The 46,320-nt window shown below is 33.9% G+C and carries 41 protein-coding genes (2 of these 41 cut by a window edge); 11 read left to right on the forward strand and 30 right to left on the reverse strand.

All coding sequences use genetic code 11. The features are described from left to right. Both CGC48_RS02680 and CGC48_RS11895 read left to right on the forward strand, forming a co-directional pair. Positions 1-1,138 carry the 3' portion of a site-specific integrase gene (locus CGC48_RS02680; protein WP_098028372.1) on the forward strand. The gene continues 110 nt to the left of window position 1, outside the view, so only the last 1,138 of its 1,248 coding nucleotides appear in the window; its start codon lies off the left edge, out of view; the stop codon is at positions 1,136-1,138. A 524-nt stretch (positions 1,139-1,662) separates the two neighbouring features. Continuing rightward, positions 1,663-1,797: a hypothetical protein gene (locus CGC48_RS11895; protein WP_262482365.1), complete on the forward strand. Its 135-nt coding sequence runs from the start codon at positions 1,663-1,665 to the stop codon at positions 1,795-1,797. 145 nt (positions 1,798-1,942) lie between these two features. On the opposite strand, the gene CGC48_RS02690 is transcribed toward CGC48_RS11895, so the two are convergent. Beyond that, the gene (locus tag CGC48_RS02690; RefSeq protein WP_098028374.1) at positions 1,943-3,265 is read right to left on the reverse strand and encodes an ATP-binding protein; all 1,323 of its coding nucleotides are present in this window, start codon (positions 3,263-3,265) and stop codon (positions 1,943-1,945) included. Positions 3,266-3,939: 674 nt separating this feature from the next. After that, on the reverse strand, positions 3,940-6,672 hold the full coding sequence (locus tag CGC48_RS02695) for a substrate-binding domain-containing protein (RefSeq protein WP_232780539.1): 2,733 nt from the start codon (positions 6,670-6,672) through the stop codon (positions 3,940-3,942). Positions 6,673-7,120: 448 nt separating this feature from the next. On the opposite strand from CGC48_RS02695, the gene CGC48_RS02700 reads away from it, so the two are divergent. From CGC48_RS02700 to CGC48_RS02720, 5 genes are all read left to right on the forward strand, one after another. Next, positions 7,121-10,213, forward strand: a complete 3,093-nt coding sequence (locus tag CGC48_RS02700) for a SusC/RagA family TonB-linked outer membrane protein (RefSeq protein ID WP_394336564.1) — start codon at positions 7,121-7,123, stop codon at positions 10,211-10,213. A 20-nt stretch (positions 10,214-10,233) separates the two neighbouring features. Next, entirely contained in the window at positions 10,234-11,886 is a 1,653-nt protein-coding gene (locus CGC48_RS02705; RefSeq protein ID WP_098028377.1) for a RagB/SusD family nutrient uptake outer membrane protein, read from the forward strand. A 253-nt stretch (positions 11,887-12,139) separates the two neighbouring features. Then, a complete protein-coding gene (locus CGC48_RS02710) occupies positions 12,140-14,350 on the forward strand; it encodes a GH32 C-terminal domain-containing protein (protein ID WP_098028378.1) in 2,211 nt (736 codons plus the stop codon). A gap of 7 nt (positions 14,351-14,357) precedes the next feature. After that, positions 14,358-15,515: an MFS transporter gene (locus CGC48_RS02715; protein ID WP_262482366.1), complete on the forward strand. Its 1,158-nt coding sequence runs from the start codon at positions 14,358-14,360 to the stop codon at positions 15,513-15,515. 136 nt (positions 15,516-15,651) lie between these two features. After that, the gene (locus tag CGC48_RS02720; protein ID WP_098028379.1) at positions 15,652-16,539 is read left to right on the forward strand and encodes a carbohydrate kinase family protein; all 888 of its coding nucleotides are present in this window, start codon (positions 15,652-15,654) and stop codon (positions 16,537-16,539) included. Positions 16,540-17,242: 703 nt separating this feature from the next. Here the strand turns inward: CGC48_RS02720 and CGC48_RS11935 are convergent. From CGC48_RS11935 to CGC48_RS02790, 14 genes are all read right to left on the reverse strand, one after another. Then, a complete protein-coding gene (locus tag CGC48_RS11935) occupies positions 17,243-17,392 on the reverse strand; it encodes a hypothetical protein (protein WP_317045457.1) in 150 nt (49 codons plus the stop codon). Positions 17,393-17,839: 447 nt separating this feature from the next. Then, positions 17,840-18,460 carry a peptidase E gene (locus CGC48_RS02730; RefSeq protein WP_098028380.1) on the reverse strand — a complete coding sequence of 207 codons (621 nt, stop codon included), beginning with the start codon at positions 18,458-18,460 and terminating at the stop codon, positions 17,840-17,842. Between the two features lie 35 nt (positions 18,461-18,495). Beyond that, positions 18,496-18,864, reverse strand: a complete 369-nt coding sequence (locus CGC48_RS02735; protein ID WP_095917671.1) for a VOC family protein — start codon at positions 18,862-18,864, stop codon at positions 18,496-18,498. A 73-nt stretch (positions 18,865-18,937) separates the two neighbouring features. Then, entirely contained in the window at positions 18,938-19,759 is an 822-nt protein-coding gene (locus tag CGC48_RS02740) for an AraC family transcriptional regulator (protein WP_098028381.1), read from the reverse strand. A gap of 102 nt (positions 19,760-19,861) precedes the next feature. Then, positions 19,862-20,239: a VOC family protein gene (locus tag CGC48_RS02745; RefSeq protein WP_098028382.1), complete on the reverse strand. Its 378-nt coding sequence runs from the start codon at positions 20,237-20,239 to the stop codon at positions 19,862-19,864. Positions 20,240-20,310: 71 nt separating this feature from the next. Beyond that, complete coding sequence (locus CGC48_RS02750) at positions 20,311-20,835, reverse strand: hypothetical protein (protein ID WP_098028383.1); 525 nt, start codon at positions 20,833-20,835, stop codon at positions 20,311-20,313. A 4-nt stretch (positions 20,836-20,839) separates the two neighbouring features. After that, a complete protein-coding gene (locus CGC48_RS02755) occupies positions 20,840-22,189 on the reverse strand; it encodes an AAA family ATPase (protein WP_098028384.1) in 1,350 nt (449 codons plus the stop codon). Between the two features lie 58 nt (positions 22,190-22,247). After that, positions 22,248-23,048, reverse strand: coding sequence for a helix-turn-helix domain-containing protein (locus CGC48_RS02760; protein ID WP_098028385.1), 801 nt, complete (start codon positions 23,046-23,048; stop codon positions 22,248-22,250). A 111-nt stretch (positions 23,049-23,159) separates the two neighbouring features. Next, positions 23,160-24,083, reverse strand: a complete 924-nt coding sequence (locus CGC48_RS02765; RefSeq protein ID WP_098028386.1) for a cation diffusion facilitator family transporter — start codon at positions 24,081-24,083, stop codon at positions 23,160-23,162. A 39-nt stretch (positions 24,084-24,122) separates the two neighbouring features. Then, positions 24,123-26,057, reverse strand: a complete 1,935-nt coding sequence (locus tag CGC48_RS02770; RefSeq protein ID WP_098028387.1) for a DUF3732 domain-containing protein — start codon at positions 26,055-26,057, stop codon at positions 24,123-24,125. A 4-nt stretch (positions 26,058-26,061) separates the two neighbouring features. After that, the gene (locus CGC48_RS02775; RefSeq protein ID WP_098028388.1) at positions 26,062-26,517 is read right to left on the reverse strand and encodes a three component ABC system middle component; all 456 of its coding nucleotides are present in this window, start codon (positions 26,515-26,517) and stop codon (positions 26,062-26,064) included. Beyond that, positions 26,514-27,638, reverse strand: a complete 1,125-nt coding sequence (locus tag CGC48_RS02780; protein ID WP_098028389.1) for a hypothetical protein — start codon at positions 27,636-27,638, stop codon at positions 26,514-26,516. Before CGC48_RS02780 ends, CGC48_RS02775 begins: the two co-directional genes overlap by 4 nt. A gap of 203 nt (positions 27,639-27,841) precedes the next feature. Then, complete coding sequence (locus CGC48_RS02785) at positions 27,842-28,705, reverse strand: pirin family protein (protein ID WP_098028390.1); 864 nt, start codon at positions 28,703-28,705, stop codon at positions 27,842-27,844. Between the two features lie 67 nt (positions 28,706-28,772). Further along, a complete protein-coding gene (locus CGC48_RS02790; protein ID WP_018278987.1) occupies positions 28,773-29,168 on the reverse strand; it encodes a hypothetical protein in 396 nt (131 codons plus the stop codon). 193 nt (positions 29,169-29,361) lie between these two features. Here CGC48_RS02790 and CGC48_RS02795 point away from each other — a divergent pair, with 193 nt between their 5' ends. The 3 genes from CGC48_RS02795 (at position 29,362) to CGC48_RS02805 (ending at position 31,350) form a co-directional block, all read left to right on the forward strand. Next, positions 29,362-29,718, forward strand: coding sequence for a winged helix-turn-helix transcriptional regulator (locus CGC48_RS02795; RefSeq protein WP_018278986.1), 357 nt, complete (start codon positions 29,362-29,364; stop codon positions 29,716-29,718). 76 nt (positions 29,719-29,794) lie between these two features. Next, entirely contained in the window at positions 29,795-30,328 is a 534-nt protein-coding gene (locus tag CGC48_RS02800; RefSeq protein ID WP_262482376.1) for a Crp/Fnr family transcriptional regulator, read from the forward strand. A gap of 71 nt (positions 30,329-30,399) precedes the next feature. Next, positions 30,400-31,350 carry a hypothetical protein gene (locus tag CGC48_RS02805; RefSeq protein WP_098028392.1) on the forward strand — a complete coding sequence of 317 codons (951 nt, stop codon included), beginning with the start codon at positions 30,400-30,402 and terminating at the stop codon, positions 31,348-31,350. 452 nt (positions 31,351-31,802) lie between these two features. Here the strand turns inward: CGC48_RS02805 and CGC48_RS02810 are convergent, their stop codons facing one another. The 10 genes from CGC48_RS02810 to CGC48_RS02850 form a co-directional block, all read right to left on the reverse strand. Continuing rightward, a complete protein-coding gene (locus CGC48_RS02810) occupies positions 31,803-32,828 on the reverse strand; it encodes an Acg family FMN-binding oxidoreductase (RefSeq protein WP_098028393.1) in 1,026 nt (341 codons plus the stop codon). Positions 32,829-32,897: 69 nt separating this feature from the next. Further along, positions 32,898-33,425, reverse strand: coding sequence for a Crp/Fnr family transcriptional regulator (locus tag CGC48_RS02815; RefSeq protein ID WP_098028394.1), 528 nt, complete (start codon positions 33,423-33,425; stop codon positions 32,898-32,900). A 295-nt stretch (positions 33,426-33,720) separates the two neighbouring features. Then, positions 33,721-34,326, reverse strand: coding sequence for a hypothetical protein (locus CGC48_RS02820; RefSeq protein WP_232780540.1), 606 nt, complete (start codon positions 34,324-34,326; stop codon positions 33,721-33,723). Beyond that, positions 34,327-34,461, reverse strand: coding sequence for a hypothetical protein (locus CGC48_RS11900; RefSeq protein ID WP_262482367.1), 135 nt, complete (start codon positions 34,459-34,461; stop codon positions 34,327-34,329). It abuts the gene before it with no gap. A 507-nt stretch (positions 34,462-34,968) separates the two neighbouring features. Continuing rightward, complete coding sequence (locus CGC48_RS02825; RefSeq protein ID WP_098028395.1) at positions 34,969-35,982, reverse strand: HNH endonuclease; 1,014 nt, start codon at positions 35,980-35,982, stop codon at positions 34,969-34,971. Between the two features lie 126 nt (positions 35,983-36,108). Continuing rightward, entirely contained in the window at positions 36,109-38,961 is a 2,853-nt protein-coding gene (carB, locus tag CGC48_RS02830) for a carbamoyl-phosphate synthase large subunit (protein ID WP_098028396.1), read from the reverse strand. Between the two features lie 142 nt (positions 38,962-39,103). After that, positions 39,104-40,087, reverse strand: coding sequence for a hypothetical protein (locus CGC48_RS02835; RefSeq protein WP_098028397.1), 984 nt, complete (start codon positions 40,085-40,087; stop codon positions 39,104-39,106). A 164-nt stretch (positions 40,088-40,251) separates the two neighbouring features. Next, positions 40,252-40,410, reverse strand: coding sequence for a 50S ribosomal protein L34 (rpmH, locus tag CGC48_RS02840; RefSeq protein ID WP_002669412.1), 159 nt, complete (start codon positions 40,408-40,410; stop codon positions 40,252-40,254). A gap of 126 nt (positions 40,411-40,536) precedes the next feature. Next, positions 40,537-41,211, reverse strand: a complete 675-nt coding sequence (locus CGC48_RS02845) for a YiiX/YebB-like N1pC/P60 family cysteine hydrolase (RefSeq protein WP_198537149.1) — start codon at positions 41,209-41,211, stop codon at positions 40,537-40,539. Positions 41,212-41,235: 24 nt separating this feature from the next. Beyond that, positions 41,236-41,730, reverse strand: coding sequence for a nuclear transport factor 2 family protein (locus tag CGC48_RS02850; protein ID WP_098028399.1), 495 nt, complete (start codon positions 41,728-41,730; stop codon positions 41,236-41,238). A gap of 133 nt (positions 41,731-41,863) precedes the next feature. Here CGC48_RS02850 and yaaA point away from each other — a divergent pair, with 133 nt between their 5' ends. After that, positions 41,864-42,625, forward strand: coding sequence for a peroxide stress protein YaaA (gene yaaA, locus CGC48_RS02855; RefSeq protein ID WP_098028400.1), 762 nt, complete (start codon positions 41,864-41,866; stop codon positions 42,623-42,625). Positions 42,626-42,673: 48 nt separating this feature from the next. Here yaaA and CGC48_RS02860 read toward each other — a convergent pair whose 3' ends face one another. The 4 genes from CGC48_RS02860 to prfB all read right to left on the reverse strand — a co-directional run. Beyond that, positions 42,674-44,386: a phospho-sugar mutase gene (locus tag CGC48_RS02860; protein WP_098028401.1), complete on the reverse strand. Its 1,713-nt coding sequence runs from the start codon at positions 44,384-44,386 to the stop codon at positions 42,674-42,676. A gap of 186 nt (positions 44,387-44,572) precedes the next feature. After that, entirely contained in the window at positions 44,573-45,331 is a 759-nt protein-coding gene (locus CGC48_RS02865; protein WP_232780541.1) for a carboxypeptidase-like regulatory domain-containing protein, read from the reverse strand. Further along, positions 45,318-46,061 (reverse strand): carboxypeptidase-like regulatory domain-containing protein, encoded by a 744-nt coding sequence (locus tag CGC48_RS02870; RefSeq protein WP_098028403.1) that lies wholly within the window; start codon positions 46,059-46,061, stop codon positions 45,318-45,320. Before CGC48_RS02870 ends, CGC48_RS02865 begins: the two co-directional genes overlap by 14 nt. A 9-nt stretch (positions 46,062-46,070) precedes the next feature. After that, the gene (gene prfB / locus CGC48_RS02875) for a peptide chain release factor 2 (protein ID WP_394336559.1) occupies positions 46,071-46,320 on the reverse strand; it runs 852 nt beyond the window's last position. Within the gene, positions 46,071-46,320 belong to an annotated coding region that runs on past the window's edge; the region does not span the whole gene.

A 46,320-nucleotide genomic window follows, 5' to 3' on the forward strand; every position in this document is an offset into this window, starting at 1 on the left:
TGCCCAATTTAGTACTAAACTCGAAATTTTTCCCGATAAATGGGACTTGAAATTCGGCAAAGTCTTAGGTAAGAGTGAAGAAGCTCTTTCATTAAATCGCAAATTGGAAGAGCTGAAAACTCGTTTAGTCAATCAATATGACCATCTGATGAAAACGGATGGATTTGCTACTGCCGAAAAACTGAAAAACAGCTTTTTAGGTATTAGCACAACAGACCATTCTCTTCTAAAATTGTTTAGAAAATTTAATGTCGATTTTGAAAAAATGGTTGCAAAAGATGTTCGTAGCCAACAAACCTTTGCCAAGTATAAAATCGTTTACGAACATCTTTCGAACTTCATTGAATATAAATACCACAGAACGGACATAGACTTTCGAGAATTAACCTTGGATTTTATCAAAGAATTTGATTTTTATCTTCGAATTAATAAGGGATTGACCAATAATTCTGTACGAGCGTATGTAATCCCCATTCTTAAAATGGTTGATATTGCCATTGAAAAAGAAATTATTCATAAAAATCCGTTTTCTAATTATGAAATTTTGGTTGAGGAACGTGATAAAGGTTTTTTACTCAAAGAAGAGATTGAGCAGTTTTTAAATTTGTCTTTCAAAAATAAAACAATTGAGTTAGTTCGTGATTTGTTCGTGTTTAGCTGTTTTACGGGACTTTCATATATTGACATCAAACAACTTAAAAAGAACCAAATTCAAACCTTTTTTGATGGCAATCGTTGGATTCTTTCCCGTAGAAAAAAAACTAGTAATCCTTCCAATGTTCGCCTACTTCCCATTGCTCAAAAAATCATTGATAAATACGAGTCGATTACTAAAAATGATTTAGTGTTTCCTGTTCCTACTAATGTTACCTGCAATCGTTATCTCAAAAAAATCAGTTTAGAGGCAGGTATTAATAAAACAAAATCTTTGAGTTTTCATTGGGCAAGGCATACTTTTGGAACTTTATTTCTCACGGAGGGTGTTCCTTTGGAAAGTGTTAGTAAAATGATGGGACACAAGAATTTAAAAACCACACAGATTTACGCTAAAATCACTAATGAAAAAATCAGTAAGGATTTGGAAAAAGTAGCCCATAAATTTGATAGCTTAGGACAAGGATTTGCAACTTCATTATAATGTAATTCATTGTAAATCATATGGTAGAACAAAATATTTTAGTTTTACAATCAGCCGACATAGAAATTGTTTACAATTTCTGTATCGGTTTTTTTGTTAGGTTTTATTTAGCTTTTTTTTTGGCAATTGTAAAGCAACTTCGTTTCTTAATTAAACCATTGATTACGTAGGTTCCCTTAAATTTTTACTGTTTTTTAAAACCCAAAGTGCCAAAAATAGTATTCGTTCTCGAGAGCAAAGGTATTTCTGTATTTGTAACGCTGCCACAAGGTCAAGTCTTTGGTTTTCAAAAAAATCTCCACACCCTGCGGGGTTGTATTTTTTTGAAAAACCTTGTAGCTGCTAAACACAGACCTTTTAGGCTCTCGAAACGACCACCGCATATTCCGGCTCTTTATACGAATAAAAAAATGTCAATAATTATAAATACAAACACTTTGTTACTATTGGTTTTTGAAACGACTTCACTCTTCCTCTCATTGCCGAATTAAAAATTTTCAGAGATAGAGAGCGGAAAAAGCAGGATGGACAAAACATTTCGCAAAACGCGACTCAAAAACAAAGAATATGATTGGATAACCTACCAAGTCAATCACAATTGGTATTTCAAAAATGCCATTCCTGTTATAGGATACTTCTTTGATTTTTCAGACGTTTAAAAACTTTTTTGGTACTACAATACTAACAATGGCACAAGCATAAAGCTCTTGACAAAACAAGCCTTCGGGCGCTACAAACAAATCACATCAAATAAGTACACTTGACGTAGTTCGGAAGTCAGTGGTCGAGGTTGACTTTTGAAGGTTATTTCAAATCCTCCAAACTCCAAGCGTGAAAACGATACTTATACTTAGTTAGTTGAGGGTGTAATTGTAGTAATTGATAGGCTTTTTGTTTGAGAATTTCTATGTTGATATTGTCTTTTTTGCGTTTTATCTCTGCAAAATCAACGGTCTTTTCCAAGTCATTCACGGCTATGAAATCAATTTCCGTTTCGCCTCTTCTGTCCCAAAAGTTACCAATTTGTGTATATTGCCCCGATTCAATAGCACGGGCTTTGAAAAATTTTTCGAGCTTTTGTCCGCTAAATGTGGTGTAATCGCGTTCAATGATTTTTATGAGTTGCCCATACGCACCAATTTCAATAATGTGGCTGTATTTATAAATAAATCGAAACCAAAAAGTTAGAAAATTATCTTCCAAAGTGTATTTTACATTTTTGGTTTCGCTTTTGGCAAACATCGGCGTATTTTTTCGTATCAGATTAAAATCGCGTTCCATTTTCGTCAGATAACCTCCAATTTCTTTTTTCAATAAATTTTCGATTTCACTTCTAGAATTTTTCCCTTCAGAAATAGCAGTCAAAATACTAAAGTAAATGCTGTACTCTTTACCAAATTCCTCAACAAGCAGGTTTTTCCCCTCGGAGATAAAAATGGAATTTTCATCAATCATTCCTGCAATCATTTTGCTTTTGGTTGTCCAACCGTTATCCATAAAAAGTTGTACATATTTGGCTACACCCCCCGTAAAACTATAAAGAGCCAACAGGTCATCAGGCTCATAATTCGGATTAAAATCCAACAAAACTTCTTTTAAAACTTCTGTTTCAAAGGCTCTGAGTTTGATAAAGTGACTGGCTCTGCCAAACAAGGGTTCTTTGTTATTTTCAAAGATTTTGTACATCAGCGAAACCACCGAACCCGAAACAATCAGATTCAATTGAGCCTTATCCTTGTTTAAATCCCAAATGCGTTGTAAATCGCTGTAAATAGAAGGATTGATTGCTAAAAACTCCTGAAATTCATCAATAATCAAGGTGATGTTTTGCTGATGTGAAAGTCGCACTACATACTCAAAAAGCACTGAAAATGAAGTTACTTCTCCCAAGATAGGAATACCTATTTTTTGACTCAGTTCCTGCTGAAAATCAGCACACAGTAGCATTTCCGATTTTTTGGCGACAAAGAAGTACAGAAAATTTGTGTCTTTATAGGATTGCAACAAAAGTTGGGTTTTTCCAATTCTTCTTCTGCCCGTAACTACCGTAAGTTGTGCATTTTGCTTTGATTTTTCTGCAATGGAAAGCAGTTTTGCAATTTCCTTTTCCCGATTATAAAATTTCATATCTTTATTTTTTAAGAAACAAATATTTCCGAAATGAGTGTTTCGGAAATGCAAAGATATAATTTTATAAATAATAACCTATTATTTATATAACAATAGTATTGTTTTTTCTTGTCATTTTTGGAAATCCTACATACAAAATCAGGTAATTGAATACATATATGTGTATGTATCTATCTACATGTGTATTTTTGTATGTAGATACGTACTTATCCAAATATTTATATACACAAACAGGTAGGTGTGTAAGTATTTACATTTGCAGATAATCACATAGGTATTATCGTATTTGCTTACGTATGTATGTACATATGTAAGTACGTTGGTACGTAGCTACATACATATGTATGTGCATACAAAGAAACATACACAATTACACACGTATCTACATAAGGAAGTCTTTGGCATTATAGGGCATTCAATGGCAAGGAATGATATACCTGCTAAATGATTGAAATTCGGTTGTTTTGCACAAAAACAAAAGACAATGATTTTGGACGGATTTTCTCTCTTTTTCAAAGCTGACTTTAATGCGACCGATAGGGAGTTTTTTCTGTTCACCCGAACAGAGCAAGTTGTGTTTTGAGATGCTCAAAATATTTTCCGCATCTCAAAACCACTTGCCCTTGCAGGGAGCTGAAAACCCCTCCAAAGTCGTGGTTTTTCATGTTATTCTATTTCAACTTCTCTACAAATTCTGTTGGACTTTCATTGTATAAGTCTTTAAAACATTTAGCGAAGTAGGAAGGTGATGAAAATCCTATTTCATAAGCAATCTCTGAAATGGTTTTGGTGTTCTGCATTAGTAGTTGTTTGCCTTGTTGTACTCGAATGATTCGGATAAGTTCATTAGGTGAATAATTGGTCAATGATTTTATTTTTCGATAGAGTTGTGAGCGAGAGAGTCCAAGAGCTTCTGCCATTTCATCAATATTCAAATCGGGGTTGGTAATTTGTCTTTGAACATATGTTTTAAATTCGTTAATAAAAAGTTCTTCTACTTTGCCAAGAGACTCTTTTGAGGAAATATCAAGTAATTTACTAGAGAAAATTTCTTGCATTTTCTTACGATTTTCAATGAGTTTTCTTACTCTAACAAGTAGTAAATTCGTATTGAAAGGTTTGGAGATATAAGCATCAGCACCGCTTTCAAATCCAATTTGTTTCTGCTCATCTAAAGAATAGGCTGTAAGCAAAATCACAGGAATATGATTGGTTGAAAGATTGGTTTTCAATAGTTGACAAAGTTCAAATCCATCTTTTTGGGGCATCATTACATCGCTAATAACTAAATCGGGCGTATATTTTTTGGCTTTTTTAAATCCTTCTTCGCCATTAACTGCTTCAATCAAATTAAATTCGTTACAAAGAATATGACAGATAAATTTACGCATATCTTCATTGTCTTCCACAATGAGAACCAAAGGTTTGTCAGGCAGCGTAGATTCGGAAGAGAGATACATTTTTTCTTCGTTATTTGAAGAGGGTTGAGCTAACAATTTCATTTGTGTTTGTAAAAAACTCGTTTCGTAGATATCCTCCGATATTTCGCTATGTTGACTAGGTAAATGCACCGAAAAAGTAGTTCCTTCATTGCAGTCACTTTCCACACTAATTGTTCCTTTATGAGCCCACACCAATGATTGTGTTAAAGCCAAACCAATACCTGAACCTTCACTATTGGGATCTATTTTGTAAAAATGTTCAAAGACGTCTGTCAATTTATCTTCCGGGATATAAGATCCTGTGTTGGAAATAGATAAACACACTCCTTCATTTTCTTTCGAAAGAGAAATAACTATTTTTCCGTTATAATTGACAAATTTTAAGGCATTGGAAACCAAGTTAAAATAAATTTTTTCCATTTTTTCTTTGTCAAAAATAATTTCAAAGGAAGTTGCTTCGGCACGAAAAACAAAATCAATATTTTTTTGTTTTATCCAATTTTCAAAAAATATGTTGATTTCTTCCAAGAATATTTTAAAGTCGGCTCGTACAAAACACATTTTTATTTTTCCGCGTTCGTAACTACGAAATTCGATAAGTTCAGAAATGAGAAACAATAAGCGATGGCTATTTTTTTGGATAAGTAATAGCATTTCACGTTGTTTTTCAGTCAGTTGTTCGTTTTTCAAAAGTGAATCTACGGGTGCTAAAATTAAGGTCAGAGGTGTTTTGAATTCGTGTGAAATATTGGTAAAAAATACCAATTTGGCTTGTGTTGTATCTTCTAATTGCTTGGTAATAAGCTCTAATTGTTCTTTTTGTTTTTGAAGAATATCGGTCTGCCTTTGAATTTTTTCGTTTTTAAGAGCTAACATTTGTCGAGCTCTGTTTTCGGTTCGGTATGCCCGGATGGTAATTAATAAAAATATCATTACTAAGACTATGGCAATGACTGAAATATAGAAAAGTGTCCGTTGATTGGTGTATTTTACTAAACTTTCGTTTAGAGATTGATTAATAGCATCAATTTTAGCTTGTTTTTCGGTAATTTGTTCTGTTTGAAGTTGTAAGACACGCACATTACTTTTGTCTACAACAGTCGTATGTAATGTATTTTCTTTGGTAAAAGGCCGTTTTTGCAAAATTTTCATCGCTAATTCAACCACTTTGTCTCCTCCCGTTGGGTATAAAAACGAGGCGTTTTGCTTTCCTTGGATAATGTTTTGAACACCCTCGTTCTGTAAGGCATCTACTCCAATGATGAAAGGTTTTCTTCCACTAAATAACAATGAAGCCTCATACGCACCCGAAGCCATTCGATCGTTTAGAGCGAAAATTAAGTCGATGGTTTCGTGTTCGTGATAGATAGAAATCATTTGATTCTTAGCGTCATCTTTCAAGAAATTTCCATATACTTCCGCAATGATTTTTATTTCGGGTGTATTGCGAAGGGCATCTACAAAGCCTTGGTGGCGTTCTGTATCAGGGGTAGAACCTTTCCAACCACGTATTTCAACGACATTTCCCTTGCCACCGAGCACAGATGCGGCATATAACCCTGCTTCTTTCCCAATTTGGTAATTATCTGCTCCGATGTAAGCCGTGTAATTGTCAGTTTTAACTTTTCTATCAACTAAGATTATGGGTATGCCTTGTAGATGTGCCTTTTGAACAACAGAAGTAAGAGCCTCTGCTTCATTTGGAGCAATAATAAGTAAGTCTACTTTTTGATTTATAAATTCCTCAATATCTTGTAATTGTTGTTGCGTATTATCCTTTGTGCTTTTTATAATGACTTGTGTCTGTGGATAGAAAGCTATTTCACGTTTAATTTCCTCATTCATCGCCTCGCGCCACAAGTCGTCACTGCACTGTGAAACTCCAACAATGTATTGGGGTGCTTTCTCATTTTGGCAGGCAAGTAGAATCAAAAATAAAAATAGATATATAAACCTCATCATTAGATACATTAACGAACACAAAGGTACAAAAAATGACCTGCTTGGAGATGCTTATTTCATAAAAATCTTGCTTCGTTTTTCGGAAATATCAAATCACAAAGATTAAGAATACGATTAGTTTTAATAAAAAATAACTTCGATTTTTTTCTTTTTTTTGGAGGTAAAGATATCCACTCAAAGAATATTTTTTTGAAGTTAAATGATTAAGTTTTTGTTTTTAAACGATTTACAAATTCATTTTTTTATTCAAGATTCTAAAATGCAACATTCTTGCTTGTTTTTGACCAATTTTTTACAGTGTCAAAACGTAAATAATCGCAACTTTGTGAAAAATTTAATAGCATATATTGTATATGTATAAATTTAATTAAGTGTAAATTTAGGAACAATATAAAACTATATTAATATGCATCATCTAATAATCAAAAAAATGAACCTGATGTTTTTGATGAGCTTCTTTTGTTGCTATGGGATAATTTCCGCACAACAAGTAAATGTACAAGGAGTTGTAAAATCAAAAACGGATAACGAACCGCTTTTGGGCGTGAGTGTTATTGTGAAAAACAGAGTAGGAATAGGTACAACCACCGATTTTGATGGGAATTACCGCCTCACTGCAAACATGAATGATACATTATCGTTCTCTTATGTTGGCTTTAAGACACTTAATGTAGCCGTTAGTGGACGCACACAAATCAATGTCAGCTTGGAAGAAGATATGGTAATGATTGATGAAGTAGTTGCTGTTGGTTATCGTACTGAACGAAAAGCCGACCTAACAGGGGCAGTTTCGGTAGTAAAAGTCGATGAAATGATGACAGCAGCCGAAAACAACCCAATGAAAGCCTTACAAGGGCGTGTAGCGGGTATGCAAGTAACCAATGATGGAACGCCTTCAGGAGCTGCTACTATTCGTATTCGTGGTGTTGGGACGCTTAATAACAATGATCCTCTTTATATCATTGATGGGGTGCCTACTAAAGCGGGAATGCACGAACTCAATTCCAATGATATTGAAAGCATTCAGGTACTTCGTGATGCTTCGGCAGCGAGTATTTATGGGTCACGTGCGGCAAATGGGGTTATCATTATCACCACCAAAAAAGGAAAACAAGGAGCAATAAGAGTCGATTTTGACCATTATACCACTATTTCTTCTTTCCAATCGCAAATTGAGACTTTGAACTCCGATGAGTATGCAAGGGTACTTTGGAAAGCCTTTAAAAACAGTGGGCAAGATCCAAACACCAATCCTATTGGTATTATGTATGACGAAGGAATAGATGCTTCGGGGAATGCTGTCTTAAATCGTTTACGTTATCCAAGTGAATTTAAAGATAAAATTGGACGTATTTTGCTTCCTGCTGATACTGATTGGTTTGATGAAGTTACTAGAACAGGTGTGGCTCATTCTTACAATCTATCAGTTTCAAACGGTACTGAAAAAGGAAATTATTTCTTATCGTTAGGATATTACAAGAACGAAGGATTAGTAAAATATTCAGATTTTTCACGTATTTCAGCACGTATCAATTCCGATTACAAACTTTTAGATGGAGTTGTTACCATTGGTGAGAATTTAACAATCAATCGCACAAGTGAAGTTGGGCAAAATATCATTGAAGGTGCTGTCATTGCCGCTCCATTCATCCCTGTAAGAACTGCTGACGGAACGGGTTGGGGTGGTCCCGTAGGAGGAATGCCCGACCGACAAAATCCAGCACGTGTTATCCACGATGGGCAAAACAATCGTTTCAACTTTTGGAGAACTTTCGGAAATGTTTTTATCAACATACAACCCTTGGATAAACTTAATTTCCGTTCAAGTTTCGGTCTTGATTATGGTAATTATTTCAAACGAGGACTTAATCACTCTTTCATTTCAGGTTTTTTGGAAGAACCAAAGGCACTTACCTTTTCAAGTTTAGAACAAGCACATTGGCTCAAATGGAATTGGTCAAATACCATTACGTATGACTTTGAATTGGGAAGCCATCGTTTTGAAACTCTTGCAGGTATGGAAATGTTCCGTCAGAACGATACTGATTTTTCTGTTCGTGCGTATGATTTTGCAGTCGAAACTCCAGATTATATGTGGCCTAATTTGGGAACAGGAAGAGTAACAGGAACAGGGTTATCGTCCGGATACAGACTATTTTCTTTCTTTGGAAAGGTAAATTATGCCTTTGCTGACCGCTATTTAGCTTCGGTTACACTTCGTCACGATGGTTCTTCACGTTTTCATAAAGACAATCGTTGGGGAACGTTTCCTGCCTTCAATTTAGGTTGGCGTATTTCACAAGAGTCTTTTATGGAAAGCCTACAAAACACAGTTTCTGACCTGAAATTGCGTTTTGGTTGGGGACAAAACGGAAACCAAGAAATTGGGAATTATTCCATCTACAATATTTATGTGCCTTATTATGGTGTAACAGGAGATTACATATGGAATTCTATTTGGAATACCTCCTACGACATCGAAGGTAAAAATTCAGGGCAATTAGCATCGGGCTTTAAACGCGACCGATTGGGTAACAAAGAACTAAAATGGGAAACTACTGCACAAACCAACTTTGGACTTGACTTTGCTTTCTTTGACAATTCACTTTATGGTTCTGCTGAATATTATATCAAAAAAACCAAGGATATTTTGGTCGAACCTCCATACGCAGGTATCAAAGGTGAGGGAGCACATCAATGGGTAAATGGTGCAGCAATGGAAAACAAAGGTTTAGAAATTTCATTGGGTTATCGAAACGAAACAAGCTTCGGACTGAAATATGACCTTAATGCTAATTTCTCAACCAATAAAAACCGTATTACCGAACTTCCTGAATCGGTAGTTAATGCTTATGGTGGAAACGGAAGAGGAGACAATATTTTGGGGCGTCCATTAGGTTCTTTTTACGGCTATGTAGCTGATGGCATTTTTAAATCTCAATCAGAGGTTGATAATCACGCAACACAAGAAGGAAAAGGAGTTGGACGTATTCGTTATCGTGATTTAAACAATGATAACATAATCAACGATGATGACCGCACTTGGATTGGCGACCCACATCCGGACTTTATCTATGGACTCAATGTCAATTTAGAATACAAAAATTTTGACTTGACATTCTTCTTGCAAGGAGTTCATAACGTGGATATTGATAGTGCTGTCAAACGCCATACTGATTTTTGGTTCTTCGATACGTACTCTAACAAAGGAAAACGTCTTCTTGATGCTTTCGACCCTGTAACGAATCCAAATTCTGATATTCCAAGTGTTTCGAACCTCAACCCAAATGACGAAGGACGCTTTTCTACTTATTTCGTTGAAAATGGTTCATACCTAAAATTACGTAACATACAATTAGGGTACTCTCTTCCACAAAGTTTATTGGAAAAAGTAAAAATGAGTAAAATGCGCTTTTACGTTAGCGGACAAAATTTATTTACTATTAAAAGCAAAAACTTCTCAGGGAAAGATCCTGAAAACCCGAACTACGGTTATCCGATTCCAATGACATTTACCGTAGGTATCAACACCTCTTTTTAACTTTAAACATAATTAAAAAAATGAAAAAGATAATATATACAGCTTTTTTAAGCTCCTCCTTTTTAGTAAGTTGTAATTTCCTTGATGAAACTCCACAAGGTATAATGACTGATGAAGAAGTAAAAACACAAGTTGAAGGATTAGTTACAGCTGCTTATTCAGCTTTGGGTAACGACCATTATGATGTGCCTTTTAGCCTTTGGCCATACGGAAATGTACGATCCGATGATGCTTATAAAGGGGGAGGTGACTTAAACGACATTGGTGTATTCCACTTCTATGAAATCTCCCAAAATATTCAACCTACTTTTGGAGAACCTGATAAATTATGGTTTAGTTGTTTTCAAGGGATTTCACGTGCAAACAACGCTTTGAGACTTCTAAAAGAGTCATCGTTTGAAAAGAAAAATGAACGAATGGGCGAAATGTATTTCATACGTGGGCATTTTTACTTTATGCTGAAAAGAGTTTTTGGACATATTCCTTTTGTTGATGAAAATACACCTGATAACGAATATGAAAAAACACCTAACACCTTGCCTAACGACGAACAATGGGCGTGGATTGTGAGCGACTTCAAAAAAGCCTACGATTTGCTTCCCGAAAATCAGCCTCAGAAAGGACGTGCTAATAAATATGCCGCTGCAACATATCTCGCCAAAGCCTATTTATACAAAGCTTACAGACAGGACGAAGCAAATAACGTAACTTCCATCAACTCTAACGATTTGGAGGAAGTACTAACTTACACCAATGAGGTAATGACTTCAAGTTATGGACTAGAAGAGGATTTTGCTTTCAATTTCCTTCCTGGTGAATATGAAAATGGAAAAGAATCCATTTTTGCTATCCAATATTCTCACGAAGATGGAACCGCTTACGGAAGACTAAACTGGGGTGATGTACTTTCTACCCCAATGGGATTAGGCTGTTGTGATTTTCATAAACCAAGCCAAAACTTAGTTAATGCTTTCAAAACTTCTAACGGTATTCCACAATTTGATTCCTATAACAATGTTAATTACAACGCATCAAGTGATAAGGTTGATCCAAGGTTATTTCATACAGTTGCAATCCCTGGACTTCCATATAAGTACAACACGAATCGTATTTATAAAGAAGATTGGAATAGAAACATAAATATTTATGGTGTATATGCTTCACTTAAAGAAAATGTTGACCCTGATTGTCCTTGCTTTAAGAATATTAATCCATTTAGAGGAAATTCTAAAAATCGAATTGTTTTACGTTATGCCGATGTACTGCTGATGCGTGCAGAAGCTTTGATAGAGTTAAACCGTCATAACGATGCACTTGTATTAATCAACCAAGTACGTACACGTGCCAAACAAAGTACATCACTTATCGGATACGTTTCTAATGTAGATATCGAGCCTTACAGTAATAGTAATTGGACAAAAGAATATGCCCAACAAGCCTTACGCTGGGAGCGTCGTTTAGAATTTGCTATGGAAGGTGAGCGTTTCTTTGATTTAGTACGTTGGGGCATTGCTCACGAAGTACTTAATGCCTACTATATTTCCGAAGCAACCCGACGTCCTGCTATTTATTCAAATGCTCGTTTTACAAAAAACAAAAATGAGTATATTCCTATACCGCAACAACAAATCGGTTTTGTAAAAGGAATTTATAAACAAAATGTAGGATTTTAATAAAACATCTTGCTGAGATACTTATAAACCTTTGTCAGAGATTAAATCTTTGACAAAGGTACTCTTCCTAACTCATTTTTAAGATAATTTGGAGAATAAAATAGTTTCAAGAAGAAGTATTTAGTGATTTTAGAGAGTTACATCTATAAAAAACTTACAAAAGATATGGAATTTTAATCATACACACGAAATTGTTAATGAAAAATATTAGAAATAGTAATTCTCCTCAACAATGATAAATAAACATACAAATATGAAAATAAAAATAGTATTAAGTGGATTGTTAATAACATTGCTAAGTAGCTGTAATTCCACTAGTGATATTAGTATTGACGATTTTGAGTCTGGTAACTTTGATAAATGGAGCATTGAAGGTGATGCTTTTGGTGAAAAACCTATTGAAGGAAGTTATAAAGGACAACAACCTGTAAGTAATTTTCAAGGAAAATTCCTTGCCAATAGTTTTCAAGGTGGTGATGATACGCGTGGGGTACTTACCTCAAAAGAATTTACTATTGAACGCGATTACATAAACTTCCTTATCGGAGGAGGAAAAAATGAAGACACTTATGTTGAACTTATTATCAACGGAAATAGTGTGTATCGTTCGCATTCATTTGTAGAAAGCGAAGCATTGCAGTGGCTCACTTGGGATGTAAAAGCCTATCATAACCAAAAAGCAATTATTCGCATTGTGGATAATCAGCGAGGTGGTTGGGGGCATATTCTCGTTGACCAAATTGAACAAGGAAATAAAGCTAAAAGTGTTTTTATGACCAATTATAAACTATCCTTTGACGCTAATCAAAAATATATCCTTTTACCAATTGAAAAAGAAGCTCCCGAAGTAGCTATTCAGCTCTCAGTTGATGGTAAAAATGTTGGTGAGCAAATGAACGTTCGCTTGGCACAAACTCACATAAATTATTGGTTTCCTATACATATTGATGCTTACAAAAGTAAAAAAGTAGAACTTGCTTTCGCTCCAATAAAAACTACGGACATTTGGTATCAACAAATAAAACAATCGGATACATTTGAGTACAATTACGACGAAACGTATCGCCCAATATATCATTTTTCGCCACCTTATGGCTGGATGAACGATCCTAACGGAATGGTTTACAAAGATGGAGAATATCATCTATTTTATCAATATAACCCATACGGGACGCGTTGGGGTAATATGCATTGGGGACACGCAGTGAGTAAAAACCTTCGTAAGTGGGAACATTTGCCTGTTGCTTTGTTTCCTGATGCTCTTGGGACAATATTTTCAGGAAGTGCCATTATTGATAAAAGCAATACAGGAGGTTTTGGTAAAGATGCCTTAATTGCCATTTATACCTCAGCAGGGAAAAACCAAACACAATCCATTGCATATAGCCTTGATAATGGACGAACCTTCACTACTTACGACCAAAATCCTGTATTGACGGACCCAAATATTGTTGATTTCCGCGATCCAAAAGTATTTTGGCACGATGCATCTGCACAATGGATAATGTCACTGGCTACCTCACAAACCATTACTTTTTATGGTTCTAAAAACCTAAAAGAATGGAACAAGTTGAGTGAATTTGGAGAAGGCATCGGCTCGCACGGGGGCGTATGGGAATGTCCCGATTTATTCCCTTTAACCTATAACGGAAAAACCAAGTGGGTACTTTTTGTAAGTATTAACCCTGGAGGACCAAATGGAGGAAGTGCTACACAATATTTCATTGGGGATTTCAATGGAAAAACCTTTACACCCGATGCAATGAACTATCCACTTTGGCTTGACTACGGACGAGATAATTATGCAGGTGTTACTTGGAGTAATATTCCCGCTACGGATGGTCGTCGCCTCTTTATCGGGTGGATGAATAATTGGGATTATGCTAACAATACGCCTACAGAAAATTTCTGTAGTACAATGACACTTCCGAGAGAGTTGAAATTGGCTCACAATGGCGAACATTTGGTAGTAAGTAGTATCCCTGTGAAAGAAATTAATGAGTTACGTAGAGAAAATCAAAGGTTTGACAATCAGAAAATTGAAAAGAGTTACACTTTTGATAAACTACTCAAAGACAATGTAGGAGCTTACGAAATGGAATTTGTTGTAAAACCACAAGGAGCAACTGCTTTTGAATTCAAATTGTTCAATCAAAATAACGAACAAATGCGTTTTATTTTCGATTTGAAAAATAAAACCTTGGCGGTTGACCGTTCTAAAAGTGGTAAACTTGATTTCAGTGATAACTTTGCTCAAGCTCTTATCAATGCTCCACTTTCAACAAAAAATAACTACAAAATTCGCCTATTTGTTGATAAAAATTCTACCGAAATTTTCGTAAATGATGGAGAAGTGGTACAAACTAACACGATGTTCCCTACGGCAGCGTATAATTCCTTATCATTTGATAATGAGCAAGGCATAATAAGTGTTGAAAATATAAATGTTTATAATCTAAAATAACAAAAAGATGACAAAGAAATCTATTTTAGGCAGTTTATTGCCTGTTATGTTAGCTTTTTTCTGTATGGGGTTTGTTGACCTTGTGGGAGCAGCTACCAATTATGTGAAGGATGATTTTAATTTAAGTGATACGGTTGCCAACACGCTTCCTTCTATTGTATTCTTTTGGTTTTTGCTATTTTCTGTACCCACGGGCGTACTGATGGGCAAAATTGGGCGTCGCAAAACTGTAATTTTGAGTTTGATTGTTACCACCATTTCGTTGGCAATTCCGTTTGTGAATTATTCATATGTTTCGATGCTCATTTCATTTTCACTTTTAGGAATTGGAAATACATTGATGCAGGTAGCTATCAATCCGCTACTATCAAGCATTGTAAAAGGCGATAAATTAGCGAGTTCGCTCACTTTTGGTCAATTTATTAAAGCGATAGCCTCATTTGTTGCTCCTATTATAATGGCTCGTACAGCATTGGCTTATGACAATTGGAAAATATTGTTCCCAATCTTTACTATTATTTCAGTAATTGCTATTGTTTGGCTCGGGTTTACTTCCATAGAAGAAGAGAAACAAGAGGGTAAAAGTGCTTCGTTTGCTGAGTGTTTTTCATTATTGGGTAACAAATTCATTTTCCTTTGTTTCTTAGGAATAATGTGCCACGTGGGGATTGATGTTGGCGTGAATGTTACCGCTCCGAAATTACTTATGGAGCGTGTAGGTGTAAGTTTAGAAGATGCTACTTATGCTACGAGTGTTTATTTTCTGTTTCGTACGATAGGTGCTTTCAGTGGAGCGTTTATTTTATCATTCTTTTCGCCTAAGAAATTTTTTACTATTGGCGTAATTTGTATGGTAGCCGCAATGGTAGGATTTTTTATATTTGACACAAAAACAGCTCTTTATGTGGCAGTTGCATTGGTTGGTTTTGGTAATTCGAATATTTTTCCCATTATCTTTTCACAAGCGATGTATGCTCTACCCAATAAAAAGAATGAAGTTTCAGGTTTGATGATTATGGGACTTTTCGGCGGAACGATATTTCCATTCTTTATGGGACTTGCTACTGATGCGGTTAAATCACAAACGGGAGCATTAATAGTACTTAGCATTGGTGTGGCTTATTTAATCTTAATGACACTAAATTTAAAAGGAAAAACGACATAAGATATTCAAAAAGTGTCGTTCCCTTGCAAACAAAAAGTATAAAAAAATTAATTATATCCAAAAGGCTATTTTCTCAAGAAAAATTGTTCCTTTTGTAAGAAGTATCAAGTTATCAACATATTAAAAAGAAAAACAAATGAAAAGTATAGTTGTAGGTTTGGGAGAAATCCTTTGGGATGTATTTCCTGAACGAAAAATATTAGGTGGAGCACCTGCTAATTTTGCGTATCACGCATCACAATTTGGTTTTGAAGGCTATGTTGTTAGTGCCGTAGGTTCTGATGTATTGGGGCACGAAATTCTACGAAGTTTAAAGCGTAAAGAATTGAATGCACTTGTAGAAACCGTTAATTTCCCAACAGGTACGGTGCAAGTAACCCTCAGCGGGGCAGGTATTCCGCAGTATGAAATTTGTGAAAATGTAGCTTGGGACAATATTCCCTTTACTACCGAAACCGAGAATTTAGCAAAAAAAACACAAGTCGTTTGTTTTGGCTCACTAGCACAGCGAAGCGAAATTTCTCGGCAAACTATCCACAAATTTATTCAAGTTATGCCTCCCGATAGTCTTAAAATCTTTGATATTAATTTGCGATTGAACTATTACACGAAAGAAATCATTGACGGGTCGCTCAAACTCTCCAATATGATGAAGCTTAATGATGAAGAAGTGGTGAAAATAGCGAATCTATTCGGTTGGCAAGGTACAGAGGAAGAAATTTGTAAGCGATTATTACAAGAGTATGGTTTGAGAATCGTGATTTTAACCAAAGGTACACAAGGAAGTTATGTTTTCGCGGCTGATAAGATTAGTTTTGTATCATCACCCAAAGTACATGTGGCTGACACGGTAGGTGCAGGCGATTCATTTACAGCGGCTTTTGTGGCAGCCTACCTCAATGGTCAATCCGTTGAAGAAGCACAACAATTGGCTACCGAAGTCGCTGCCTATGTATGTCAACAACACGGAGCAATGCCTAAACTTGCTGATGCGTTCATAGAGCTTTTTAGAAACAGAGCTTAGAGCTTTAAAAATTAAAATTAATCTGTAAAAAAGGCGTGTTTTCCATTTCGAAAAACACGCCTTTTTTAATTTGATTATAGATGTAAGATTTTTTTGCCGATTTGTAAATAGTTCGTAACTTTGCAACATTGAGTTGCAATGCAAAACAAATAAAATCAATAAAATTGGCTCCGTTACTAAATCGTTACCTCATAGACTTTGAAAAACAAGTAACACACTGATAATAAATATATTGTAAAATTAGTTGGATTTCCTTAGATGAAAAGAACCTAAAATCAAGGCTTTGGATATTTGTCTAAAGATCAGACTCATGTCGCTAAAATTTTCCAAACTTGCTTCCTACGGTCGCTTCGAACAATGGAAAATTTTGACGCTTTATTCGTTGATTTTCTTAACGCCAAATCTCCAATGCCGATGAAAAGTGGTCAAAATACTGAAAAATCAGTGTTTAATCATTAAAAATATATGCAATTAAGTACTAGACTAAAAATAGTAATACCAAATAATTTTTGATACTTGGACTTCAAAACTTCGTGTTAGTCTCAGCGGAGTTGAAGACTTTTATCTCAGTAATTTTAGACTCGAAATTATGAATGTGTCTTCGTTACTTCTTCGTTGTTTCTTCGCTTATTTATGATGTTTTTTTGTAGTAATCAATTACACTTCGACTTCGCTCAGTGTGACATTTAAAATTAAAAATCAATTACTTTAAAATTTCTGTTTTTTCTGTTACATTAGCAGGAATATCAGAAGCCTGAATGATTATTTTATCTCCTGAGAGGTCGGGATTTTGTGTGGTGGCGGTATAAATCCAATCGATGCCTTGTAAAACGGCTTCGCCCTCCTCAACCAACGAACCATCTGCATTTTGGATAATTACCTTTACAGAAACGACCTTAAAATCGTCTGTAGCTCGAATAACAATCGTGTCTCCTGTGTTGCCTTTGTAGTTTGAGACATTGATACTTTCGATTTTAGGTGCATTGAGCAGGTCGGCAACAGCTACGTTGTAGGCTTTTTTGCCTGTGGTTTCGTAAAGTGCCTTTTGATTGTCGTCTGCAAGGACAGCCTTTCCGTAGAGTACCGCCTGTTGGAACTTGGCTTGTTGTTGTTTTTGCTTTTCGGAATCTTCTCCTTTGCGTTTTTTGGGAGCTTTGGAAACAATGGTTTTTCAGTTTCGTTGTGAGAAAACCAAAATATCTCCCACTTTCCCACTTAAGCCGTGGGTTACGATGTTGTTCTTTGATTGTGCCATTTTTTGGGTTTAAATGTTAATCCTAAATTATTTGAAAAGTATATTTTATCCTTTTGCTATGATTTTTTTATTTCCTCCTTCAACCAAAATAGCTTGTTTATTAGTAATTGGGTAAAGGTTTAAAATGTCTTGGTACTTAGTAATAATTTTCTCGACCGACTTTACAAAAGGAAAGTTGGTGTAATGAGGAACGGGATAGAAATTAACAACATTCAAGGCGGAAAAAGTGTGTAAATCAGGAGCTTTTTTAATACTATCCATCAACTTTACATATTCTATATTGGGTGAAAGTATCATTGCCCCTGCGGATTCTCCAATATAAATTTTTCCTGCTGTAATTTGTTCTCTAATGAGGTTATCTGCACCCGATTTTTGCATTTCTTGGAGTAGGAAAAAAGTGTTTCCGCCTGTAACATAAATAAAATCATTATGTTGGAGTTTCGAGCTAATTTCTTCCGTAGTAGCAGTAGAAATATCTAATATATCAACTATAAGCCCCATTTTTTCGAGTGCCCTTTTACCCGCTTCTACATAAAATGTAATTTCTTCTACAAGACTTGCTGTAGGAATAAAACTTACTCTTTTTCCCACTAAATCGCTCTTTATAAATTCCTCAAACAATGGAGCAACATCTTTGAAAGAAGAACATAGAAATAACTTTTCCATTTTAAATCATTGATTTTTAAGGTACAAAATATAAATTATTCTGGGGAATGTAATCCAATTTTATTTCCCTCAGTATCAGAGAATAGAGCAAAAAATCCCATTTCGGGGCTGATTTCTGTTTTGGGTAATATAATTTTTCCGCCATTGGGTTCCACCTTATCTAAGATAGGTTGTAAGTCAGTTTCGGCATTGAAATAAACCATTGTACCATTAATGGAAGGCTGTACATTTTCGTCTTTTATTAAACTGACATTCACACCTTCATTTTCACTCAACAACACTCCCATTTGGGTTCCGTCCATATCAATTTCCTCAATATCAATATTTAAAAGTGCTTTGTAAAAAGTTACTGCCCGAGAAAAATCTGTTGTTGGAATTTCTACTATTGAAATTAAATTCTTCATATATGTTAATTTTTATTATTTCGAATGCAAAATTAGCGGGTTTGTCATTACTAAAATTGTATAAATGCGACAATTATTCCTTAGCATACATCAATGAGGCAACTTCCATCGAGGTATCTTTCCAAAAAGTTTTTGGACAAATCCCTGTGAATTCTTTAAAATCACGAATAAAATGGGCTTGGTCGTAGTAATCGGCATCGTAAGCAATATGATAAAGTTTGTCAGTGGGATTGTTAAGAAGCATTCGCAAGGCGGTTTGTAGTCTGATGATTTTTCCTAACTGCTTGGGAGTAAGCCCGATTTTTTGTGAAAACTTACGTTGTAATTGACGTTGGTAGTTTGGGGTTTCTTTCAATAGTGAACTAACGGAACTATTGCCTTTTGTAGCAAAGAGCATATCAATCGTATTTTTTACAATACAATCGGAAATTTTCTTTTGGCTAAGCATCTCGAAAAGAAGACTTTCAATGACGGATATTCGCTGTTGAGTATTGGTCGCTTGGTTGATTTGTAGTGTTGCTTTTTGGGAGAAATTTTTGTCGAAAATCTGATGTAAAGGCAACACTTTATCTGTTAAATCTTTCAGAGGACATTGAATAATATTAGCAAGTCCGTAGGAGAAAAATTTCACAGCAAAAGTATCTACATTTCCTGTAGGCTCGAAGAAAAAGGGCTTTATAGTATGTCCCAATATCATTGCACGAGGTTGGAGCGTATAACCTTGTTCATCAGTATAAGATTTTACGTCTTCAGCAAGATGAAAAATCATTTCAATATATCCATCGGCAATGGCTCGTTGCTTTTCGGGATTAGGCTCTGCGGGGACTTCCAACGTCCAATAACATTTTATAAAATCGGATAAATCTTTATGAGGAGCAAAAGTTTGGTAATTCATTGTTGAAATGTTTTTCTCGCAAAAGTACAATGTTTTTCAAAATACAATAAAATTAAGTTAGTCTATGGGCTACGATATTGGTTTTTACAAGAAATTTTATTATTACTCAGGTTCTGTGTAGGTTACTATATCAATACCGATGCCATTGGGATCTTTAATAGCGAAATGGCGGTCGCCCCAAGGTTCGTTTCGCAGCTCAATTTCAATGGGAATGTTTTTGTTTTTCAGTTCTTTATAAACTTTATCTACATTTTCGACTTCAATAGTCAGGTAAACACCTTGATTTTGAAAAGGTTTCTGGAAAATAGGTTGTTGGCTCGGGTGGTTGGGAAGCAAAAAACTGATTTCTGCCTCTTGATTAGGAGTGTGAAACAAAAGGTAAAATTCGTTTTCGAAGCTCACACCAAAGTTTAAAATTTCGGTATAAAAGGCTTTGGTCTCTGCTAATTTCTCGGTGATAATTCCTGCGTTTAATTTCATTTTTTCTGAATTCTAATTTTTGGCAAAATTATCAAGAGAGATGAAACTGAAATAGGAAAAAAGGGACGGAATTATAAAAAAGGTATGATTTTCTGTAACCTTATTCGACTAGGAAAACCAACTGCATTCACAATAACTTCATTTTCATTCTTGTCCTTAACTTTAAGTTCAATAATATTGTTAGATTTTGTATTATTATATTTATATGAAAATAAAATTCTGTGAAACTTATATTCTATGTTTCTATTGCTAATATAGAAATATAATTCACTACAATATTTCATAAAAATCTCTGAAGCTATAAACTGATCTACATACCCTTTAGTATTATTTGATTTAAGTTCAAAGAGAATAATTTTTGCTTCATTTTCCAATATCAAAACATAATCACAGCCTTTATGAATGAATTTAATTCCTTTTTTTAAGTAAAATGATTTTTGTTTGTAGTATCTTTCTTCTATATCTAATTTTATTAAAATAGCGTTATCTGGAATTCCTCCTACTATTATTTGTTGCTTTCCTTCTTTGAGGATTATTTCCTTATTATTTGAATCTATTCCTTTTATAACTTTTTTGTCACAAAATATATCTTTCATAGGTTTAATTCAAGTCTATTAAATATTCTAGATCATTAGAAACATTGAATATATCATTTATTTCGTCATCAAAGAAAGGTATTTTTATACCTGTATTAGAAACTTCTAACTTATTAGTTCCTCCTTCATTTGTTTGATAAACATTTACTTTTTCAAAATTTAAAAAATCCTTATGATTATATTTTGATTTATTCTCTTTAAGCCATTTGTCTTTACCCTCAAATTTATTACTAAGAAGAATTAAATTATTTAATTCCTTAACTAAAAAATCACTATGAGTTGTTATAAAAACTTTGATACCTATATTAAGCATTGCTGTAATAAGTTTAGCCATCAATCTTTGATTTCTCAAAGTTAAATGGCTTTCTGGCTCATCTATAATTACCAAATCTTGCCTTTTTGAAAGATGTTTTAAATAGAAATATAAATCAACAATGCATCTTGCAGAAGACGAAGCCAAATGTAAAGGAATATCAAACTTATTTAGCTTCTTTTTACGTGTAAAAAAGCGTATATCTTGCTTATTATCCTTTTTGAATTCAGCTCCCAGCATCTCCTTTATTATAGATAATGCATAATTTGTATCTAGCTCAGAATTTAATTTTTTTATGGCATCAAAATTTCTTGTAAATGAAATGTGATCACGAATAGGGGTAGCATAGTAAGCACTCATTGACAATAGGATATCAAACCTATCTATCTGATTATCTTCTTGTTTTAACTTCTGTAATCCATCAACCAATGAATTTCTTGTTTCATCCAATTCCTTATAAAACAGCGAAATCCCAAGTCTTTCTGCAGTGATTATGACTGGAGTATAGAATATGTCTTTAAATACCAGACCTGATATTATATCCCCTACAATATCTAATACCAAACCAAAATTTAAATCTGTCTCTCCTATGGAAGTAGATACAATTTTTAAACCTTCTTCATCTATGCTTCCTTCAAAAGTAATAGCTCTACCAAGATGAATTTTAAGTTTAGAATGTTGTATTTTATTTGGTATTTCAAATTTTAGTTTTAATACCGATTTTTCAAAAATCTCCTCCTTATCATTAAAAAGATGTTTAAATCTACTTTTAAAATTTTTCCCCTCAGAAGTAATACTTGAATTAATCAATTTGAGTAAATCTTCTTCTTTTATGCTGACTCTACCTTTTTCTTGTAATTCTTTTGAAATAGCCCTGAAAACCTCATAATCAATAAAATCCTTCCACTCTTTTAAAGCTCCATAAATAGAGTATGTTATGTATGTTTTTCCAGAGTTATTATCTCCAACAAGAATCGTCAAATCATTTATATCAATAGAAGTATGTTCTATTTTACCTAATTTTTCTATTGTTATATTCATCTTGTTTTTTTCAATAATAATATTTGGCGCAAAGTTAAAATTTTTTATGATATATTTGCTATGTACTATAAACCTCCCTCGGCGTTACTCCACAAAAAGTTTTAAACTCTTTAATGAAATGCGATTGGTCGTAATAACCCATATCGTAAAATGATGGATTATCAGTGTTTTGATTGGAAATTTTAGCATTCAAAAAAGACTGAAAACGAACTACTTGACTAAAAGTTTTTGCGGTATCGCCAATGTAAAATTCAAATAATCGGCGGAGATGACGAGGACTAATTCCCGTATCTAAATCGCTCACTATCCGTGCATTTCCTTTTGATTTTAAGATGATTTCCAAAGCTTTGGAAAATCGGTTGTCTATGCTGAAATTAGTCTTTTCCAAATGCTCACTAAAAAATGTATCTAATTCATTTTTAATATGTTGAAAACTTTGCGGATTACTGAATTTATGAGCAATGAATGTCGCCAAATCAGAAGAAACTAAATTCAAAAGAATATCATTATTGTTCAATTCTTTGGCGTCTTGTTTGAAAATCAACGGAAAAGCAGAAGGCAAAAATCGTATTCCCACATAGTTAAACTCTTTTCCTAAAGGAAATTCTGTGTAGTTTTTACAAAACCCCATAAGGTAACTTTCATCGGGATTTTCCAACTCAAAAAACACATCAATACAACCATCGGAAATCACTCTATATGTATAGTTTTCAGTAAGTTGTGTTTTTGTTTTAAGTTGCCAATAGCAATAGATGAAAGGCAATAATTTTTCATCAGGAAAGATTTCTGTATAAACCACATTTTCAGCCAATTGAATAATCGTTGGCTGAATGGGTTTGTAGTAATTTCGTATATTCAAAGAGGATTGCAAGAAGTATGATTTTGAGGCAAATTTAAAAACTTTTCTCTGTATTTCAACATTTTACAAAAAGAATGAGTATCTTCATATATTTCATAAATTTGGAATTTATCAAAGACAATCATCACATTTGCATTTCATTTTTGAGAGTTCTACTTCAAAAGTTGTATGATGGATATTTTGATGCTCAAGTGTGTGCTTTAGTTCTTTTTTAGCTTTCTCCATTTCTTCAAATGTGGTGTTGTCCTTTACTACCAAATGAGCTGTCAGTGCGTTTTGCGAACTACTTAAAGCCCAGATATGTATGTGATGTACCGAACAAATTACAGGGTGCTGTTCTATAATTTCTCTGATTTTATCGACCTTAATATTTTGCGGAACTCCGTCAAGAATTAACTTAACGCTCTCCATAAGCAAACGCCAAGTGGAAATAAGAATAATTACCGCAACAAGGCAACTTGTTATCACGTCAGCAATATTCCACCCAGTAAAATAAATTATTATCCCTGAGATAATTACACCAACGGACACTAACGCATCTACCAATAAATGCAAAAACGCCCCTTTTATATTAATATCCTCTTTTTGTCCTTTATGGAAAAGAAAAGCAGAAAGTGTATTGATAATAACCCCAATAATAGCGGTAATAATAATCACACTGCTGGTCATTTCGGGGGGAGATTGGAATCGCTCAACAGCTTCAATAATAATTTTAATAGCAATGTACACCAGCAACAACGCATTGATGAGAGACGCTAAAATAGAAGCCTTTTTGTAACCATATGTAAAGGAATAAGAACTCGCCTTTTGTGCCAATTTAAGTCCGATGAGGGAAATTAAAAGACTTGCTACATCGCTCAAGTTGTGTGTTGCATCTGAAATAAGTGCCAATGAATTTACTCGAAAACCCGCTACAAACTCAACGATGGTGTAAATCAAATTCAGCCCGATACCCACATAGAAAGCTCGGCTGATGTTTTCCAAATGGCTCACCGAATGATGATGGTGATGATGCTCTTCGTGTAGATGTCCCATTGTTTTGTTGTTTTTGAATAATTTACTTTAACTTTGTACTTATATTAATTTTTTTCCATCTTTTTTCCAACGATATTTTATAAATTGTTCAAATTCATCCTCATCAGCATGTTCTAAAACAATTACTTGAGGTTTATATCCACACTCTTTTTCAGTATCCTCAATTTCTTGAGAAATTACCTTAAATATATTCTTAACTTGAATAATATTATCATCAATAATCTTTTGTTCATTTTCAAATTCTTCATCTAATTGTCTATAAACTTTCGGAAAATATACCTGACTTGGTTGATCCAATATCAAGATTGATGGAATTTTAGATGATTGGGTTACACTGTGAAGATATAAAAAGCCTAGAAAAGTGGATAGGTGTATTGCTAGCCAATTTGAGCCACTTCCCATTTCTGATAATAAAATATCTTCATTATTTTTTACCTTATATTTCAAACTAAATTTTTCTAAATCAAAAGATATTTCTCCTGGTTTAAATTCTTCTTCAAAATCAAGCTTTTTACAAATAGAGGTCATTTTTGTACTTAAGGTTATTTTTGCTTTCTCCAACTTTTCTTTGAGATTATATGTAACAAGCTTATCCTTAATACTATTAATTTCAGTTTCCAATTCAGAATAATCACTTTTATTATTCAATAAAATGTCATTCCTTTTAATGAAATTTAAAGCATTAGCTTCTGTTTTACCTTTTAATAACAATCCTCTTTCATACTCGTCCCTAGTATTAAACTTTGATATAATTTGTTTATTTAAATTATCTGCTTTATTCCTAAGATTCCTTATATCTTTCTTCAATCTATCTCGTTCATTTTGTAACCAGATAGATTGTTCGGACATATCATTTACATATATTCCTATCTTTTTGAACTCATCCTCTAACATTTCGTTAGATTTCTTTATGGTCAAAATCTTCTCATTTATTTCCTTAACCTCTTGCTCACAAAGTGGGCAAGAAATTTGTCCAACATTTTGTTCAATTGATGCTAGTGCTTTTAGTCTGTCGATACTTTTTGAATAATTTTGAGATACATCATTATTGGACTCTATTGTGTAAATCAAGTTTTTGACTGAATATAGCTCTTTGTTCTTCTCAAATATTAAATTATCTATTTTCTTCAGTTCTTCATTGAAATTTTGATCGCCTAATGAGTTTATATTGGGTAATGGTAAATCTTTAGCTAATTTTTTAAGTTCTGATAAGTCAATATCATCTGGTAGTTCTTTACCAATTATAGTATAGTATATTGATATAGAATTAAAAAGATCTTCTCTTAATTGTTTATTATCAATCTTCAGTTTCTCATCAATCTTTTTCTTTTGATTCAATTCTTTTTGCTTACTTTCTAATGTTCTCTGTAAATTAAAAAAGTTAGCATCTCCCCACCCCATTAATATAGGATAATCATCAATTGTTTTTTTTCTTTTATAAAAATCGTCGAACCTATAAAATAAGCTATGTTTATTAGCAATCAAATTTTGATGTTGAAAAATAAAAGGAATGAAACTCCTCATTGTTACTTTTCCTCCCGATTTCCTTTTATCCTCATCTTCGCTAGTTCTCGTATCCAAAACAGAAATTCCTATGTGTTTTTCAAATTCCTTCTTAGCCTCTTCTATATCAATTTGATTTTTGCCTTTAAAGTACTCCTTTGAAAAATTTTCTATGAATTTCAAATTAGTTTCAACATTAAAGTATATTTGACTACTATTTTTATTTCTTGCAATTACTAAATATTTTTCTTTTACTCTGATAATTAAACAATAAAGATTTGTCCAATCCGTTATGATTCCCTTTGGAATTGTTGATTTTTTAGCAAATAGACAATAATCAATAATTTCGATTATTGCACTCTTACCTGTTTTAGAGTCTCCTGTAATTATATTCAGTCCATCACTAAATTTTAGTACTCGTGACTGCCCATTATCATCGAAAAGAAATATACGGAATATTGATGCTTGCATAATTTTATAAAGTAAAAAATATCTTTCTATAATCTTCTTTTGAAAAAATAGAGCCCAAATTGAATGCTGCTTTATAGTAATCTCTGAGCATACTATTCTCTTCTTTTGAATAAGTTAGTTCTTGATTATTTTTTAAAACTAAATAATCAGCAATTTCAATATTGTAGGTATTAGATAGTGTAATCAAAGCCTCTTTCGTTTTTCTTTTGTAATTATTCATAAGATTATCTATTATAATCAACTCTCTTTTAACTTCTTGATTTAAAAGAGTATTTAATGTACTCGTCTTTTTACTATTTATAAGTTTGCTCCTTATTATATCATTATAAACCATTGGAAGAATAAAATATATAAGTTCTACCTTTAACTGATTACTTTTTGAACCAGCTAAAGCCATCAACAATAACTTAGAAGTAAACAAAGGGTTAAAAAGAATATTTTCTATCTGCTTTATGTTCATATATCAGTTTCTTTATACAACCATTCGAAATCAGTAGTTTCATTTATATTATAAATTCTGCCATTTCTAAAATACATTTGAGTTCCTCTACATCCATTAATTTCTCCATGAGGCTTCTTGATACAATTGAAATAAACCTCTCGTGATTTTTTTATGTAAGTATCATCTTTGAAAGATTCAATTGACAAGTCATATAAGGCAGATCTTTTTTCATTTTCAATTTCATATTTTATACCTGATTCATAGGATATTACATTCTCTTTCAATGTAGGGTTTATTTTTAAAATTTCTTGATAAGCCTGCTCTGATCTAGCATAATCTTGAAAAGCTTGATGTAAATCGTTTTCTCGAATTGATATTGATTTTAATTTTTCAATAAACTTGTACCCCTTTATTAGATTTGTATCATCTCTTTTGGGTTCTTCAATTTTAGGAAAAGGAAAATAATCTTTTGTATATTTTGATAAATTAACTCGCAAATCCGAATTGAAGTCTGTAATATTAATCTCCCACTTATCGGAACCATCTATAGCTCTTGAGACAAGATATCCAATAAGTACATCAATCGCTTGTCTTCTAAATTCATCAGGTATTAATTTGAATGCTGAGTGTTCCTTCAATTGTTTAAATTTTTCGCCAATTTTCGGTTTACTAGCATCAATGGTAAACTTTTCTAAAATATCTACTAAATTAGCCTTAGATATCTTTTCAGTATCAAAAATTATATTTTTAAAGTGCTTGGAAGTTTCTGAAACACGATGATCCTCAAGCTTACGATATTTATTTTTTCCGTCAAGTTTATTCCAGCCATAGAATATACTATCCTCTGGTATTTCTTGTGTAGTATGTAAAATAAACTTATCATTTGCTTTTAATTTAGAGTATTCAACAACAATATTTTTCAATGTTTTCCAAACGTCAACAGAATTACTAGTAAGATTTGATTCTCCTAAATGATGTTTAACTTCAATGGAATCACCTCCATATTGAACATCTCCAAAACATTCGATATACACATATTCCCCATTTTTAGCATTCAAACAATATTCTAAAGCAATTAATTTTTGATATTCAAATCCTAATTGCTTTTTAGTGGAGTCATTATTTAAAGTTTCACGCATATTTTATCATAAAATTACAATGTTTTACCTATAATAAAGATACTCTAAAAAACTTTCATATCTTTCAATCTCAGTTATACTCGTGTTTCATATCTCTCGCAAAGATATAATTTTTTCACAACAAAACCCTTACATCTCGTAAAATCTACTAAAAAACGAAAAAACTACCCTTTTCAGGATAGTTTTTATTAAGTTTGTTCTAATTACTTCAACTCTCCAAACTTGCCTTGTTCAAAATCTTGGAAGGCTTGTATGAGTTCTTGGCGGGTATTCATCACAAACGGACCATAAGCTGCAATGGGTTCGGCAATGGGTTCTCCACTAAGTACTAATATCAAGGCATCAGAAATGGCTTCCACAGTGAAATTTTCACCATCGTTTTTGAACAAAACAAAGTGGTCAGCAGCGACTTCCTCCTGTTCGTTTACGCGGATACTTCCCTTCACCGTTACCAAAGTCGTGGTGTAATGTTTTGGGAAAGAAAATGTGGTTTTTCCTCCTCTTTGCAAACGCACATTATACATATGGATAGGACTAAAAGTAGAAGCCGCACCTTTCACGCCGTTGTATTCCCCTGCAATAACTGCCACTTCGCCATCGGCTATCGGAACTTTGGGGATATCCGCATTTTTTATCGCCTGATACTTAGGCGGAGTGGTTTTGTACTTTGCCGGAAGATTCACCCACAACTGCATCATATGGAAAAGTCCGCCCGATTTACTCCACTCGGTTTCGTGAAATTCTTTGTGCAAAATGCCATTTCCAGCGGTCATCCATTGTACATCGCCCTCTCCGATTACTCCGCCTCCACCTGCACTATCCGCGTGTTCTACCTTGCCTTTGTAAGCGATGGTTACGGTTTCAAAACCTTTGTGCGGATGCACATCTACCCCTTTCGGAATTTCACTCGGTGGGAAAGCATACGGGGCATTGTAATCCATCATTATAAAGGGATCCATACGCTCCATAGAAGAAGTTCCAGGAATGAAATTATGCACGCGAAATCCGTCTCCCACAAAATGCGGTGTGCCAGGACGAACGATTTTTTCTATATGTTTGGTGTTCATAGTGTTCTTTTTTTGATTTGTTATTTACTGTTTTACAAGATATTAACTACAATGAAAATTATTCTGACTAATCGTTTTTCTTAAAAATATTGGTTTTATCCAAGTTCAGAAAAGGATTATTCAAATTCGGATTATCTTCAAAAGTATAATTCGACATTCTTCTTCTAAATAATTCATTACGAAGATTGATGACTACTTTTTCCAAATCTGCCATATTTTTGAAATCTGCTTTTTCAAATATAATCTCAGAATCTAAAATTCCTGCGATTTTCTTTATTTTGAGGATTTCTTGTTCTTCAATGGTTGCATCTGCCAATATTGCTCCCACAGCAAAGAGATTCAATTTTTCAATGGCTTGTTCGGCATTATCCGCAAATTCAAACACAACTGAAGTATATACTTTTGCCAACTCTCTGATGAAAGTTTCTTCTTTAGAAACAATCAAAACAACATTTTTTTTCATTGTTTAATCTCCTTTTATTTTTCTGATACAAAGATACGACTATATGCAATACATTTTTCAGTAATAGAACATTATCAAGCTAATATACTTTCATATAGTAATTGATTTTTAGATGTTTATTTTGAAAAATGTAGATATTCAATGTTTTTATATTTGCCAATATTGTCTATTTTTGCAATCTAAAAAACTTTTGATGAAAGAAAACAACGAAAATAAATACACGGAAATACAATCGGTTTTAGATGCGATTGAAGTTATTGGCGGGAAGTGGAAATTTCCTATTATTTACAGCCTCTGCGACCATACCAAGCGGTTTAAAGAATTGGAAAACGAACTAAAAGGTATTTCACCCAAAGCCCTTTCCAACGCTTTGAAAGATTTGGAAATGAATGGACTAATACATCGCGAAGTGTTTCCCACCGTTCCCGTTACGGTAGAATACAGCCTTACGCCCTACGGCAAAGACCTCAAACCTGTACTTTCTGCCCTGCAAGAATGGGGCAAAAAACACCGCGAAAAAATCGTGGAATCTTGTAAGGAGAAAAACTAAATAGCATCAAAAAATGAACATTTCTTTATCTGCAAACTTTTACCAACCTTCGTAGCTTACTACTGAAGAGATAGAAATTCTCACTCAAAAACACCAATATTGGGAAGTTCCTAAGGGAACTATCATCTTAAAACAAGGCGAAATTTCCAATGAAAATTATATCATCGAAAAGGGTGTAATGCGTACCTACACTTTTGATTCGGACAACAAGGAAATTACCACCCGACTTTTCTTTGAAAACGAATTAGCCATAGAAACGCTTTCTTTCTTCGGAAGAATGCCCTCGCCCGAGTTTTTGGAAACGATTACCGATTGTAAAATCTGGCGTTTCCACTGGGATACAGTGCAAGAACTTTACCATACAATGCCTTCCTTTCGTGAGTGGGGACGCTACTGGATGACGCGCGAACTCTTTCTCTCCGAAACCCGAATGCTTGATTTTAAAACCCTTAGTGCCGAACAACGCTACCAAAAACTCATACACGAAAAACCCAAAACTATTCACGAAGTACCACTGAAATATATCGCCAGTTTCTTAGGAATTACCGATTCTACTTTGAGCCGCATTCGGAAATTGAAAAAATTTTTTGTTTTATATCCATTATCTTGAAAAAATTAACTACTTATAGTTAGAACAAAGATAATTTGTACCTTTACAAAATCATAATATAATCAAACGATATGAAAGAGTTTATACAATCTTTATTTAGAACAACAGAAGAAAGAGTTAAAAATCCTATTATTGGGGCCTTTTTAACATCTTGGTTTTTATTTAATTGGAAACCTATATTATTTATAATTTTTTCTCCAAAAGTAATTGAAGAGAAAATAGAATATATTCAGAGTAATTTTTCTAGCATTCATTTTCTATTAGTTTATCCTACTTTTTCAACCATTTTTTATGTTTTAGCTTTGCCTTATTTAAACCTACTAGTTGATGTTTTATTAAAATACTCACTAATTAAGAGAAATACTATTTTAATAAACAAACAAAAACAATCTATTGAAAATCAAAGAGAATTGGCTATTGAAGAAATTAAATTAGAAGAAGCAAAGATCAATTTTAGAGAAAGAAATAGTCACAATAAAATGGTGGAAACTCTTCAAAATAAAATAAAAGAACTAGAGATAAATTTAGATAAAGAAAAAGAAAGATATGAAGGTCTTCTTTCCAATTTGAGAAAAGAACTTGAAGAACAAAAAGAAATTGCCTCAACCGAAATGAAAAACTTTGAACAACAATATAGTAATTCTCGCAAACAAATAGCAGAATTAAATGAACTATTATTAAAAAAAGATGTAATAATAGAAGAACAAAAAGAAATTGCCTTAACCGAAAAGAAAAGCTTTAAACAACAATATAGTAATTCTCGCAAACAAATAGCAGAATTAAATGAACTATTATCTGAAAAAGATAAAATAATACAAGTACTCAAATTGAATTACACTACTGGAGAAGACACAAATATTATTCATCTTCCTAATGGAGAAATAGTAATCGAATTACGAGAAAATAACTACACTAATTATTATAATTTAGAAACAGGATCAAAGTATAATGAAGATGACTTTGGTCGCTATTATCGAATGATATCGGGAGGAGACATTGGCTCACCATACCGAGATTTCTAATAATAACGATTATAATGCAAATATACAACACTTTTGCTGTAATGGAAAGTCGAAAAGACACTATAAAATTTTAGGTTTTGAATTTGACAAAATCGAAGTAAAAAAACGCATCACCAGTTTCTTAGGAATTACCGATTCTACTTTAAGCCACATTCGGAAATTGAAGTATTTTTTTGCCCTATGTCAAGTGATTAACCCAAGGAACTTCCATACCTTTGATGTAGTAATCTTATAAATTACAATAAAGCACTTATCAAAATCACTATCAATCTTATTTCAAAAAAAGCCATCTTAAAAGATGTTTTTTTGCTGAAGCGAAATACAATTCTACATCTTCTAAATTTTATGATTTTATCATAAAAATATCATAATGCGATATTTTTCAAAGATTTTTCCTTTCATACTGATACGTTCATCGTACTTTTAATCAAGATATTGATAAAACCCATCATTTACTTTTTTATTACTTCTTCAATAGGTTTTCGTTTTGAATAAGGAAGCTGTTTTGCATAACCAATACGTAATAATATTTGAGGATTTTGCCCTTTTATAGGAAGTTGATTTTGTAATTTCTGTCGTAACTCAGGAATTTCGCAAGGCTGATTAAGATAGGCGTGAGCAATTCCTTTTTGAGTTAATAATAACAAAAGTCGCTGCAATACTCTCCCAGTTTTTACCCACGAAACTATCGTATTTTCCAAACTTGTTATAAGAACTACGTGTGAGGACGAAGCTATTTTCTTTCTGTCAGTTTGGTTTTGCTTTTTGACGTTAAGCATTCCCTTCACAATGGGTTTGGTAATCCAAACGGGCAGGTTCGGAGCTTCTAAAGCGGCGTAACTGATTCCATCGTTGGTCTTTTCGGAATGCCTTTTATTGAAACGTATCCACGAAAGTAACTCCTGCTTAAAAGCCTCATCATTCATCTGGATTTCATTACCTTTCATCACAAATTCAGTAATCGTTTCAAAAGTTGGAGTTCCTTTTTTCCACAGATAAACAGCATCATTCACTTCTTTTTCAAAAAACTTCAAGATACTTTCTACATCTTCTTCAGGAATTATCTCGTTGTTGTACACTGACCGATTCGTCTGTCTTTTATCAATCTGCTCAAAAAGAACTTCTTTTACAACTGAATCATCTTTCTCCAAATATATTGTGATTATTCCTTCCGAAGAAACCCTCATATCAGACTTATATCCCAATGCACCAGCAGCCAAACAAAGATTTTCAGTAGCACACCCCAAACTGATAAAAAGTTCACGATTATCCGCATCTACCACAGCAAGATGTTTTTCTAAATTGGGTAAAATACGAATGAAATTCTCCCCCATTTCAAACCACCAAGGCTGCGTATTATGCCCTGAAGGAGCTTTGATAGCACTTTCAATCATACGCATATAATCCGAATTTTGTGCTTTTGTATTCATAATTCCTAACATTAAAATTAAACCGAAATATACTGCTAACGTTCTCATTTGCTGAAAAGTTTTTTATTTTCCTATGGCAAAGTAACAACTATATATTCTCAAAAAAATGAACTTCGGTTAAAAAATACGTTTGCGAATTCGGCTGAGTGCCTGAGGTGTGATTCCGATGTATGATGCAATGTATTTCAATGGTAATTTCTGCACCAAAAAAGGTTCTTTTTCAATAAGATGCTTATATATCTGCTCGGGTGATTGTGTGAGAAACTGAATTTCCTTACGGGCTTTCTGAACGAACAATTCTTCCATTATTTGCAATTTAATGGCAATGAATCTTTCGTCTTTCATCATCGTGTCGAGCAACTGTTTATCAATGCAGTAGGCACAGACATCACTTATGGCTTGAAGTTCCAAAACGGAAGGCGTACCATCACGAAAAGATTCGTACGACAGACAAAATTGTCCTGGAAATATAAAATCAACAGTTGTTTCTTTATCCCTATGAAAGTCATAATGAAAAATACGAACCATTCCACTTTCGAGATAGTACAAATGTTTTTCAACCTCTCCCGACCTCAACAGATAATCTCCTTTTGAAAAATGAATTTCTGAGAAATATTTATAAATTAATTCTGTTGATATTTCCATACTTACCCGCTTTTAGTTCATAATTACCAAACAAATATCTCTCATACCCTTTCAAAAATCAAATTTTACTGCTCAAAGATATAAATTTTATGACTTTTTGTATAAATATGCTAATATAAAAAACTTCAACTTCGCTCAGTTTGACCAAGTGCCTGTTACATTGAGGCAAAGCCCCTTTTCTCGTTTTAAGCCAAAAGTACAAAGAAATAAAAATCAAACATATTTCAATCCATTAGCAACATAAAAAAAGTAAAGACGCCCCAACGGACGTCCTTACCGATAATTTTTTAATTTCTTATGCTTTTTTGGTCACAATACCCAAAGCCTCAAGCTCCTGACTATGAGCAAACACAACTTTGGCGTAAGCCACAAACTCGCTGTACTGCGGATAAAGCTCATCAAAGAATTTGTCACGAACTTCGGTGGCTTTTTGAGCCTCGGCGGTTTCCTTTTTCTGACTTTCTTTCAGGGCGATGACTTCTGTGAGTTTATTTTGTACGGCTTTTAAATCTTCTTCTTTGATGTTGATAGACTGCAACTTAGTTAAAAACGATGGGTTTTTAAGCAATTGCGAATAGAAGTTCCCTACTTGCACCAACCAATCGCTATATGCCGTTTTGCGTTTCCCTGCAAAGTCGAGCGAAGCACCTGCTAACATATCGCCCTTAAAAAGGATTTTACAGAAAGCCAAATGCTTGGTATACAAATCATTGATTTCGGAAAATTTTTGGTCGAACTTCTCCGTTTCGGCATATTGCTGAGCGTATTCCGTCTTTTGGATTTGGTGTAACTCTTCCAAACGTACCACTTTGGCTAAAAGCTCATCAAGTTTTTCGGTGGTATAGCCCAATTGCCCCATCTGCTCCTGAATGTTGGGCAATTTCCCGTTAGAAAACGCCAATCACATTCGCTGAATCCATTCCTCCATTGAAATATGCACGTTTCGCTTCTTTGGAGTTGGTGTTTGCTCGTTTTGATTCAGATTTTGGTCATTCTGATTCAAGTTTTGTTCGTTCTGATGTAAATTCTCGTTCATAATAATTGTGTTTTTGGTGTTAAACTTTTAATTTTCTATTGATTTCATAGATTTTTACTTGCAGGAAATGGATTTTTACCGGTCAGAATCCATTTATTGTCAGTCAAAATTCATTTCCTATCGGTCAGAATCCATTTATTGTCGGTCAAGATTGATTTCTTGTCAGTCAGAATTCATTTCCTATTGGTAAATATTGATTTCTTGTTGGTCAAAATTGATTTCTTATGGGTCAGAACTTATATAATGCAGGTCAAACCTTACTTCTTTGCCGTTAGAATGCTTTTCTGTACAGAAATTATCAAAATCCTATAGGTAAACACTCATCACTTTCAGGGATTTCTTGTTATATATGTAGCAATATCCGTGCCGTAAGTGGTAAAAATTCAGCAGATTAGTATTAAAATGCTGTTAAAAAGAAAAGACGCCGTGAGGGCGTCTGTGGGGGTGGGGGTGTATTTGGTATCTATTTAGATGTACTGAACAGGGAGTAAATTATATATGGAGAATTTATTTATGAAATATTTTATCATAGTGATAATGTAAATATTCAGGATTAGGTTTATCAGACTCCTCTCGGGGTAAATTTACCCTTTTCCCTTCTAGTACTCTATAAAAATTATCATCCTTTATGGTATCAGAAACTTCTACAGAATAGTTTATAGGATTAATAGCAATCAATCCTAAATCGAATAGTGTATGAATATCTGTTCTCATTAATAGACCGTTATACGTTTTATTTGTGCTATCTCCCTTATATGGATAAATATGTGCTGCTTCTAATATTTCTACAATATCACATCCTGTGATACAGCATTTAGCGGAATAAGCCCTTAGTAATTCTTTTCTGAAGTTTTTCTGACCTCTTCTTTGATTAATTGAAATTGCAATCTTCTTTCTTTCATCTTTGATATCATCAAGCAATTCGTATTTAATTTCGTTCTCATTAATTTCTGAATTTAATAAATCAGAGGTTTGTAAATATGAACTAGATTTTATTAATTTTAGGTTATACAAACATAGTTCTAAGGATTTTTCAATATGTGCCAAAAACTTATTTTCTTTTGTTCGATTTTTAAAAAACTCTCGTGGGTTTTCAAAGAGATTATTATACTTACTATTTTTATTTGCTCCATCAACATCTATCCGTAACTCTCTATTTTTTATTTTTCTCGTAACTGTGTTGAGTCCTTTGGGGTTGGTTTTTGATTCCATACAACCAACAACTGCTCCTCTTCCAAACTTATCAAAACAAATACCCACATAGATGCCATCAGAAACCTTTTGTTCAGGAGGTAGAATACATATATGTAAAATATTTGGAAAATAAGAAATTCCTTCTGATACATCAACAGTAAAATCAAATCCTTTGAAATTACTAAACTTTAATTCCAGTAGTTTTTTTAATTTTTGTAGTTCTTCTTTCACTTTGGATAACCTACTATCATTTGATTTTATAGGTTTATCCTGTCCTACAGGATTTTCGTATCTAAAATTACAAATAGAATCAAAATGTTGAATCATAATAATACTAAAGTTGGTTAATAAATTATTGTAAAGTTAGAAAGTACACAAACTTTTCTCTTATGATGCCCAAAAAGGGCGAAAAATTTTCGCCCTTACTATTTTCTATTTGCTAATTCCTATTGCCTATTTAGACAGATACATTTTCCTTCTTGCGTAGAGTTCATAGAATTGGTCGTCTTTGAGGTCGTCTATGAAAAGGATACTTTCGCCTGTGGATTTCATTTCGGGACCTAAACGCTTATCCACGTTCGGGAACTTGTTAAACGAAAACACAGGTTGTTTGATAGCAAATCCGTCCAATTTCGGTTGGAAGTTGAAATCGGTTACTTTCTTCTCACCAAGCATCACTTTGGTAGCGTAGTTCACGTACGGCTCCCCGTAGGCTTTGGCGATAAACGGAACGGTACGCGACGCCCTCGGGTTGGCTTCAATGATGTACACTGTGTCGTCCTTAATGGCAAACTGAATGTTTATCAGCCCCACCGTGTTTAAGGCTTTAGCGATTTTGTGCGTATGGTCTTTGATTTGTTGCATCACAAACTCACCGATGTTAAACGGTGGCAGCGTGGCATTACTATCCCCCGAATGTACCCCACACGGCTCGATGTGTTCCATAATCCCGATGATGTACACGTTTTCGCCATCGCAAATGGCGTCGGCTTCGGCTTCGATAGCTCCATCTAAATAATGGTCGAGCAAAAGTTTATTATTCGGAATTTTACGAAGCAAATCCACCACGTGTTCTTCCAATTCGTGCTTGTTGATAACGATTTTCATTCCTTGCCCACCCAACACATACGACGGACGCACCAAAAGCGGGAAGTCCAACTCATCGGCTAACTTTAAGGCTCCGTCGGCAGTTTCAGCAACACCAAATTTCGGATACGGAATGCCCAATTCTTTCAATAAAGTAGAGAAACGCCCTCGGTCTTCTGCCAAATCCAACGCATCAAAACTCGTTCCGATGATTTTAATGCCGTATTTGTGAAGTTTTTCAGCCAATTTCAAAGCGGTTTGTCCGCCCAACTGAACGATAACACCTTCGGGTTTTTCGTGACGAATGATGTCGTAAATATGTTCCCAAAAAACAGGCTCGAAGTAGAGCTTGTCTGCTGTGTCAAAATCCGTAGAAACTGTTTCAGGGTTGCAGTTAATCATAATAGTTTCGTAACCGCACTCGGCAGCTGAAAGCACTCCGTGAACGCAACAGTAATCGAACTCAATTCCCTGCCCAATGCGGTTGGGGCCTGAGCCTAACACAACTACTTTTTTACGGTCGGAAACGATACTATCGTTCGCTGTGAAAAGATTGCCGTTCGCATCACGAATTGGAGCTTCAAACGTAGAGTAATAATACGGCGTTTGTGCTTTAAACTCGGCAGCACACGTATCTACCAACTTATATACGCGGTTGATACCCAATTCTTCCCGTTTTTTATAGACTTCACTTTCCCAACATCCCAACATATGAGCGATTTGGCGGTCGGCAAAGCCTTTTTGTTTGGCTTCCAATAGTAAATCTTTCGGAAGTGTTTCTATTTTATAGGTTGAAATTTCTTTCTCAATGCTGTATAGTTCTTCGTATTGCTTCAAGAACCACATATCTATCTTAGTGATTTCGTGAATTCTCGAAAGCGGAATGCCCATCGCGATGGCGTCGTAAATCACAAAGACTCTATCCCAACTCGGATTGGTAAGTTTGTCGATGATTTGCTCATAGTTTTTGTATCCTTTGCCATCTGCTCCCAATCCATTGCGTTTGATTTCAAGTGATTGCGTAGCTTTATGAAGTGCCTCTTGGAACGAGCGACCGATGCCCATTACTTCTCCTACCGATTTCATTTGCAAACCGATAGTGCGGTCAGAACCTTCGAATTTGTCAAAGTTCCAACGCGGAATTTTTACGATAACATAATCCAACGTAGGCTCGAAAAGTGCCGAAGTGGACTTAGTGATTTGGTTAGAAAGTTCGTCCAAGTTATAACCGATAGCCAATTTTGTTGCAATTTTGGCAATCGGATAGCCTGTTGCTTTGGAAGCCAAAGCCGAAGAACGTGACACACGCGGATTGATTTCGATAGCGATAATATCTTCTTTTTCGTCAGGCGACACAGCAAATTGTACGTTACAACCTCCCGCAAAATCGCCGATGCTTCGCATCATCTTGATTGCCATATCACGCATACGTTGGAACGTTCTGTCGGAAAGCGTCATCGCAGGAGCAACGGTAATGGAGTCTCCCGTGTGGATACCCATTGGATCCATATTTTCAATGGTACAGATAATTACCACGTTGTCGTTTTTATCACGAAGAAGTTCCAATTCGTATTCCTTCCAACCCATTAACGCCTTGTCAATCAACACTTCGTGAATGGGAGAAGCCTCCAAACCGCGTGTGAGAAGCGTATCGAAATCTTCCTTTTTGTATACCACAGAAGCTCCTGTTCCGCCCAATGTAAACGACGGACGAATCACCAAAGGAAAACCGAATTTCTGAGCAATTTCTTTTCCTCGAAGGAAGGAATTTGCCGTTTCGGACGGAGCCATCGGAATGCCAATTTTGTCCAAAAGCACACGGAATTTCTCGCGGTCTTCCGTAATTTGGATGGCATCAATATCCACCCCAATGATTTCCACACCAAAATCTTTCCAAATCCCTTTTTCAGCGGCTTCAATGCAAAGATTTAAGGCAGTTTGTCCTCCCATTGTAGGCAAAACGGCATCAATATTGGGATGTTTTTTCAGAATTTCAACTATGGATTTGGTAGTCAATGGCTTTAAATAAACGTGGTCAGCCATTGAAGGGTCAGTCATAATGGTTGCAGGATTGCTGTTAATAAGCACCGTTTCGATGCCGTCCTCACGTAGCGAACGCAACGACTGCGAACCTGAATAGTCAAACTCACAGGCTTGTCCGATAATGATTGGTCCTGAACCAATTAACAATACACAATTTAAATCTTTACGCTTTGGCATTTCTTTATGATTTTTATTTTTTTTGATTTTCTCTCCAACTCAATAGCAAAAATTGTTGAGAAAGATTGATTTTTTTATGATATATAAATTCTAATTCAACTTATAAAGAATACATTTGTATCACAAACTTTTAGGTTGCAACTTACAAATTTTCTTTTATACTTCTTGTTAAATCCACAGCAAATTTGTCTGCATTTTTGAAAATATACTTTCTATTTTCAGAATACGTCTTTTCAAAAAGTTCCATTTTTGGCATTGGGGCATTGAAAATTTGATTCATATAATCCATTTTTGGCGGATAGGTATAGAATAATTTTCCTTTTGGAAACTGATTTTTTTGTTGCCAAATTTCAAATTCCTGAAAAAAACAATCGTGTGTTGGCATCTCAATTTTGGTAAACAAATTAGCATCAAGTTCGCGTACCAAACGATATAACCCGTGAATCTCTTGAGCAAAACACTTATCTATCTTTTCTCTTGGGTAACCTAATTTCTGGTATGCCTCACAGAGTTCTTGCAAACAATTTGATGCTTTTTGAGCGTCTTTTTCAACCAATGCCACAAAATACAATACCACAAACTTTTCCCAAGCCGTTATTTTCTTTTGTAAAAACTTTTCTGCCTTTTGCAAAGCTATTTGCTTTAAATCTTCCTCCTTAAAGTAAAGCACCTTTAGCAAATTGACTGCATTTTCAGTGTAAAATTGCCCTTTGGAATGTGGCAATTCTTTTGGAAAAAGACTTTCTATAATTTGAAAATCATTACAAGCAAAGGCTGAAAGCACATCAAAAAAAGCATTGCAATGGTCTGTACCACTTTCTGTTACAGAAGTTGATAAAATCTCTTGTCGGGCAATCTGATACAAAACATTATTCAGCAACTCAAAATCTTGATTATTAAAAGCCAGATAAAAGCCGAACTCCTTTGTATTGTTCAGCAAACTAATATACAATTTTGTTTTGCTGATTTCATCACTCAAATCTTGTAAGTATTTCTCAAAAGTATCTTGATTCCACTTTTCAAATTCTTCCCAATTGCGAGGTGGATAGTAATATCCCCACTTTTTGAGACTTTCTTCACATTTTTCGTGATATAACTTCAAATATTTTTTGATATTTTTAATCATTTTCAACCATTCCGTCCGTTAAGATTTCGGAATAAAAAGATTTTTCACAAATTATCAATCAAATTATTAACTTAGGATTTAATGAGATAGTAAATTTGTTTAAAAAAAAGGTGTTACCTAAAAAAGATAACACCTTTATATATTATAAAAATCAACCATCGACATTATTTTTTATGTCTTGGTTCTGAAGAAACTGTTAATTTTTTTCTTCCTTTAGCTCTTCTTCTTGCTAACACTTTTCTTCCATTTGCAGTAGCCATACGCTCTCTGAAACCGTGCTTATTTCTTCTCTTTCTTTTTGATGGTTGAAATGTTCTTTTCATTGTCCTAAATCTTTAAATATCTTATCTCAAATAAAATTTATAAACCTTTCTCTATTTAAAAGTGGGGCAAATGTACGATTTTTTTTTAAACTGACAAATATTACACTCTTTTTTTGTTGTCTTTTTTTATTTCTTTGGATACTTATTTATCACAATATCAAAATATTTCGGATTATAAGTTCCTTTCATTGAATAAAATAAATCTTTCCTTTTTCCATTATCTTTGGGTAAAGAAATCAATTTCAAATCATTTCCCAAAATTTGCCAAATAAGCTCTGTACAATACATTTGTGAAGGCTCATCAAAAACTCCCATTCGGTCGAATGGAACTTTTTTTTGTAAATAATATTTTGCCTGATTTACAATCTGTTGTCCCTGCTCTTTAGTAATGTTTTTAGGACGTACAATAATAATTTTCTCAGGCATTGACCTCTTCAAAAACTGGTTAAGTGATTGTTCTTGCATTCCGTCTGTGTCACTCATATCAGATGAAAGTGAATGAATTACCCACCATTTATCATCTTTTAAATACAAAATTCCAGAGTGAGTAACATCAAAAACAGAGTCATTTAACTTTTTAGCAATCAAATCACTAAAAAAACCATATCCCCTCCTAAGAATAATATCCCCTTGTTGTATTTTCTTTAAATCTTCTTGAGAAAGACGTGTAATTTTCTGATTTTGCCTTATGAGTTTGCTCTCCTGATTTCTATCTACCCAAAAGAAAAAATGAAAACTTCCCCACAAGAACAACAAAAAAAAACTGAAAAATAAAGTCCCTTTTATTAGATATTTCTTCATTTTTCAGTTCTTTTTACACTTTTATTATTCCGTTGTTTCAGTAACCACTTCCGCTTCTAAATCTTCTAGTTCTGTTGTGATTTCTTCTTCACTTGATTGATTTTCAGATTCTGTAGCGTCTAAATTTCCTACAGGTTCTTCCTTGTTCATTTCTTCCTTATTAAAAGAAACCTTCCAATTTCCATCAACTTTCTTTAAATTAATGCTCTGCTCTTTACTTTCTTCTTGAATTTCAGAACTTTCAACGATATAAAAAACCTTTGCCTTATCACCATTTTCTTCTACCTTCGTTACTTTTACTTTTGCATTTTCAGCCTTTTTGTTATTGTCCTTAGGCATACTATCAAGCATATTCAAAAGTTGTTTCATCGAATCGTCCGAATACTTTTTAGCTTCCTCAAAGTTTTGATTTTCCATAGCTTCCAAGAATTTTTCTGCAACTTTTCTAGGAGAATCTCCTGAACAAGAAACAAACAAAAGCATCGAAAACATTACCAAATTTAAAAATAATTTTCTCATATTTATTGAACTATTAAAAAAACGGTAGCAAAAATAAGAATAAAGAATTAGATACAAGAAAAATATTTCGTTTTTTTGACTATTAGAGTAAAAATAAATACCTTCGCACTTATTATATTAATTTTAGTTTCATATGAAAATAGTTATATCCCCAGCCAAGTCACTAAATTTCGATAAAAATATCCCTACGAAAGAATACTCTCTACCAATCTTTCAGGCAGAAATGAAGGAAGTTAATACTGAATTAAAAAAACTAACTCCCAATACGTTAGCTGAATTGATGCATATTTCAGAAAAACTTGCCGACCTTAACTGGCAACGAAATCAAGAATTTTCACTACCTTTTTCTACCAAAAATGCTAAACAAGCTGCATACGTTTTTGATGGTGATGTTTACGACGGATTGGATATTCTTTCTCTCAATAACAATGAAATCGAGAAATTGCAAAAGACATTACGCATTCTTTCAGGGCAATACGGGCTATTAAAACCTTTGGATTTGATACAACCTTATCGTTTGGAAATGGGTACAAAAATTAGCATCACAGGAAGTAAAGACTTATACGATTTTTGGAAAGATAAAATCACAAACGCTTTAAACAATGAATTATCAGATAATGAGTTATTTATAAACTTAGCAAGTAATGAATATTTCAAGGCTATTGATGTTAAAAAACTAAAGACTTCGGTTGTTACACCCATTTTTAAAGATTGGAAAGGCGATGAACTTAAAATTATTAGTTTTTACGCAAAAAAGGCTCGTGGACTAATGGTAAAATACATCATCAAAAACAATGTCCAAACGATTGATGACTTAAAAGGATTCAATTATGAAGGATACAACTTTAGTGAAAGTTTATCCGTAAAAAAAGGAGAACTCGTCTTTGTAAGATAACAAAAAAAGCTACCCAAAAGGTAGCTTTTCTTTTTACTATTCACATTATTATGATAATTTCATATCTGAAACAATAGCTTTTATTTTTTCATCTAAGACCTTTTCAGTCTCTTTAAATTTATCGACACTATCTAATTTTGTATTCACACTGAAATAGAATTTAATTTTTGGCTCTGTTCCACTTGGGCGTGCGGCAATTTTCGTTCCGTTTTCAGTATAGTAAATCAACACGTTTGATTTTGGAATATCAATATCTTCAATTTCACCCGTTAAAATATTATGAGCTTTTGAAGTTTGGTAATCTTCAATCATTGTAACTTTTTCTCCATTGATTTCTTTTAGCGGATTTTCACGTAGGTCTTTCATCATTTGAGCAATTTCTTGCGAACCTGAAATTCCTTTACGAACCAATGAAATTAAATATTCCTTGTAGAAACCATAATCCACATAAGCCTTTAGCAACTCTTTGTAAAAAGAACTACCTGAAGCCTTAGCTGTAGCTGCAATTTCACAAGCCAATAATGTTGCTGTAACGGCATCTTTATCACGAACGAAATCCCCAACCATATACCCAAAGCTCTCTTCTCCACCACCAATAAATGTTTGGTCAGAAAAATCACGAATCATTTTTGCAATCCACTTGAATCCTGTCAACCCAACTTTGCATTCTACACCAAAGGCAGTTGCTACATCATTCATCATAGGAGTGGAAACGATTGTTGACCCCACAAACTCATTGCCTTTGAATCCTTTTTCCTTATGTTTTTGCAATAAGAATAAAGTCATCATTACCATCGTTTGGTTTCCGTTCAGAAGTACCATTTTCCCTTCCAAGTCACGAACAGCAACACCCACTCGGTCGCAATCGGGGTCAGTACCAATCACAATATCTGCATTTATTTCGTCAGCTTTTTTCAAAGCCATTGTTAAAGCCTCTGGTTCTTCAGGATTAGGTGATTTTACTGTCGGGAAGTTTCCGTCAGGTTTTGCTTGTTCCTCTACAATATGAACATTTGTGTAACCAGCTCGTTTCAAAACTTCTGGTACCATTGTAATTGATGTTCCGTGCAAAGAAGTAAAAACTACTTTTAAATTTTCTTTTTTTGGAGCGTTAAAACTACCATTTTTAATGGAAGCCTCTGCAAAGGCATTATCTAACTCAGTATCAATCCACTCAATCAAATTTTCATCAGCACCAAATTTAATATCCTTAAAATCAACTGCTTCAATAGCCTTCATTATGTCTCCATCTTGCGGGGGAACCAACTGACCACCATCTTCCCAATACACTTTGTAGCCATTATATTCAGGTGGATTATGCGATGCTGTTAGCACAATTCCGCATTGGCACCCCAAATAACGTACTGCAAATGAAAGTTCTGGAGTTGGACGCAAATCTGAAAACAAAAAAACCTTTATTCCGTTAGCTGAAAAAACATCAGCAACAACTTTCGCTAATGTTTTCGAATTATTCCTGCAATCGTGAGCAATTGCCACTTTAGGTTGTTCGTTAGGAAATGTTTTTTTCAGATAATCACTTAGTCCTTGCGTGTTTCTTCCGAGCGTGTATTTATTAATTCGGTTTGTACCGATTCCCATAATACCACGCATTCCTCCAGTTCCAAATTCAAGATTTTTGTAGAAAGATTCCTTTAATTCATCAAGATTTCCATCAAGAAGCTCTTGTACTTTGCTTCGGGTTTCTGCATCAAAAATATCAGAAAGCCACGTTTTTGCTGTTTCAATACTTTTTTCTAACATAGTATATAAATTAGAAGATATTTTTATTTTACTTATCGTTTTTCAACTAAGCAAAGATAAAAAATTTATATCAATTTCCTTAGCAAAAAAATTAATATTTTTTAAGAAGAAATGTATTTAAAAGCTATCTATACAGAACGATTTATAACTTACTGATTTATTTTCCTTTTGATGATTTACTGACATTTATTTTGCATTTTGCTGTAACTCTACCCAAGCATCTGCAAGCATAAATTCCAACATTTTATGATTTTTGGCTTTTATTACATCGTGAAACTGAGTTCTTTCCATAACAAAATAGGACAATTTTTCTATTTCTTCATCAGTAAGCCGAACCGTTTTGCGAAGAAAAGTGGACATATTTTCAATGATGTAATTCGCTACTTTCATATTTTCATCATTGGCTACTAATTGTTTTATTTTTTTACTTTTTCCTGTAATTGCATTAATCACACCTTCAAAATTTACTGAAACTGCACCTACAAGCAAAGACCAAAGCCCACTTGGCAAAATCCGTGTTTCACTATAAACTCGCTTTTCGTTGTAAGTTCTTTCTATAGGTTTGTGTTGTAATATTCCGAGCGATTGTGCATTTATGTCTGGATTTTTAGAAACTTCAACTTCCTCTATATTAATCACTTCATCTTTCATTTTTACTAAAAGCAGTTGGTCTGTTTCTAAATCAAACTGAGTAATAACTCGATAAATTGTTTCTTTACCTACATAAGTAATTTTCAATGTATTGCCCAGAAAAGCCTCAATAGAAAATTTTCCTTCTGTATCTGTTATTGTAAAACGATTTCTTTCTAAATTTTGTATGTGAACACCTTGCAAGGGTTGTTTTTCATCAATTATTTTCCCATTGATGATTACACTTTCCTGAGCAATGAGCATTTCGCCCACAAACAGAAGAAGCAAAAATATAAATTGCTTACTGTTTTTCATTTTTTAGTTCACGTTCCAGCATTCCTTGTAACTCTACCCAAACATCTATAAGCATAAATTCTAAATCCTTCAGATTATTCTCCTGAACAGCTCTGTGAAATTCTGGTCTTTCCATAACGTAATACGCCAAAGCATTGATTTCTTCTTCAGATAATTTAAGTTCTTTCTTTAGAAAATTCCCCATATTCTCAGAAATATAGGTTGCAACTGCCATATTTCGTTCATTTTGCAAATCTTTTTTTATTCGCTTTCTTTTGCCTGTTATAGCATTAATGAGAGCAGCCACGTCTAGTCCCCCACTGAAAACTCTAGTATTGCTATAGACTTTTTTCTCTCCATATGTTCTTCGTATAGGAGTGTGTTGCAAAATTCCAAGTTCTTGAGCTGTGATATTTTTATGCTTTGTCACCTGAACTTCCTCCAGTTCATTAATATGTTCTTTCATTTGTATCACTATTCCAGTAACCTGAAAATCTGCTTTTGCAATATTTCTGAAGACTGTTTGCATACTAACGTGAGTTAATTGCAGTGTATTCCCAATAGTTGCTTTTATTGTGAAGTATCCTTTTTCATCAGTGGTAGAGAACAATTGAGTATGAAGATTTTGTACGTGAACTCCCATCACGGGAATCGTATCATTCATTACACGTCCACGTACAATTTCTTCATTTTGGGCAAAAAGATTTCCAAAAAATAATAGAAAAATAAATGTTACACCAACTCTTTTCATTTTGTAAATTTAATCTTCAATTTCTGACTGCCCCATCAACATTAAATAGGCCTTGAGGAATTGGTCAATTTCGCCATTCATAACACTATCCACATCAGTAGATTCATATCCTGTACGAACATCTTTCACCAATTTGTATGGATGCATCACGTAATTACGAATCTGTGATCCCCACTCAATTTTCATCTTTCCGGCTTCAATTTCATCACGTTTTGCTTGACGTTTTTTTAGCTCAATTTCATAAAGCTGTGACTTTAAG

Source organism: Capnocytophaga cynodegmi (genome assembly GCF_002302475.1).
In the GTDB taxonomy this organism is placed as follows: Bacteria; Bacteroidota; Bacteroidia; order Flavobacteriales; family Flavobacteriaceae; genus Capnocytophaga; species Capnocytophaga cynodegmi.

Coding starts and splice junctions, on each gene's coding strand:
- CGC48_RS11895 (WP_262482365.1), top strand. CDS start 1,663: ATGGACAAAACATTTCGCAAAACGCGACTCAAAAACAAAGAATATGAT.
- CGC48_RS02690 (WP_098028374.1), bottom strand. CDS start 3,265: ATGAAATTTTATAATCGGGAAAAGGAAATTGCAAAACTGCTTTCCATT.
- CGC48_RS02695 (WP_232780539.1), bottom strand. CDS start 6,672: ATGATGAGGTTTATATATCTATTTTTATTTTTGATTCTACTTGCCTGC.
- CGC48_RS02700 (WP_394336564.1), top strand. CDS start 7,121: ATGAGCTTCTTTTGTTGCTATGGGATAATTTCCGCACAACAAGTAAAT.
- CGC48_RS02705 (WP_098028377.1), top strand. CDS start 10,234: ATGAAAAAGATAATATATACAGCTTTTTTAAGCTCCTCCTTTTTAGTA.
- CGC48_RS02710 (WP_098028378.1), top strand. CDS start 12,140: ATGAAAATAAAAATAGTATTAAGTGGATTGTTAATAACATTGCTAAGT.
- CGC48_RS02715 (WP_262482366.1), top strand. CDS start 14,358: ATGACAAAGAAATCTATTTTAGGCAGTTTATTGCCTGTTATGTTAGCT.
- CGC48_RS02720 (WP_098028379.1), top strand. CDS start 15,652: ATGAAAAGTATAGTTGTAGGTTTGGGAGAAATCCTTTGGGATGTATTT.
- CGC48_RS02730 (WP_098028380.1), bottom strand. CDS start 18,460: ATGGAAAAGTTATTTCTATGTTCTTCTTTCAAAGATGTTGCTCCATTG.
- CGC48_RS02735 (WP_095917671.1), bottom strand. CDS start 18,864: ATGAAGAATTTAATTTCAATAGTAGAAATTCCAACAACAGATTTTTCT.
- CGC48_RS02740 (WP_098028381.1), bottom strand. CDS start 19,759: ATGAATTACCAAACTTTTGCTCCTCATAAAGATTTATCCGATTTTATA.
- CGC48_RS02745 (WP_098028382.1), bottom strand. CDS start 20,239: ATGAAATTAAACGCAGGAATTATCACCGAGAAATTAGCAGAGACCAAA.
- CGC48_RS02750 (WP_098028383.1), bottom strand. CDS start 20,835: ATGAAAGATATATTTTGTGACAAAAAAGTTATAAAAGGAATAGATTCA.
- CGC48_RS02755 (WP_098028384.1), bottom strand. CDS start 22,189: ATGAATATAACAATAGAAAAATTAGGTAAAATAGAACATACTTCTATT.
- CGC48_RS02765 (WP_098028386.1), bottom strand. CDS start 24,083: ATGGGACATCTACACGAAGAGCATCATCACCATCATCATTCGGTGAGC.
- CGC48_RS02770 (WP_098028387.1), bottom strand. CDS start 26,057: ATGCAAGCATCAATATTCCGTATATTTCTTTTCGATGATAATGGGCAG.
- CGC48_RS02775 (WP_098028388.1), bottom strand. CDS start 26,517: ATGAACATAAAGCAGATAGAAAATATTCTTTTTAACCCTTTGTTTACT.
- CGC48_RS02780 (WP_098028389.1), bottom strand. CDS start 27,638: ATGCGTGAAACTTTAAATAATGACTCCACTAAAAAGCAATTAGGATTT.
- CGC48_RS02785 (WP_098028390.1), bottom strand. CDS start 28,705: ATGAACACCAAACATATAGAAAAAATCGTTCGTCCTGGCACACCGCAT.
- CGC48_RS02790 (WP_018278987.1), bottom strand. CDS start 29,168: ATGAAAAAAAATGTTGTTTTGATTGTTTCTAAAGAAGAAACTTTCATC.
- CGC48_RS02795 (WP_018278986.1), top strand. CDS start 29,362: ATGAAAGAAAACAACGAAAATAAATACACGGAAATACAATCGGTTTTA.
- CGC48_RS02805 (WP_098028392.1), top strand. CDS start 30,400: ATGAAAGAGTTTATACAATCTTTATTTAGAACAACAGAAGAAAGAGTT.
- CGC48_RS02810 (WP_098028393.1), bottom strand. CDS start 32,828: ATGAGAACGTTAGCAGTATATTTCGGTTTAATTTTAATGTTAGGAATT.
- CGC48_RS02815 (WP_098028394.1), bottom strand. CDS start 33,425: ATGGAAATATCAACAGAATTAATTTATAAATATTTCTCAGAAATTCAT.
- CGC48_RS11900 (WP_262482367.1), bottom strand. CDS start 34,461: ATGAACGAGAATTTACATCAGAACGAACAAAACTTGAATCAGAATGAC.
- CGC48_RS02825 (WP_098028395.1), bottom strand. CDS start 35,982: ATGATTCAACATTTTGATTCTATTTGTAATTTTAGATACGAAAATCCT.
- carB (WP_098028396.1), bottom strand. CDS start 38,961: ATGCCAAAGCGTAAAGATTTAAATTGTGTATTGTTAATTGGTTCAGGA.
- CGC48_RS02835 (WP_098028397.1), bottom strand. CDS start 40,087: ATGATTAAAAATATCAAAAAATATTTGAAGTTATATCACGAAAAATGT.
- rpmH (WP_002669412.1), bottom strand. CDS start 40,410: ATGAAAAGAACATTTCAACCATCAAAAAGAAAGAGAAGAAATAAGCAC.
- CGC48_RS02845 (WP_198537149.1), bottom strand. CDS start 41,211: ATGAAGAAATATCTAATAAAAGGGACTTTATTTTTCAGTTTTTTTTTG.
- CGC48_RS02850 (WP_098028399.1), bottom strand. CDS start 41,730: ATGAGAAAATTATTTTTAAATTTGGTAATGTTTTCGATGCTTTTGTTT.
- yaaA (WP_098028400.1), top strand. CDS start 41,864: ATGAAAATAGTTATATCCCCAGCCAAGTCACTAAATTTCGATAAAAAT.
- CGC48_RS02860 (WP_098028401.1), bottom strand. CDS start 44,386: ATGTTAGAAAAAAGTATTGAAACAGCAAAAACGTGGCTTTCTGATATT.
- CGC48_RS02865 (WP_232780541.1), bottom strand. CDS start 45,331: ATGAAAAACAGTAAGCAATTTATATTTTTGCTTCTTCTGTTTGTGGGC.
- CGC48_RS02870 (WP_098028403.1), bottom strand. CDS start 46,061: ATGAAAAGAGTTGGTGTAACATTTATTTTTCTATTATTTTTTGGAAAT.